General features: G+C 70.4%; 50 protein-coding genes and 1 pseudogene (1 of these 51 running past the window's edge). 31 read left to right on the forward strand and 20 right to left on the reverse strand.

Going from position 1 to position 57180, the window contains the following annotated elements:
• The 8 genes from ACFKCF_RS21305 to ACFKCF_RS21340 form a co-directional block, all read left to right on the forward strand.
• On the forward strand, positions 1–401 hold the final stretch of the coding sequence (locus ACFKCF_RS21305; protein ID WP_394495965.1) for a gamma-aminobutyraldehyde dehydrogenase. Its footprint begins 1030 nt before the window's first position; 401 of the gene's 1431 nt are visible here — the last part of the coding sequence; its start codon lies beyond the left edge, outside the window; the stop codon is at positions 399–401.
• Between the two features lie 13 nt (positions 402–414).
• On the forward strand, positions 415–1485 hold the full coding sequence (locus tag ACFKCF_RS21310; protein ID WP_394495967.1) for an ABC transporter ATP-binding protein: 1071 nt from the start codon (positions 415–417) through the stop codon (positions 1483–1485).
• A gap of 18 nt (positions 1486–1503) precedes the next feature.
• Positions 1504–2691, forward strand: coding sequence for a PotD/PotF family extracellular solute-binding protein (locus ACFKCF_RS21315; RefSeq protein ID WP_394495969.1), 1188 nt, complete (start codon positions 1504–1506; stop codon positions 2689–2691).
• 3 nt (positions 2692–2694) lie between these two features.
• Positions 2695–3546, forward strand: coding sequence for an ABC transporter permease (locus ACFKCF_RS21320; protein WP_394495971.1), 852 nt, complete (start codon positions 2695–2697; stop codon positions 3544–3546).
• The gene (locus ACFKCF_RS21325; protein WP_394495973.1) at positions 3543–4328 is read left to right on the forward strand and encodes an ABC transporter permease; all 786 of its coding nucleotides are present in this window, start codon (positions 3543–3545) and stop codon (positions 4326–4328) included. Before ACFKCF_RS21320 ends, ACFKCF_RS21325 begins: the two co-directional genes overlap by 4 nt.
• A gap of 35 nt (positions 4329–4363) precedes the next feature.
• Positions 4364–5758, forward strand: coding sequence for an NAD(P)/FAD-dependent oxidoreductase (locus tag ACFKCF_RS21330; protein WP_394495974.1), 1395 nt, complete (start codon positions 4364–4366; stop codon positions 5756–5758).
• A complete protein-coding gene (locus tag ACFKCF_RS21335; RefSeq protein WP_394495976.1) occupies positions 5755–6651 on the forward strand; it encodes an alpha/beta hydrolase in 897 nt (298 codons plus the stop codon). Before ACFKCF_RS21330 ends, ACFKCF_RS21335 begins: the two co-directional genes overlap by 4 nt.
• 125 nt (positions 6652–6776) lie before the next feature.
• Complete coding sequence (locus ACFKCF_RS21340; protein WP_394495978.1) at positions 6777–7700, forward strand: serine hydrolase; 924 nt, start codon at positions 6777–6779, stop codon at positions 7698–7700.
• Positions 7701–8160: 460 nt separating this feature from the next.
• On the opposite strand, the gene ACFKCF_RS21345 is transcribed toward ACFKCF_RS21340, so the two are convergent.
• The gene (locus tag ACFKCF_RS21345) at positions 8161–8313 is read right to left on the reverse strand and encodes a hypothetical protein (RefSeq protein WP_394495980.1); all 153 of its coding nucleotides are present in this window, start codon (positions 8311–8313) and stop codon (positions 8161–8163) included.
• Between the two features lie 131 nt (positions 8314–8444).
• The gene (locus ACFKCF_RS21350; protein WP_394495981.1) at positions 8445–9182 is read right to left on the reverse strand and encodes an ATP-binding protein; all 738 of its coding nucleotides are present in this window, start codon (positions 9180–9182) and stop codon (positions 8445–8447) included.
• Between the two features lie 324 nt (positions 9183–9506).
• On the opposite strand from ACFKCF_RS21350, the gene ACFKCF_RS21355 reads away from it, so the two are divergent.
• The 6 genes from ACFKCF_RS21355 (at position 9507) to ACFKCF_RS21380 (ending at position 13851) form a co-directional block, all read left to right on the forward strand.
• The gene (locus ACFKCF_RS21355; RefSeq protein WP_394495983.1) at positions 9507–10337 is read left to right on the forward strand and encodes a Scr1 family TA system antitoxin-like transcriptional regulator; all 831 of its coding nucleotides are present in this window, start codon (positions 9507–9509) and stop codon (positions 10335–10337) included.
• A complete protein-coding gene (locus ACFKCF_RS21360) occupies positions 10322–10537 on the forward strand; it encodes a DUF397 domain-containing protein (protein ID WP_394495985.1) in 216 nt (71 codons plus the stop codon). The genes ACFKCF_RS21355 and ACFKCF_RS21360 overlap by 16 nt, the downstream gene beginning before the upstream one ends.
• Before the next feature lie 154 nt (positions 10538–10691).
• The gene (gene tgmA / locus ACFKCF_RS21365) at positions 10692–10925 is read left to right on the forward strand and encodes a putative ATP-grasp-modified RiPP (protein WP_394495986.1); all 234 of its coding nucleotides are present in this window, start codon (positions 10692–10694) and stop codon (positions 10923–10925) included.
• 1 nt (position 10926) lies between these two features.
• A complete protein-coding gene (gene tgmB / locus ACFKCF_RS21370; protein WP_394495988.1) occupies positions 10927–11901 on the forward strand; it encodes an ATP-grasp ribosomal peptide maturase in 975 nt (324 codons plus the stop codon).
• Positions 11898–13028 (forward strand): ATP-grasp peptide maturase system methyltransferase, encoded by a 1131-nt coding sequence (tgmC, locus tag ACFKCF_RS21375; RefSeq protein WP_394495989.1) that lies wholly within the window; start codon positions 11898–11900, stop codon positions 13026–13028. The genes tgmB and tgmC overlap by 4 nt, the downstream gene beginning before the upstream one ends.
• 412 nt (positions 13029–13440) lie before the next feature.
• The gene (locus ACFKCF_RS21380; protein ID WP_394495991.1) at positions 13441–13851 is read left to right on the forward strand and encodes a bleomycin resistance protein; all 411 of its coding nucleotides are present in this window, start codon (positions 13441–13443) and stop codon (positions 13849–13851) included.
• Between the two features lie 31 nt (positions 13852–13882).
• Here the strand turns inward: ACFKCF_RS21380 and ACFKCF_RS21385 are convergent.
• From ACFKCF_RS21385 to ACFKCF_RS21425, 9 genes and pseudogenes are all read right to left on the reverse strand, one after another.
• Positions 13883–13963: pseudogene (locus ACFKCF_RS21385) on the reverse strand (IS630 family transposase); the annotation flags it as partial.
• 274 nt (positions 13964–14237) lie between these two features.
• Entirely contained in the window at positions 14238–15746 is a 1509-nt protein-coding gene (locus ACFKCF_RS21390; RefSeq protein ID WP_394495993.1) for a DHA2 family efflux MFS transporter permease subunit, read from the reverse strand.
• Between the two features lie 35 nt (positions 15747–15781).
• Entirely contained in the window at positions 15782–18811 is a 3030-nt protein-coding gene (locus ACFKCF_RS21395) for a BTAD domain-containing putative transcriptional regulator (protein ID WP_394495995.1), read from the reverse strand.
• Positions 18812–18818: 7 nt separating this feature from the next.
• Positions 18819–19565: an isocitrate lyase/phosphoenolpyruvate mutase family protein gene (locus ACFKCF_RS21400; protein ID WP_394495997.1), complete on the reverse strand. Its 747-nt coding sequence runs from the start codon at positions 19563–19565 to the stop codon at positions 18819–18821.
• Positions 19562–20317, reverse strand: coding sequence for a cytochrome P450 (locus tag ACFKCF_RS21405; RefSeq protein ID WP_394495999.1), 756 nt, complete (start codon positions 20315–20317; stop codon positions 19562–19564). The genes ACFKCF_RS21400 and ACFKCF_RS21405 overlap by 4 nt, the downstream gene beginning before the upstream one ends.
• Positions 20318–20368: 51 nt before the next feature.
• The gene (locus ACFKCF_RS21410; protein ID WP_394496001.1) at positions 20369–21040 is read right to left on the reverse strand and encodes a DUF998 domain-containing protein; all 672 of its coding nucleotides are present in this window, start codon (positions 21038–21040) and stop codon (positions 20369–20371) included.
• Entirely contained in the window at positions 21037–22254 is a 1218-nt protein-coding gene (locus ACFKCF_RS21415) for a glycosyltransferase (protein ID WP_394496003.1), read from the reverse strand. The genes ACFKCF_RS21410 and ACFKCF_RS21415 overlap by 4 nt, the downstream gene beginning before the upstream one ends.
• A gap of 16 nt (positions 22255–22270) precedes the next feature.
• Positions 22271–23104 carry a DMT family transporter gene (locus ACFKCF_RS21420; RefSeq protein ID WP_394496005.1) on the reverse strand — a complete coding sequence of 278 codons (834 nt, stop codon included), beginning with the start codon at positions 23102–23104 and terminating at the stop codon, positions 22271–22273.
• Positions 23105–23140: 36 nt separating this feature from the next.
• Positions 23141–23758, reverse strand: coding sequence for a DedA family protein (locus ACFKCF_RS21425; protein WP_394496007.1), 618 nt, complete (start codon positions 23756–23758; stop codon positions 23141–23143).
• Between the two features lie 389 nt (positions 23759–24147).
• Between ACFKCF_RS21425 and ACFKCF_RS21430 the strand changes: the two genes are divergently transcribed.
• A complete protein-coding gene (locus ACFKCF_RS21430) occupies positions 24148–25347 on the forward strand; it encodes a sensor histidine kinase (protein WP_394496009.1) in 1200 nt (399 codons plus the stop codon).
• Positions 25340–26281, forward strand: a complete 942-nt coding sequence (locus ACFKCF_RS21435) for a hypothetical protein (RefSeq protein ID WP_394496010.1) — start codon at positions 25340–25342, stop codon at positions 26279–26281. The genes ACFKCF_RS21430 and ACFKCF_RS21435 overlap by 8 nt, the downstream gene beginning before the upstream one ends.
• On the opposite strand, the gene ACFKCF_RS21440 is transcribed toward ACFKCF_RS21435, so the two are convergent.
• The 3 genes from ACFKCF_RS21440 to ACFKCF_RS21450 all read right to left on the reverse strand — a co-directional run bounded on the left by ACFKCF_RS21440 (position 26189) and on the right by ACFKCF_RS21450 (position 28933).
• On the reverse strand, positions 26189–26830 hold the full coding sequence (locus ACFKCF_RS21440; RefSeq protein WP_394496012.1) for a VC0807 family protein: 642 nt from the start codon (positions 26828–26830) through the stop codon (positions 26189–26191). The genes ACFKCF_RS21435 and ACFKCF_RS21440 overlap by 93 nt on opposite strands.
• A gap of 213 nt (positions 26831–27043) precedes the next feature.
• Positions 27044–27691, reverse strand: coding sequence for a leucine efflux protein LeuE (gene leuE, locus ACFKCF_RS21445; protein WP_394496014.1), 648 nt, complete (start codon positions 27689–27691; stop codon positions 27044–27046).
• Positions 27692–27724: 33 nt separating this feature from the next.
• Entirely contained in the window at positions 27725–28933 is a 1209-nt protein-coding gene (locus tag ACFKCF_RS21450) for a serine hydrolase domain-containing protein (protein ID WP_394496016.1), read from the reverse strand.
• A 288-nt stretch (positions 28934–29221) separates the two neighbouring features.
• On the opposite strand from ACFKCF_RS21450, the gene ACFKCF_RS21455 reads away from it, so the two are divergent.
• Positions 29222–30613: a cellulase family glycosylhydrolase gene (locus ACFKCF_RS21455; RefSeq protein WP_394496017.1), complete on the forward strand. Its 1392-nt coding sequence runs from the start codon at positions 29222–29224 to the stop codon at positions 30611–30613.
• Between the two features lie 237 nt (positions 30614–30850).
• Positions 30851–33934 carry a BTAD domain-containing putative transcriptional regulator gene (locus ACFKCF_RS21460; RefSeq protein WP_394496019.1) on the forward strand — a complete coding sequence of 1028 codons (3084 nt, stop codon included), beginning with the start codon at positions 30851–30853 and terminating at the stop codon, positions 33932–33934.
• Here ACFKCF_RS21460 and ACFKCF_RS21465 read toward each other — a convergent pair.
• Genes ACFKCF_RS21465 through ACFKCF_RS21475 form a run of 3 tightly spaced genes read right to left on the reverse strand, consistent with a single transcriptional unit; the run spans position 33907 to position 37159 of the window.
• A complete protein-coding gene (locus tag ACFKCF_RS21465) occupies positions 33907–35493 on the reverse strand; it encodes a CocE/NonD family hydrolase (RefSeq protein ID WP_394496021.1) in 1587 nt (528 codons plus the stop codon). The two genes, ACFKCF_RS21460 and ACFKCF_RS21465, sit on opposite strands and share 28 nt — an antisense overlap.
• A complete protein-coding gene (locus ACFKCF_RS21470; RefSeq protein ID WP_355210058.1) occupies positions 35490–36251 on the reverse strand; it encodes an ABC transporter permease in 762 nt (253 codons plus the stop codon). The genes ACFKCF_RS21465 and ACFKCF_RS21470 overlap by 4 nt, the downstream gene beginning before the upstream one ends.
• Positions 36248–37159 carry an ATP-binding cassette domain-containing protein gene (locus ACFKCF_RS21475; RefSeq protein ID WP_394496023.1) on the reverse strand — a complete coding sequence of 304 codons (912 nt, stop codon included), beginning with the start codon at positions 37157–37159 and terminating at the stop codon, positions 36248–36250. The genes ACFKCF_RS21470 and ACFKCF_RS21475 overlap by 4 nt, the downstream gene beginning before the upstream one ends.
• A gap of 160 nt (positions 37160–37319) precedes the next feature.
• Between ACFKCF_RS21475 and ACFKCF_RS21480 the strand changes: the two genes are divergently transcribed.
• From ACFKCF_RS21480 to ACFKCF_RS21495, 4 genes are all read left to right on the forward strand, one after another.
• Positions 37320–39149, forward strand: a complete 1830-nt coding sequence (locus tag ACFKCF_RS21480; RefSeq protein ID WP_394496024.1) for a M14 family zinc carboxypeptidase — start codon at positions 37320–37322, stop codon at positions 39147–39149.
• Positions 39150–39373: 224 nt separating this feature from the next.
• Complete coding sequence (locus tag ACFKCF_RS21485) at positions 39374–40951, forward strand: chitinase (protein ID WP_394496026.1); 1578 nt, start codon at positions 39374–39376, stop codon at positions 40949–40951.
• Positions 40948–42360 carry a carbohydrate-binding protein gene (locus tag ACFKCF_RS21490; protein ID WP_394496027.1) on the forward strand — a complete coding sequence of 471 codons (1413 nt, stop codon included), beginning with the start codon at positions 40948–40950 and terminating at the stop codon, positions 42358–42360. The genes ACFKCF_RS21485 and ACFKCF_RS21490 overlap by 4 nt, the downstream gene beginning before the upstream one ends.
• 54 nt (positions 42361–42414) lie before the next feature.
• Positions 42415–44226 (forward strand): chitinase, encoded by a 1812-nt coding sequence (locus ACFKCF_RS21495; protein ID WP_394496029.1) that lies wholly within the window; start codon positions 42415–42417, stop codon positions 44224–44226.
• Here the strand turns inward: ACFKCF_RS21495 and ACFKCF_RS21500 are convergent.
• A complete protein-coding gene (locus ACFKCF_RS21500) occupies positions 44219–45790 on the reverse strand; it encodes a molybdopterin-dependent oxidoreductase (protein WP_394496031.1) in 1572 nt (523 codons plus the stop codon). The genes ACFKCF_RS21495 and ACFKCF_RS21500 overlap by 8 nt on opposite strands.
• Positions 45791–45908: 118 nt before the next feature.
• Between ACFKCF_RS21500 and ACFKCF_RS21505 the strand changes: the two genes are divergently transcribed.
• On the forward strand, positions 45909–47303 hold the full coding sequence (locus tag ACFKCF_RS21505; protein ID WP_394496033.1) for a hypothetical protein: 1395 nt from the start codon (positions 45909–45911) through the stop codon (positions 47301–47303).
• Here the strand turns inward: ACFKCF_RS21505 and erm are convergent.
• Positions 47292–48167 carry a 23S ribosomal RNA methyltransferase Erm gene (gene erm, locus ACFKCF_RS21510; RefSeq protein ID WP_394496035.1) on the reverse strand — a complete coding sequence of 292 codons (876 nt, stop codon included), beginning with the start codon at positions 48165–48167 and terminating at the stop codon, positions 47292–47294. The two genes, ACFKCF_RS21505 and erm, sit on opposite strands and share 12 nt — an antisense overlap.
• 262 nt (positions 48168–48429) lie before the next feature.
• Here erm and ACFKCF_RS21515 point away from each other — a divergent pair, with 262 nt between their 5' ends.
• Genes ACFKCF_RS21515 through ACFKCF_RS21550 form a run of 8 tightly spaced genes read left to right on the forward strand, consistent with a single transcriptional unit; the run spans position 48430 to position 55869 of the window.
• Positions 48430–49107, forward strand: coding sequence for a response regulator transcription factor (locus tag ACFKCF_RS21515; RefSeq protein ID WP_394496036.1), 678 nt, complete (start codon positions 48430–48432; stop codon positions 49105–49107).
• The gene (locus tag ACFKCF_RS21520; RefSeq protein WP_394496038.1) at positions 49104–50528 is read left to right on the forward strand and encodes a sensor histidine kinase; all 1425 of its coding nucleotides are present in this window, start codon (positions 49104–49106) and stop codon (positions 50526–50528) included. Before ACFKCF_RS21515 ends, ACFKCF_RS21520 begins: the two co-directional genes overlap by 4 nt.
• A 24-nt stretch (positions 50529–50552) precedes the next feature.
• Entirely contained in the window at positions 50553–51077 is a 525-nt protein-coding gene (locus ACFKCF_RS21525) for a hypothetical protein (protein WP_394496040.1), read from the forward strand.
• Entirely contained in the window at positions 51074–52165 is a 1092-nt protein-coding gene (locus ACFKCF_RS21530; protein ID WP_394496042.1) for a peptidoglycan-binding protein, read from the forward strand. Before ACFKCF_RS21525 ends, ACFKCF_RS21530 begins: the two co-directional genes overlap by 4 nt.
• Positions 52165–52827 carry an ABC transporter ATP-binding protein gene (locus tag ACFKCF_RS21535; RefSeq protein WP_394496061.1) on the forward strand — a complete coding sequence of 221 codons (663 nt, stop codon included), beginning with the start codon at positions 52165–52167 and terminating at the stop codon, positions 52825–52827. The genes ACFKCF_RS21530 and ACFKCF_RS21535 overlap by 1 nt, the downstream gene beginning before the upstream one ends.
• Positions 52824–54020: an ABC transporter permease gene (locus ACFKCF_RS21540; protein WP_394496044.1), complete on the forward strand. Its 1197-nt coding sequence runs from the start codon at positions 52824–52826 to the stop codon at positions 54018–54020. Before ACFKCF_RS21535 ends, ACFKCF_RS21540 begins: the two co-directional genes overlap by 4 nt.
• A 54-nt stretch (positions 54021–54074) precedes the next feature.
• Positions 54075–54926 carry a hypothetical protein gene (locus tag ACFKCF_RS21545; RefSeq protein WP_394496046.1) on the forward strand — a complete coding sequence of 284 codons (852 nt, stop codon included), beginning with the start codon at positions 54075–54077 and terminating at the stop codon, positions 54924–54926.
• Positions 54927–54957: 31 nt separating this feature from the next.
• Positions 54958–55869: a DUF6597 domain-containing transcriptional factor gene (locus ACFKCF_RS21550; protein WP_394496047.1), complete on the forward strand. Its 912-nt coding sequence runs from the start codon at positions 54958–54960 to the stop codon at positions 55867–55869.
• On the opposite strand, the gene ACFKCF_RS21555 is transcribed toward ACFKCF_RS21550, so the two are convergent.
• On the reverse strand, positions 55855–56895 hold the full coding sequence (locus ACFKCF_RS21555) for an AI-2E family transporter (protein ID WP_394496049.1): 1041 nt from the start codon (positions 56893–56895) through the stop codon (positions 55855–55857). The two genes, ACFKCF_RS21550 and ACFKCF_RS21555, sit on opposite strands and share 15 nt — an antisense overlap.
• Positions 56896–57180: the final 285 nt, after the last annotated feature.

A 57180-nucleotide genomic window follows, 5' to 3' on the forward strand; every position in this document is an offset into this window, starting at 1 on the left:
CCAAGGTCCTCACCGGCGGCCACCGGGTCGGCGAGAAGGGCTACTTCTTCGCGCCGACGATCGTCGACGGCCTCAAGCAGGACGACGAGATGGTGCAGAACGAGGTCTTCGGCCCCGTGATCACCGTCCAGACGTTCAGCGACGAGGCCGACGCGCTGGCCAAGGCCAACGACGTGAAGTACGGCCTGAGCGGCTCGGTCTGGACCTCCGACCACGGCCGGGCCATGCGGATGTCCAACCGGCTCGACTTCGGCGTGGTCTGGGTCAACACGCACATCCCGTTCGTCTCGGAGATGCCGCACGGCGGCTTCAAGCACTCCGGGTACGGCAAGGACCTGTCGGTGTTCGGCCTGCACGACTACACCCGGGTCAAGCACGTCATGCACTACATCGGCGAATAGGACAACGGCTGGGATGACTGAGCTGAATGCGATAGAGCTTGAGGACGTCGTCAAGGAGTACCTCTCGCATGGCGAGGTCGTCCAGGCGGTCAAAGGTGTCACTCTGGGCATCGCCGAGGGGGAGTTCTTCTCCCTCCTCGGCCCGTCCGGGTGCGGCAAGACCACGACCATGAGGATGATCGCGGGGTTCGAACCGCCCTCGAAGGGGCTGGTGCGGCTGCACGGCAAGGATGTCACGGACGTCCCGCCCAACAAACGCGACGTCAACATGGTCTTCCAGTCCTACGCCCTCTTCCCGCACATGAGCGTCTGGGACAACGTGGCCTTCGGGCTGAAGCAGCGCAAGACGCCGCAGGAGGAGATCAAGCGGCGGGTCGGCGAGATGTTGGAGATCGTCGACCTCACCGGCAGGGAGAAGCGCCGCCCGCGCGAGATGTCCGGCGGCCAGCAGCAGCGCGTGGCGCTGGCCCGCGCGCTGGTCAACCGGCCGCGGGCGCTCCTGCTCGACGAGCCGCTCGGCGCGCTCGACCTCAAGCTGCGCCAGGCCATGCAGATCGAGCTCAAGCGCATCCAGCGCGAGGTCGGCATCACGTTCGTGTACGTGACCCACGACCAGAACGAGGCGCTGACCATGAGCGACCGGATCGCCGTCATGAACGACGGCCTGGTCGAGCAACTCGCCGGGCCGCGGGAGATCTACGAGCGACCCGCGACCGCGTTCGTGGCCGGCTTCATCGGCACCTCCAACCTGCTCACGGGCGCCGCGAGCGGCGGCGAGCTGAAGATCGGCGGCGGCCGGGTGCTCGTGCCCGGGCACGACGGCGACGTGACCGTGACCGTGCGGCCCGAGAAGATCACCATCGACACGGTGGAGCCCGGTCAGGGCCTGAGCGCCGTGCGCGGCACCGTCTCCGAGGTGGTCTACCTGGGGACCTACAACAGCTACGCGGTGAGTCTCGCTGACGGGGCCGAGATCACCGTGTTCCAGCAGAACGCTCTTGATGCGACGGCCACTGCGGAGCGTGGGGACTCCGTGTGGCTGTCGTGGCAGGCGCAGCACTCATATGTGATTGGAAGTCGATAGCACGTCATGAACCACCCCATGCTCCGTTCCCGTCGCGATTTCTTCCGGGTCGCCGGGTTCTCCGCCACGGGCCTCGCGCTGGCCGCGTGCGGCGTTCAAGGACAGAAGGCCGCGCCTCCGAAGGCTGACGCGGTCAAGGATTTCTGGGCCAAGCAGACCAAGCACGGCAAGGTCGTCTTCGCCAACTGGCCCGAGTACATGCCCGAGGACAAGGCCCCGCTGGAGAAGTTCAAGCAGGCCACCGGCATCTCGTACGAGTACAAAGAGGTCATCCAGGAGAACGCCGAGTTCTTCGGCAAGGCCGACCCCGTCCTGCGGGCGGGGCAGTCGCTGGGCTACGACATCGTCGTCATGACCAACGGCGTCCAGCTCCAGCACATGATCGAGCTGGGCTACGTGACGCCGCTCGACCACTCCCAGCTGCCGAACTTCGAGGCCAACGCCGGCCAGAAGTACAAGGAGCGGGCCTATGACCCCGGCAACAAGTACACGGTGCCGTACACGTCCGGTGTGACCGGGATCGCGTACAACACCAAGTACGTCAACGAGGACATCACCAGCATCGAGTCGCTGTTCGACCCCAAGTACAAGGGCCGGGTCGGCATGATGGCCGACGCACAGGAGATCGCGAACTTCGGCATGTTCGCGCTGGGCATCGCGCCCGAGAAGTCGACCGAGGCGGACTGGAAGAAGGCCGGGGAGAAGCTCAAGGCCCAGCGCGACGCCGGAATTGTCCGGAAATATTACGATCAAAGCTACATCGACGCTGTGTCCAAGGGTGACGTCTGGCTCACCATGGCCTGGTCGGGCGACGTCTTCCAGCGCCAGCTCGCCGGCGAGCCGGTCAAGTTCGTGGTGCCCCAGGAGGGCGGCACGATCTGGACCGACAACATGCTCATCCCCAAGAACGCGGCCAACCCGGTGGACGCGCTCATGCTCATGGACTACCTCTACCAGCCGGCCGTGGCCGCCGAGCTGGACGAGTTCATCCAGTACGTCACGCCCGTCCCGGCCGTGCAGGACCTGCTGCGGGAGAAGGCCAAGACGGCCAAGGGCAAGGACAAGAAGTCCCTCGAGGACATGGTCGACAGCCCGCTCATGTTCCCCACCGAGGCCGACTACGCCAAGCTGCACAACTACACCCAGCTGACCACCCAGCAGGAGCAGGTCTTCAACCCGATCTTCCAGTCCATCACGCAGGCGTAGCGCATGAGGCGGCTCACCCCCTACCTGCTGGCGCTGCCGAGCTGGATGTGGCTGGCGATCTTCCTGGTCGTGCCCATGGCCGCGATGGCCTCGGTCTCCCTGCAGACCGGCAACGCCATCGACGGCTTCGCCATGACGTTCAGCTTCTCCAACTACAGCGACGCGCTCGGCCGGTACAGCACCCAGCTGGTGCGCTCGCTGCTCTACGGCGGCCTGGCCACCCTGGCCATGCTGGTGATCGGGTACCCGGTGGCGTACTGGATCGCGTTCAAGGGCGGCGCGCGCAAGTCCGTGTACCTGTTCCTGCTGTTGCTGCCGTTCTTCGTGTCGTTCGTGCTACGTACGATCTCGTGGAACTTCCTGCTGTCGGACAACGGCATCCTGTTCGGCACGCTGAAGGGCTGGGGGCTGCTGCCCGAGGACTTCCACGTGCTGGCCACGACGGTCGCCGTGGTGGGCGGGCTGACGTACAACTTCCTGCCGTTCATGATCCTGCCGATCTACGTGTCGCTGGAGCGGGTGGACCCGCGGGTGATAGAGGCGGCCCAGGATCTGTACGCCACGCGGACGTCGGCCTTCCGGCGGGTGGTGCTGCCGCTGTCGCTGCCGGGGGTGTTCGCGGGGGTGCTGATGACGTTCGTGCCCGCCACGGCCGACCCGATCAACGCGCAGATCCTCGGCGGCACGGCCAACACGATGATCGGCAACATCATCCAGACCGAGTATCTGACGAACCTCAACTACCCGACCGCCTCGGCCCTGTCGTTCACGCTGATGGCGGTGCTGCTGGTGGGCATCTTCGTCTACGCCAGGGCGCTCGGGACGGAGAACGTGCTCGAGGCGGCGGCCCGATGAGGGGCACGCGGCTGGGGGACCGGCTCCTCCACATCTACACCTGGATTGTCATCCTCTGGCTGTCCTCGCCGATCGCCGTGATGATCCTCTTCGGCTTCAACGACAAGAAGAGCAAGTCGAACACCTCCTGGCAGGGCTTCACGCTTCGCTGGTACGCCGAGCTGTTCGACATCTCCGACCTGACCGTGGCGCTGCGCAACTCGCTGGTGATCGCCGCGGTCAGCACGATCATCACGGTCGTGATCGGCACCATGCTGGGGCTGGCGCTCGGCCGGCACCGCTTCCGCGGCAAGGGCGTCACGAACTTCCTGGTCTTCGCCGCCATCTCCACCCCCGAGCTGGTCATGGGCGCGTCGCTGCTGTCGCTGTTCGTCTCGGGGAACGTGCCGCGCGACGCGAACACGATCATCATCTCCCACGTGCTGTTCTCGCTGTCCTTCGTGGTGGTGACGGTACGCGCGCGGATCGTCACGCTGGACCCGTCGCTGGAGGAGGCGGCCAGGGATCTGGGGGCGACGGCCTGGGGGACGTTCAGGCAGGTCACGCTGCCGTCGATCCTGCCGGGCGTGATGGCGGGCGCGATGTTGTCGTTCGCTCTGTCCATCGACGACTACGTGGTCACCAGCTTCGTCAACGGCTCGACCGTCACCTTCCCCCTGTGGATCGTCGGTGCGGTCAAGACCGGTATCCCACCCCAGGTCAACGTCATGGGTACGCTGATCTTCGGCATCGGGGTGCTGATCGCGATCGGAAACGCGGTGGCGGCACGGCGCCGTACCTAAATAACCTCCACGAACTTCGTAGGGAAGTGGGATTTGTGGATCCGCTGAAGGCGCTTGCTGATGCGGAGCGCAAGCCGTACTGGCTGGACAGCCCGGCCAGACCCGAGCCGCGACCGCGGCTCGACCAGACAACGAGCGCCGACCTGGTCGTCGTCGGCGGAGGCTTCTCAGGGCTGTGGACGGCCCTGATGGCCAAGGAACGCGACCCGTCCCTGGACGTGGTCCTGCTCGAAGGACGCAGGATCGGCTGGGCCGCCACCGGCCGCAACGGCGGGTTCTGCATGGCGACCCTCACCCACGGCCTGGCCAACGGCCTGGAAAGGTGGCCGGACGAGATCGGCCGCCTGGAGCGCATGGGTGTGGCCAACCTCGACGAGATAGAGCAGACCCTGGAGCGCTACGGCGTCGACTGCTCCTTCGAACGCACCGGCGAGCTGCACGTGGCCACCGAGCCGTGGCAGCTCGACGGGCTGCGCGAGCACCTGGAGCTGATCTCCGAGCTGGGGCTCGACTACGTGCCGCTCGACCAGGAGCAGGTGCGGGCCGAAGTGAACTCGCCGACCTACCTGGGCGGGCTCTGGGAGCGCAGCGGATGCGCCATGCTCGACCCGGCGCGGCTGGCATGGGGGCTGCGGGAGGCGTGCCTGCGGCTGGGGGTGCGCGTCCACGAGCGCACCCCGGTCCGCTCGCTGCGCGACGACGGCACGACGATCACGCTGCGCACGCCGTACGGCGCGGTCGCGGCCCGCCAGGTGGCGCTGGGGACCGGCGTGTTCCCGCCGCTGCTGCGGCGGCTCAAGCACTTCGTGGTCCCCGTGTACGACTACGCGCTGATGACCGAGCCCCTGACCGACGTCCAGCTCGCCGAGGTCGGCTGGCGCAACCGGCAGGGCGTGGGCGACTCGGGCAACCAGTTCCACTACTACCGGCTGACCGACGACAACCGGATCCTGTGGGGCGGCTACGACGCCGTCTACTACAACGGGGGTCTGGTCAAACCCGAGTACGAGCAGCGCGACGAGACGTTCGTCAAGCTCGCCGAGCACTTCTACGACACCTTCCCCCAGCTCGACGGGGTGCGGTTCACGCACCGCTGGGGCGGGGTGATCGACACCTGCAGCCGGTTCAGCGCCTTCTACGGGCAGGCGCACGGCGGGCGGCTGGCCTACGCCACCGGCTACACCGGGATGGGCGTGGGCGCCACCCGCTTCGGCGCGAACGTCATGCTCGACCTGCTGTCGGGCGAGTCCACCGAGCGGACCGAGCTGCGGATGGTCAAGGAGAAGCCGATGCCGTTCCCGCCGGAGCCGGTGCGGTCCGGGGTCATCCAGTTCACCCGGTGGTCGATCGCGCAGGCCGACCAGCACGAGGGCAAGCGCAACCTGTGGCTGCGCGTGCTCGACCGGATGGGACTGGGGTTCGACTCGTGATCCTGACCACGCGAGTCGAGTTCGTGGTCGACGGCCTCACGCTCGTCGGGGATCTGCGGGTCCCTGACGGCGGGGGGCCGCGGCCCGCTCTGGTGTTCACGGGCCCGTTCACCGGGGTGCGCTCCCAGGTCCCGGGCCTGTACGCGGACCGGCTGGCCGAGCGGGGCTACGTGACGCTGGCCTTCGACCACCGGAACTGGGGGGAGTCCGAAGGGCTTCCGCGCCGGGAGGAGGATCCGCAGGGCAAGCTGCGCGACCTGCGGGCGGCCGTGTCCTTCCTGCGGTCGCGGGCCGAGGTGGACCGGGATCGGATCGGGGCGGTGGGGGTGTGTCTGGGCGGCGGCTACGCGCTCAAGTTCGCCGCCTTCGATCCCCGAGTCCGGACATTTGTCGGTATCGCGGGCGCGTACAACAACCCGTACACCATGCGCTCCGGCATGGACTACCAGGCGGCGCTGGCGGGCTTCACGGACGTCCTCGAACGCCAGGACCAGGGCGGCGACGTGGAGTACATCCCGGCCGTCTCCTCCTCGCCCTCGGGGGAGGGGGAGGCCGCCATGCCGGGCGACGAGCCGTACGCGTACTACGGCACCTCGCGTGGCGCCTCGCCGCACTGGTCCAACTCGGTGACCAGGGCGAGCGTGCGGGAGTTGGTCACGATGGACAACATGATGGGAGCGGACTTCCTGTCACCCAAGCCGGCGCTGATCGTGCACGGGGTCGTCGACCGGTTCTGCTCGCCGGAGGGGGCCGAGGAGGCGTTCCGCCGGCTCGACGAGCCGAAGCAGCTCGTCTGGGTGGACGCCAAGCAGCACATCGACCTCTATGACCGCGAGCCGTACGTCACGCAGGCAGTGGACGCCACCGCCGCCTTCCTCGCCGACCACCTTTGAGAGCCCGTGCGGATCGGCAAGATCGTGTGAAGACTTGACCAGAAAGGCACCAGAGCACGATGGCCTGATCCGCACGGCATGGCATCCTCGCTTGCGACCCCCGACGATCTCTCGGAGGTGGGCGCGTGCGTACGAGGTGGATGCTTGCCTGGCCGATGCTGCTGCTGACGGCGGGTTGCGGCGCCGACCAGGCGGCCGTCATCCCCGCGGCGGCGAAGCCCCCGCCCAAGGTGGCCCGCTGCATGCTGAAGATCGCGGCCCCGCGCGCCGGGGCCGCGGCCCGCATCCAGCTCGTACGCGACATCTCCGCCTACATCGCCACGCGCCCGGGCCGCATCGTCTACGGCGCCCTGGACCTGGTCACCGGCCTGCATCTCGGGCAGGGAGAGCACGAGCACGACCTCATCACCGCCAGCGGCTCCAAGGTGGACATCCTGACCGCACTCCTGCACCAGCGCACCGGCGACCTGAACGAGGACGAACGCGACCTCGCCACCCTCATGATCACGGAGAGCGACAACCACGCGGCGGACGCCCTGTGGTCCCGAGTCGGCGCCTCCTCCGCGATGAGCGCCTTCTACCAGAGCGTGGGCCTGACGGAGACCACGCCGGGACCCTCCATCTACTGGGGCGGCACCCTCACCAGCCCCACCGACCGCATCCGCCTCCTCAAACTCCTGGTCAAGGGCACCAAGAGCCGAAAGGGCGACCTGACGGCGGACGACCGCAGGCTGGTGCTCGGCCTGATGTCCCGCGTCCAGAAGGACCAGTCGTGGGGTGTCAGCGCCGCCGCCCGCCCGGGAGACCGGGTGGCCCTGAAGAACGGCTGGACGCCCCGCCCGTTCATCTCCGGCACGTGGGCCATGACGAGCTACGGCCGCATCGCGGGCCCGGGCCGCGACCTGCTGCTGTCGGTCCAGACGGATCACCAGCCGGGGCCGGACGCGGGCATCGAGACCATCGAGGGCGTGGCCCGCTTCATCGGCGCCCGCCTCGACTCCCTCTCCCCGATCACCGCCCGCCCCTGCCCCGCCAACCCCACCGCCTGATCATCCGAGCCTTACCGCCGTCACCCTCCCCGAGCAAAAGGTCTTCTCGGGGAGGCGCTTCGCGCCGAAGGGCTCAGGCGCTTCTTATTCGGGCGCCTGACGGCGCAACCCCCGCTCGCTCCGCTCGCCAGATGCCCCACCCGTTGACCGGCGAAGCGGTGGGCCGACTGAGGCCCACCCCGGACCGGCGTGCCGCAGGGCTGTCGTTGACCGATGAGGCACACGCGAACTCGCGCCCGATCACCGGGTTGGCCTGCTGGATCGGGCCCCATCGGACCCGCTTCGCGGCACCGCGGTCCGTACTCCCGCCCCGATACCGCGTTGTTCGTGGCCTTCGGCCGGCGTCAACTTGGGCTGTGCGGCATGGGATGTGGGCCGCGTGGAACGCCGACGGGCACGGCATCCGAAGACGGAGTTGACACCTCGGTCGGGACGGAGCGGCCCGAGCCGTCGTGCCCGTCTATCGGGCTTGGCCTGACAGCAGTGCCGTCCAGACCGCGCGAGCTTCAATGATGGAGAACTGGTGGGTCTCGTGCACCACGTCCCCGGCTTCGGTCTGCAGGGTCCGGCGGATAAGAGTCTGACCGCCGCCCTCGCGCAGTTCGTAGAACATGGCCCTGCATGTGCAGGTCCACGCCACGGTACGGACGCGATGCAAGGCACCGCATGGTTCCAGCCACGTGAGCCGGACGTGGTCACGTTGGGCCATGGGTACGTGCGGACTCAGGCAGCCTTCGCCGGGCGTCACGACACACCTGCGGCCACGATGTTCGACGCTTCGCGGAGTTCGGCATACCGAGCAGCGATCCTGCGTGCGGCGCGCTCTGGCTCGAACGCGGAATGATGTGCATACAGCCAGCGGTCCGTCTGGGAGCGGCGTCCTGTCCACCATCGGTACCAGAAGCCGTCCGTCCACACCACGAGCCCGGTCCACACCGACACCAGCGCGAGGCCGCGCCCTTCGTGGACGTCGCCGGGGATCCCCATGCGCGCCAAGGCGGCACGGAGTTCGTCAGCGGCTTCTGGCGCCGACAGGGGCCGTACGACGGGGGGTGGGGCCGACCGGTTGATGCGGCTCGGGGCAGCAAGCGCACCGATTGCACATGCCGGAGGCGAGTCCGCAGGATCAGGTGACGTATCGTCGATGGAGTGCTCGTCCGGCACCTTGAGGTCGCACCAAACAACGCGATGCCCGTGCTCGATCACATGCATGCCCCAGCGCTCCGAGCGTTCGGATGCGATCTGTAGTCCCCGGCCGGATTCCTCGCCACCGCATGGCTCACTTGGGATGAAGCGTTCCGCTGGCACATCGGTGCCGGGGTCGATCACATCCAGGCGAATGAAGTCATCCCCGAAGCCCAGATGAACTCTCACCCAGTCGCGTGTGCCGCTGATCGGCACATGCAACACGCTGTTGTTCACCAGTTCGGCAACGACCTGCTCCGCGTCGAAGCACAGCGGATGCGCCTCTCCGAGCCACATCCTGACGGCTTGTCTCGCTCTCCGGGGAGCTTTGCCGTTGCGACGCAGGACCGTGCTCTGCCACACGCCAACGATTGGTCTTTTGGCGGACAGGGCTCCCGTTGGCACGAAATCCACCGCTTCACCCACCTGTCGTCGTGATCACACGTGATCTTGATCTATTTGTGGTATCCAAGCCCTGCGTAGCCGCGAGCTTTTGGCCAGCGTGACAGGACAGGCTCGCTTGTAGGACATCTCTCAAGTACTTGTGTCACACGGAATCAAGGGCCAATCTGTGTGATGAATGTGTGTGATGCCTGTGGCACCAAACTGGAAAGGGCGTCAATGCCGGGTCCCAAACAGCTGAATCCGGACGAGAGTGCGGCAGCACGGTTCGGCTACGAGTTGCGCAAGGCACGGGATGCCGCGGGCTTCACGCAGGGGCAACTTGGCCAGCGAATGGGCTACCATGCCAACGCCATCGGCATGGTCGAGCGCGGAGAACGCGCACCCAAGGCCGAGTTCGCGCGTCTGGCGGAGGAACACCTTGGCCTGGAACCCGAAAAGTTGACCCAGTTCCTGCCTGTTGGCTCACGAGAGACGATCTTCAAAACTCTCGGTCCGTGGCTTGAGATCGAGGCCGGTGCACGGGAGTTGTGGACATGGGAGCCAACCATGGTCCCTGGGTTGCTTCAGACCCCTGAGTACACGAGGGCCATTGTCGCAGGAAAACCTGGCATCACCAGCGAGAAGATAGAGGCGGCTGTCAGGGATCGGATGGCGCGGAAGGAGATCTTCCGCAAGGCCAACCCTCCTCTGCTCTACGCGGTGCTAGACGAGTCAATCCTGTATCGTCCGATTGGGAGCGAAAGTGTCATTCGCTCCCAGTTGGCCTATCTGATCGAGGTGGCTCGCAGTCCAATCACGATTCAGATCCTCCCCTTCAACGCCCGCGTGACGGCTGGGCTTCTCGGCGGGTGTCTGATCGCACATACGACTGGTGGGCCGACCGCTGCCTTCGTGGATAGCCCAGTGAGCGGGAAGGTATGGGACGGAGAGTCTGAGGTCGAGATTCTTATCCGTCGCTATCAGACATGCCGCTCCGAAGCCCTTCCCCAGAGTCTTTCTCTTCGGAAGATCAAAGAAAGGTTGGATCAAGAATGGAACTGGAGCTGAACGAGGAACTTGCCGCCGCTATGTGGCGCAAGTCCTCGTTTTCGGGCGATAATGGCAATTGTCTTGAAGTGGCACCACTGTCCGGTGGTCGTGTCGGCATCCGAGACACCGAGCGCTCGGATCTGCAGCCCTTCGTGGTGAGTGAAGCCGTGTGGCTCGCATTTACCTGTGGGGCCAAAGCGGGAGAATTCGACTTCTAACTTCGGCGTCAAGGGAGCCCTGCGCGTTGCTGGGCTCCCTTTCTGGTGTTGCTGGACAGTATTCCGTTTGTGGTACCACACACAGGTCATACACGGTGACTATCCGCTGGGGCTCGGGTAGACCTGGGAGCAGGTCCCCGAGAGGAGTATTCACATGGCTGTTGGTCAACAAACGCGTCCGTGGGGTTTGGGGCGAATGACCCCGCTTTCGCCGGTCGTGCCGGAATACCACAAGGTTGAATTCGACCCGGCGTCGCAGCTCACGACCTTCTTTGATGCGGCCGGCGCCCCCGTAGACATGCAGCGGGGCACGATAACCCAGTCGCCGAAGAATAGCGGCAACGACGGACAGGGCGGCCCGAAGGTCAACGACGATTCCAACGACTGAGATGCCGCAGGCACCGCATACCGTGTTGGTCGTCACGTCGTTGATCGACGAGACGGCCAACATGGTCATTCGCGCTTTGGGCGAGCACCAGGTACAAGTGGCTCGAATCGATCCCGCCGACATCGGCGCAGGACTCACGTTCGGTGCCCGCATCGGCGACGGCCGCAACTCCTGGAGTGGCCGGGTCGTGACGCCAAGCCGCAGTGTTTCCCTGGAGGAGATCGGCTCGGTTTACTATCGCCGGCCGAGCCCCTTCCGCAGCTTCGCCGCCACGGAGCAGGCACGGCAGTTCGTGATCACTGAGGCCCGCCATGGGCTCAGCGGGTTGCTGGGGAGCCTGCCAAACTGCCGCTACGTCAATCATCCCGCGGCAACCGCAAGAGCGGATTTCAAGGTGGCGCAGTTGGAGGCGGCGGCGAGAGTAGGGATGAAGATTCCGCAAACGCTCGTAACGAATGATCTGGACGCTGCCAGGGCATTCGCTCGCAAGCATGACCGGATAGTCTACAAGTCGTTCCGGGCGGTCCCGGCCACTCCGGACGGCCACGTTGGTGCGATATGGACGCGGCGCGTAGATCCGGATGATTTGGATGAATCGGTGTGCATGACCGCGCACCTGTTCCAGGAGGAAATACCGAAGTCCGCTGACGCGCGAGTGACTGTGGTCGGTGACCGTGTGTTCGCGAGCAGAATTACGCACCCTGAAGGCGTGATCGACTGGAGAGACGGCGATTGGAGCAAGCTGACCTATAACCATATTGAGGTGCCAGACGCGATCAGGCAGCCGCTGTTCGCCTATCTCAACCACTTCAGTCTGGTGTTCGGCTGTTTCGACTTCGCGCTCGAAGACCGCGGCTCCGGCGAGGTCTGGACATTCGTGGAGTGCAACCCCAATGGGCAATGGGGCTGGCTGCCCGATTACGACGCGATAGCGCGAGCCTTCGCTGACGTGCTGCTGGAGGGATGGTGGCGATGACCGACATGGCCGCGATGCTCCGCCTTGAACTGGCGGGCAAGATAGGGTCCGGCGGCTGGCGCGAGGCGCTCGATATGGTGCCTCGCGAGCGATTTCTAGGGGATGCGATATTCCAGCTCGATGAGGCGCGAGGCGGCCTGTGGGCGCTTGCGCGGCGTGCCGACTTGCCCCAGCACGAATGGCTCGCACTGGTCTACGCTGACGTGACATTGGTGACCCAGGTCGATGGCGTCATGGCCGGCGATGCAACCGGAGCCGTAGCTGGTTCGCCTACGTCCTCGTCTACGCGGCCGAGTCTCGTCGTGCGGATGCTGGAAGCCGCCGAGATCCAAGAAGGTGACAAGGTCCTGGAAATCGGTACGGGCACCGGCTATTCGACGGCGCTGATGTGTCAGCGGTTCGGGAACAAGGCGGTCTGCTCCATCGAGTACGACCCTGTGGTCGCCAACCGCGCCCGCGACGCGATCACTTCTGCGGGATACAGTCCCACCCTGGTGGAGGGAGATGGCCTGCTGGGGTACGCGGGGAAGGCGCCGTACGATCGCCTCATCTCGACCTGCGCCGTGCGCACCATCCCCCAGGCATGGCAGGAACAGATCCGCGTCGGTGGGACCATCACCACTCCTATGAGCGGCTGGATGTGCGAGACCGCGTTCGCCCACCTCACAGTGACGGAGGACGGCAGCGCGACCGGTCGCCTTCTGGCAGATGATCTCTACTTCATGACCGCTCGGGCTCACCTGCCCCCTCCGCGGCCTTCGTTGGTGAAGGGCATCGGAGACGCGCGCAACGCTGAAGTCGATCCGGCGATACTTGAGCACGGGACGGCTCTGTGGGTTGCCCAGCTCGCCGCTCCACACGCGCAGATCGCCTGGGGCGAGAACGTCACGTTTCTGGTCGACACCAGCACGGGCTCGCGGGCCGAGATTCGGCCGGATACCGCAGGCGGATGGACGGTTCTCCAGCACGGGCCGGCTCGCCTGTGGGATGCGGTGGAGGAAGCCATCGAGACGTGGCAGGGCGCGGGGAGCCCGCACCAATCGGGGTTCGGCCTCACGGTGACTCGGGAGAGCCAGCGGGTATGGCTCGGCGATCCCGATGGGCCAAGCTGGTACCTACCGGTCTGACCCAGAATGCCGCCCGGCGTCGGCCAGGGGCTTTGAGGGCTCGGGGGCGGGGTGGGTGCGGCAGCGCGGGTGACCGTGCGGGGTCGGGAGGTGATGATCGCCTGGGGTTGGGCGGGTCAGACTAGGTGTGCGGTGGCGGGCCGGGGTGGCGGTGAAGGCGTTCATCCAGGCCAGGCTCCAGTGCCAGTGGGCGGGCAGGTGCAGGGTGAACGCCGTGCAGGAACAGGTCAACGACGCCTTCGCTGCTCCGCACTAGTCTGCGCCGGGTCGGCGAGAAGCGGGACAGTGGAGTGCGGCGCCACGTGAACGGCGCTCAGCACGGCGTCTCGGCCCTCGGCTGGCGACCGATACGCCTCTCCTCGCGGGCCGGCCGCCGTTTGCTGGGGTGTTCGGGAACTGCCAGAGTGACCAGATGTCACGACTTGTTCCTGAATTGATCTGCTCCGACATCCAAGCCAGCTTGGCCTTCTATCGCTTGCTGGGCTTCAAGATTCGCTACGAGCGCCCCCAGGAGCGATTCGCCTACCTGGAGCGTGACGGGGCGGACCTGATGTTGGAGCAGCCGCTGAGCCGGGACCGTCTCTACCCGCGCGCGGAGCTGGACCACCCCTACGGGCGCGGGATCAACCTCACTGTTGAAGTGGACGACGTAGATCGGATTCACGACACGCTGCTCGCTGCCGGCTATGAGATGTGGCTGCCGTTGGAAGAGCGCTGGTACGAGCGCGGCGTCGACGCCATGGGCGTGCGCCAGTTCGCGGTGCAGGACCCGGACGGCTACCTGCTGCGGATCTCTCAGCGAGTGGGAACCCGCCCTCGATAGCCGCTCACTTCGGCACGGGCGCGCCCTCGCCTTGGTAGGTGGCCGGCAGTCGGCTCTGCGGCGCCCAAACGGATTCGGCGGTGGGGCGGATATCGAGCGGGCCGAATTCGTCCGTGATCGTTTCTGTCGGAGGATCAGCAGGTCAACGACGAGGGAGTGGTAACCGGGATCGCGTCCGAGGGGTGCGGGGACCGGCAGGGCCCCGCCTGGGGGTGTGGGGGCTTGCCCCCACAGGGCGCTGCCCGAGCGCTCCATCGCGCGTAGCGCGACTCACTGCGAGGACCGAGCGGTTGGGGGTCGAAGGGGGCCTGCCCCCTGGGAGGCGCTGCCCGAGCCCGCGTCGCGCGTAGCGCCCTCCATTGTGAGGACCATGCTGGTTGCCGGGGTCAGGCGTGGGTCAGGACTTCTTCTGGGATGACCTTGGGTACGCCGCGTAGTCCGATCAGGGCCAGCAAAGCCACTATGGCCAGGAGGGCCGCGGTGACCAGGGCGGTCAGGTGCAGGCCCTCTATGAAGGCCGTCTGGGCTGCTCGCATGAGTTGGCTCGCCTGGTCCGGAGGCAAGGTTGCGGCTGTGCTCACCGCGCCGGCGATCGACTCTCTTGCGGAGTCGACAGCGGAGAGGCCGGTGGGGAGGTGCAGGTTGGTCTGGTAGGCGGTGTTCAGGACTGTGCCGAGGATGGCGATGCCCAGCGCGCCGCCCAGCTCGAAGGCCGTTTCCGAGACCGCCGCGGCCGCGCCCGCGCGTTCCCTGGGGGCCGTGGCGAGGACGTTGTCGTTGTTGACGGTGAAGGTGAAGCCGATGCCGACCCCGCCGATGATCATGACGGGGAGCAGGACGAGGTAGTTCAGCGAGGGGCCGAGCGTGCTGTAGTAGAGGAACGCGCCGGCGTTCATGGCCAGGCCGAGCGCGACCACGCCGTTCCTGCCGAGGCGGTGGATCAGCTTGGCGGCCAGGATGCCGCCCACCGCGCCGCTCAGGCCGCCCGGCAGCTGTGCGAGGCCCGCCTGGAGCGGCGACCAGCCCAGGACGAGCTGCAGGTACCAGCCGAACATCAGCATCATGGCCGACATGGTGAAGATCGCCAGCAGGTTCGTGACGATGGACGCGCTGAACGCCCGCCGCCTGAAGAGCCGGACGTCGATCAGCGGCTCGGGCAGCCGCATCTGGCGCCACACGAACAGGCCCAGCAGCAGGACCCCGGCCACGCCCGCCACCAGCACGTCTGCGTGCTCCAGACCCTTGTGCGCCGCCTCCTTGATCGCGTAGACGGCTGTCACCACGCCGGCGAACGAGAGGACGACGCTGGCCAGGTCGATCCGGCCCGCGTGTGGATTGCGCGACTCGGGCAGCACCAGGATCCCGCCGGCCAGCACCAGCAGCATGATGGGTACGTTGATCAGGAAGACCGAGCCCCACCAGAAGTGGTCGAGCAGGAGCCCGCCCACGACCGGGCCGATGGCGAATCCGGCGGCGCTCATCCCGCTCCAGATGCCGATGGCCGCGGTGCGCTCGGCCGGGTCGGTGAACACGTTCCGGACGATCGACAGGGTGGACGGCATGATCGTCGCGCCGGCCACGCCGAGCAGGGCCCTGGCCGCGATCAGCAGCTCGGCGTTGGGCGCGTACGCCGTAACCACCGAGGCGGCGCCGAACGCGGCCGCGCCGATCAGCAGCAGGCGCTTGCGGCCGATGCGGTCGCCGAGGTTGCCCATGGTGACGAGGAGGCCGGCCAGGGCGAAGCCGTACATGTCGCCGATCCAGAGCAACTGGGTGGAGTTCGCGCCGAGGTCGGTCACCAGCTTGGGCAGGGCCAGGTGCAGGACCGTGAGGTCGAGCGAGAGCAGCAGGGTGGCCAGGCAGGCGATGGCCAGGCAGGACCATTTGTTCTTCATGCCGCCCACTGTCGGGAATGCGACTGACGGCCTGCCTACCGCTCGCTGACCGCCCCGCTGGCAGGCCCGCCGACAGACCCGGGTAACGGCTCGTCGGCCGCCCTGCTGGTGGGCTCGGGTAACGGCTCGTCGGCCGTCTCGCTGGTGGGTCCGGGTGGCGGTTCGTCGGCCGCCTCGCCGGCGGTCCCGGGTGACGGCTCGCTGACCACCTCATCGGTGGGCTCGTGTGGCGGTATGTCGGCGGGGCCGGCTGTGCGGGTGTTGACCTCGTCGAGGGCGGCGGCGATGCGGGTGCGGGTGTCCTCCGTGGAGTACCAGTCGGCCGGGACCTCGTCGCGCGCCTGGACGAGCAGCGCGCGGGCCTCGTCCAGGTCGCCCCGGAACAGCGCGACCTGGCCCAGCCCGAGATGCGCCCACGCCATCGTCTCCGTCGAGCCGTTCCTGCGCGACATCTCGGCGGCCCGCAGGTAGTCGGCCCGCGCGCCCGTCGCGTCGGCCAGGTTGAGCCGGGCGTCGCCCCGCCGGCACAGGGTCTCGGCGATCTCCGTCTCGGCGCCCAGCTCGGTGGCCACCGCCAGCGCCTCGTCGGCCAGCGCGGCCGCGGTCGTGAAGTCACCCTCCGCCTGATGGAGAGCGCCGAGGCCGGACAGCGTCATCACCATGCCCCACCGCTCCCCGATGGCCCTGAACGCGGCCAGGCTCCGCTCGAAGTTGTCCGCCGCCTCGGCGACCCGGCCGACCGACTGGAGCAGGAACCCGACACCGCCGTAGGACAGCGCCTCCTGCCAGGGCTGGAGCTCGTCGGCGCGGTGGGTGAGCACGGTGTGGACCTCGTCGTACTCGCCGGGCGGCCCCGTGAAGGCCGAGAGCAGCATCATCAGGAACTCCAGCCGCATCGACAGGTTGTACGGCGGAAGCAGCTGCCGCGCCTCCGCGAGCCGCCCGCGCAGCTCCTCGTCGATGCCGCCCGTCCACGCCCTGATGAGCACGCACATGACGTACTCCTCCTCCATGCCCGGCGGATGCCGGAAGCCGAGCGCGGCCAGGAGGTCGCCGGCCAGGTGGGCGCTGGTGATGCGGTTGCCGCGCATCCACCAGTAGCAGGCGCAGTGGGCCAGCAGCCGCAGCCCCAGCTCCGGCCGCCGGGACGCGGCCGCCCAGCGGATCGCGGCGTCGAGCTCGTCGCTCTCCTCGTCGAGCCGGACCAGCCACTCCAGCTGCTCGCCGGTGCGCAGCCTCGGATCGGCCGTCATGACCAGGCCGAGGCAGTGGCGGGCGTGCGCCTCGAAGATCGACTCGGCCTCGCCCGACTCCGCCAGCCGCTCCGCGCAGAACGCCCTGATCGTCTCCAGCATCCGGAAACGGCCGCCCGTGAACTCCACCAGCGACTTCTCCGCCAGCGAGAAGAGCACGTCCTCGGGCAGCCCGCACACCTGCTCGGCCGCCTCCGGCCGGGCGCCGCCGACGAACACGCTCAGCCGCCTGGCCAGCCGCTGCTCGCTCTCGTCCAGCAGGTCCCAGCTCCACGCGACGACCGCGTGCAGCGTCTGGTGCCTGGGCAGCGCCGTACGGCTGCCCCTGGTCAGCAGCCCGAACCGGTCGTCGAGCCGGGCCGCCACGTCGGACACCGGCAGGGTGCGCAGCCGCGCCGCGGCCAGCTCGATGGCCAGCGGCAGCCCGTCGAGCGCCCGGCAGATGCGGACGACCGCCGCGGCGTTGCCCGCGTCGACGGCGAAGCCCGGCCGTACGGCGGCGGCGCGGTCGGCGAACAGCCGGACCGCCGGATAGTCCAGCGGGTTGCCGGCCTCGGGCGGCGGCAGCCGCAGCGGCGCCACGGGCAGGATCGACTCGCCGGTGATGCCGAGCGCCTCGCGCCCGGTCACCAGCACGCGCAGCTCGGGGCAGGAGGCCAGCAGCAGGTCGGCCAGCTCGGCGGTGGCCGCGACGACGTGTTCGCAGTTGTCCAGGACCAGGAGCAGCCTGCGGCCGGCCAGCGCGGTGACGAGCCTGGTGGCCGGGTCCACGGTGAGCCGTTCGGGGCTGGGCGGGGCGTCGCGGATGTCCAGGGCGGACAGGACGGCGCCCGGCACGCCGGCGTCCTCGGAGACCGGCGCGAGCCCCACGAAGCACACGTCGCCAGGCTCCTGCTCGGCCGCCTCGGTCGCCAGCCGCGTCTTGCCCGCGCCGCCGGGGCCGATCAGCGTGACGAGCCGGTTGGTCCGCAGCCTGGCGGCCACCTCCTCGATCTCCTCGGCCCTGCCGACGAAGCTGGTGAGCTGGGCCCGCAGGCCCTGCCGCCGCCGGGCAGACGGGGCGGAGCCGGGGGCGGAGACGCCGAGCGCCGGGTCGGCCCTGAGCACGGCCAGGTGGGCGGCGGCGAGCTCGGCTCCCGGCTCGACGCCCAGCTCCTCGTCCAGGATCTTCCTGGCCTCGTCGTAGACGGTCAGCGCCTCGGCCTGGCGGCCGCTGCCGTAGAGGGCGCGCATGAGCTGGGCGCGCAGCCGCTCGCGCAGCGGGTGGGCGGCGGTGAGCTGGCTCAGCTCGGCGACCAGCTCGCGGTGCCGGCCCAGGTCGAGCTCGGCCTGCACGCGGTCCTCGGTGGCGGCCAGCCGCAGCTCGGCCAGCGCCGCCGCGGCGGCCTCGGCGTGCGGGGCGTCGGCGAGCGGCGCGCCCCGCCACAGCTCGAGCGCCCCGCGCAGGAGCGTGGCCGCCCGGCCGGGGTCGCCGCCGGCGAGGGCCTGCCTGCCCTGCTGCGTCAGCAGCTCGAACCTGCGCGCGTCCACGTCCTGAGGGTCGGCCACCAGCCGGTATCCCGCCGGATGGAACTCCACCAGGTCCCTGCCCAGCGCCCGGCGCAGCCTGGAGACCTGCGACTGCAGCGCGTTGGCCACGCCCTCGGGCGGCCTCGGGCCGTACATGCCGGCCACGAGCTGCTCGCCGCCGACGATGCGGCCGGCGTGCAGGGCGAGCAGCGTCAGCAGCGCGCGCACCCGCGGGCCGCCGAGCGCCACCGGCTCGCCGTCCTCGCCCAGCACGCTGGTGGGCCCGAGGATCTGGAAGCGCATGCGTCGATTATCGCGGCTGCGGCAGCAGCGCGCTGATCTCCGCGTAGGTCGGCAGCGGTGGGGCCTGCCCGCCCCGGGCGGCGGACACCGCCGCGAGCGCCCCGTGGAGCGCGGCCCGGTACAGCAGCGACCCGGTGCTCACCCTGGCCACGCCGGCCTCGGCGAGCTGGGCGAGCGTGGGGCCGTCCGGCTGGTAGAGGACGTTGAGGGGGAGCGGCGTGCTCGCGGCCACCTCGGCGATCTCGCGCAGATCGCTCATGCCGGGCACGAAGATCCCGTCGGCGTGGCCGTAGGCGGCCACCCGTTCGCGGGTGTCGCCGGTCTTCAGCCAGTACGTGTCCGTACGTGCGTTGACGAACACGCCGTGGCCCCTGGCCGCCTCGATGATCCGCTGGTGCAGCTCGATCGGGCGCAGCGTGCCGTCGGGGCGGCCGTCCTCCAGGTTGACCCCCGCCACTCCGAGCGCGGCGAGGCTCGCGACCAGGTCGGACACCTCGGCGGGATCGTCGCTGAAGCCGCCCTCGATGTCGACGGTGACCAGGACGCCCAGGTCCTTGATGGATTCGGCCAGCTCGATGGTCTCCGCCCTGGTGGCGCCGGCCGCGTCCGGTCTGCCGTACGCGGCGGCCACGCCGAGGCTGGTCGTGCCGATCGCCGGGAAGCCCTCCCGGGCCAGGAGGGCGGCCGAGCCGTAGTCCCAGGCGTTCGGCAGCAGCAGGGGGTCGCCGGGGCGGTGCAGGTCGTGGAAGTTCATGAGCGGCTCGCGTCGAGAAGGGCTTCGAGCACGCCCGCGGCCAGCGCGAGCGCGTGGGCGGGTCCGGGGCAGGGGCGTACGCCGTGGCCGAAGGTCAGATGGGGGGTTCGGCCGCGTGAGAGGTCGAACCGGTCGGGATCGGCGAACACCTCAGGGTCGCGGTTGGCCGACGCCAGGTCGATGCTCACCTCGTCGCCGGTCCGCGTGTCGAGCCTGCGGGTCACCTTGAGCGGCGGGTCCTGCCTGAGCGTCTCGTGCAGCAGCGCCTCGGGGTCGGCACCGGGCCCGGCGTGCCCCAGGGCGTTCTCGATGAGCGCCTCCGTGGCGGCGTGCCCCTGCAGCAGCAGGGTGATCTCGGGGATCGTGGCCTGTTCCAGCAGTGCGGCGACGGCGGCGTCGGCCTCCGGGCTCTCCTCGCCGGACAGGTAGCCGGTCGCGGCGGCGGCCACTGCGCTCGTGTCCTTCACGCCCAGCGCGGCGCCGAGCACGGCCGTGGGGACGCCCCGCCAGTCGCCGCCCCGCTCCAGCGTCATGGCCTTGGCAGCCGGTCGCAGCTCGGCGGGGTCGACGGCGGCCAGCCGCTCCTCCAGCAGGCGGCGCCGCCCGGCGTGGGTCTCTCCGGTGCTGAATCTCGACACCTGGGCGCGGAGCCAGGCCAGCGTGCCCTTCTCGGCGTCCTGTCGTACGGGAGGCGGCACATATCTCGGGTCGGCGAGCACCGCCTCAGCGGCCGCGTGGCGTGTGATGAGCATGGTTCCACGCTAGAACGGCGTCATTTCGCCGCTGGTCGAAGGGTGGGGGCATCAGGCTGCTAGGCGGTCGGACCGCTCGGGGCGTTCGGACTCGGCCGGAACGGCGTGGGTGCGCACGGCGGGCCGCTTCGCGACCGACACCAGCGCCATGGCGACGAGCAGCGCCATCTCGGCCAGCACCACACCCCGCTCCAGCGGGCCGTAGTAGCCCGCGCCGCCGATCAGCGACGAGGTGATGGAGGCCGGGTGGGCCGCCAGGTAGAAGGCCAGCATGGCCGCGGAGGTCACGCTCAGGGCCCGGACCGCGTTCCACCGGGGCGCCGCCGCCCGGCCCCTGGCCAAGGACCAGCCGGCGACCGGCAGCGAGGTGAACACGACGGCCGCCGCCCACCGGTGGATCTCGCCGGTCAGCGAGCCGACCTGCGAGTTGCCGGGGTCCGTGGGGAAGATCGCGCTCATCATCAGCCCGGCCGCCCCCGCCAGCAGCAGCACCCTGGTGGCCGCGGTGCGCGCCGGGTCGCTCGCCGCCAGCCCGTACGCGAGACACAGGCACGCCCCCGCCAGTGCCAGCATCCCCACGAGGACGGGCACGAGCCCGCCGGAGACCAGCGCGTAGTCGCTGAGCAGCGGCTGTGTCGGCAGGGCGACCTGCGCGTACGCCAGCGCGCACGCGGACAGCACCGTGCCGGAGACAGCGCCCCAGGCGCTTTGGACTGGGGTCATCGGGCCACCTCATCGTAGATCTGCTCGAACCGGGCCAGCGACGACCGGTCGTCGTGGGTGAGCGCCAGCTCCCTGCTGGCCTTGCCGAGCCGGGCCCGCAGGTCCTCGTCGGTGAGAATGCTCGTCAGGTGCCTGGCCAGGGAGATCACGTCGCCCGGCTGGAACAGGTATCCGTTGTCGTCCACCAGGTGCGGCAGCGCCATCGCGTCGGCGGCCACGACGGGCAGCCCCATGGCCATGGCCTCCAGCGTGGCGATGCTCTGCAGCTCGGCGATGCCCGGCATGGCGAACACGTCGGCGGCGGCGAACGTCTGGGGCATGAGCTCGTCGGGCACGAAGCCGAGGAAGGAGACGCGCTCGCCGACGCCGATGCGGGCGGCCAGCCGCTCCAGCTCCGCCCGCTGGTTGCCGCGGCCGACGAACACCGCCTGGGCGTCGGTCTGGTTCAGCACGAGCGGCAGCGCGCGGACGATCTCGTCCAGGCGCTTCTCCTCGTCCAGGCGGCCGACGAACAGGATGGTGGGCCTGTCGGGCAGGTCGAACAGCCTGCGCGCCCACGCCTTGGGCTCGGCGCGCGGGTGGAACCTGGTCAGGTCGATCCCGCAGGAGACCGCCTCCACCTCGCGGCCGAAGCCCTGGTCGGCCAGCAGCTTGGCGGCCAGCGGGGTCGGGGTGGTGATGCGGTCGGCACGGTTGAAGATCCGGCTGAAGTCGCGCCACGCGATCCGGCCGGCCTTGATCCGGAGCTGCTCGGGGATGTGGCAGAACTGGAAGAGGTTGTCGGGCATGAAGTGGTTGGTGGCCACGATGGGCACGTCCGCGCGCCGGGCGGCCGCGATGGCGGCCCTGCCGACCACGAAGTGGCCCTGGGCGTGCAGCACGTCGGGGCGGATGTCGGCGATCAGGCGGTCGAGCCTGGCCGGCACCGTGACCCGCATCGTGGGGTGGACCAGCAGCGGCGCGGAGCGCAGGCGGTGCACGATCACGTCGTCCACGACGTCGGCGGTGGGCGGGCCCACGTCCGACTGGCAGACCACGTGCACCTCGTTGCCGCGCGCGGCCAGGCCGGTGGCCAGGCGGTGGGTGAAGTAGGCGGCGCCGTTGACGTCCGGCGGGTAGGTGTCGGTCGAGATCAGGATCCGGCGAGGCCGCTCGGGGGCCGGGGTGGGGGCGGTCTCGGCGATCTGGGGGAGAGAACGCAGGGGCATGGCCATGGAAGTGACTCCGGTTTCACAAAGGGGTGGGGGAATGAGTCGGGGGATTGTTGCGGGACTCCAGCGGGCTGGTGCGGGCCAGCGCGACGGTCCCGGCCGCGGTCAGCAGCGCCGCCGCGACCGGCAGGATGCCGGTCGGCACCGGCTCGCCGAGCAGCAGCGCGCCGAACGCCACCGCGGTCAGGGGGTCGGCGATCTGGAGCGAGGCGAACGAGACGCCGAAGTGCCCGACCGCGTAGGCCCGCTGGAGCATCACCAGCGCCAGCAGCAGGGGCACCGGCAGCGCCAGCACATACCACCAGTTCCAGGTGCCGTCCAGCAGCACGCGCATGAGCGTGGCCGTCGCGCCGTAGAGCACGCCCGAGCTGGTGGCGAGCAGGGCGGCCCGGCCCGCCGGCGAGGCCGCCTTCGAGGCGGCCCACAGCAGGACCGCCGCGACTCCGGCCACGCCGAGCAGCATGAGCACCCCGTTCGGGCTGAGGTAGGTGGGACCTGCGGAATCGGGGACCAGCAGCACGAGCCCGACCAGCCCGGCCGCCACCACGCCCGCGGCCGCCAGCTCCTTGGGGGAGGGCTTGCGGCCGTGCAGCGCGGCGGCGAGGGGCAGGGCGAACAGCAGGCTGGCCACGCCCATCGGCTGCACGATGGTCAGCGGCCCGAGCCCGAGGGCGACGATGTGCAGACCACCACCCGTCAGAATGGACGCGCCGCCGAGCAGCCAGCGCGGCTTCCGCAGCAGGGCCAGCAGCCCAGGCGTGGCCGACCCGGCCGCTTCGAACTGCTGCAGAGCGGCTCCGAGCGCGAAGAACAGCGAACCGACCAAGGCGATCGCCGCGGCCAGCACAGTCATGCGCACTCCTTTCAGACGGATGGTTGCCAGGCAGGGTCAAACGGACGTGTCCGCGGGAAGACGTTCTGGGGAAGCCTGGATGGCGCGTCGCTTCCTGAGCCATCTCACGAGCTCGACGAGCCCGGTGATGGACAGCGCGATGCCCAGGCCGAGGAGCAGGCCCTTGATCGGGTCGTTCTCGAAGGCCATGCCGCCGAAGAAGCCGATCAGCCCGGAGTACACCGCCCACGAGCTCGCCGCGATCGCGTCGAAGAACGTGAACGAGCGCAGCGGATGCCGTACGGCGCCCATGGTCAGCGTGGTCGCGGTGCGCCCGCCGGGGATGTACCTGGCCACCACGAGGACGAGGCCACCCCGCTCGGCCAGCGCGTCGCGCGCCCAGACGAACGCCTTCTTCTCCCGCAGCCTGCCTGCCGACTTGTTGCCGATCAGGTAGGAGATGTGGTCACCGGCGAACGCGCCCAGGGCCGCCACCACGATGACCAGGGCCAGGTTCGTCTCGCCGGAGGCGGCGAACACCGCGGCGGTGATCACTGAGGTCTCGGCCGGCACGATCGGGAAGAACCCGTCGAGCAGCGCGAGCCCGAACAGCGCCGCGTATAACCAAGGTGATGACATCACCTGCTGAACCAGGTCGAGAACGGCATGCGACATGAGGTTTACTCCGATCGTCAGGGCACCCACACAGCGTGTCTGTGCGGCACGGCCGGGGACATCGGGGATGCCCCGGGTCGAACGCGGACCCATCCCTTACGTGGATCAGGGCCGGTACCCCATGAAGGTAGAAACTCCGCAGGTCACGGCACATCGGACGATCGGCACGCACGACCCCCTACTTTCGTCGGGGGCCCGGTTCCGACCTCCGGGTGACACCATCGATCAAACCGGTTTCCGCAGGCGGAAACAGGAGTGGAGGTAGGCGCTTTCGGGGTGGGGCTAGCACCACCGCGGCAGTGGACGCCGCCCTACCCTGACTTTCGTCAGGGTCGCCGGCTTACTTCCGGTGGCATCGGCGGGTGCGGGTGGCGGCTACCGTCGGTGCGGTGAGACGTCTTCGCCGGGAGAGCCGCCGCCAGGTGGTCTACGACCTGCTGCTCTGGGCCGTGCTCAGCATCTTCGTGACGGCCATGGGCCCCGACCCGTTGGTGGATCCGGCCGCTTTCGCCGTGGTGAGCCTGCCCAGGATCGGGCTGGCCGCGGTCGCGGTGCTGGTGGGCCGCCGCTGGCCGCTGGCCGCGCTGGTGCTGCTGTTGCCGCTGGGACCGTGGCGGTTCAGCGAGGGGTTCGCGACCGTGGACCTGAGCTGGCTGCTGCCCAGGCGCAACGTGAAGATCCTGCCGCTGCTGGCCACCTCGCCGTTCATCATGTGGTACGCCTACCTCACCGGCCGGCGCCTGGCCGCGCTCTGGCCCGCGCCGGCGGCGTTCTGCCTGATCTCGGCCGTCGGCGTGGGCGTGGTGCTGGCCAAGGGCGGCGACCTCGCCCTGTGGGTGTCCATGGTGACCGCGCTGCTCGGCACGTACGTGGTGCCGTACCTGCTGGGGCTGCTCAGGCGCAGGCTGCTGCAGGGACGCACACAGGCGAGGCTGGCCGCCGAGGCGCAGGCGCGGCTGCGCGAGCGGGCCAGGATCGCGCGGGAGATGCACGACTCCCTCGGCCACGACCTGGCCCTGATCGCGGTGCGGGCGGCCGGGCTGGAGATGGCCCCAGGGCTGAGCGAGACGCAGGTCAGGGCGGCGGGGGAGCTGCGGCTGGCGGCGGCCGACGCCACGGACCGGCTGCGCCAGATCATCGGGCTGCTGCGCGAGGACTCCGACGCGGCGCCGCTGTCACCCGTGAACGAGGACGTGACCGAGCTGGTGCGGCGGGCCAGGGACTCCGGCATGCCGATCACCCTGGACCTGGCGCCGGGGCCGGTGCCCGACCTGGCGCACGCGGTGGTCCAGGAAGGGCTCACGAACGCCGCCAAGCACGCCCCGGGGGCCCCGGTCGGGATACGGGTCTCGCCGGAGCGCGTCACCGTGCGCAGCGGCCGCCCGCGCGCCCGGCCTCTCGCGCTGACCGGCGGGTTGGGGCTGGCGGGCCTGCGCGAGCGCGTACGGCTGGCCGGGGGCACCTTGACCGCCGGCCCGGTCGGCGACGGCTTCGAGCTGGACGTGAGCATCCCCCGCGCGGGGGAGCAGGATCCCCGCGGCTCGGGAGGGAACCGGCGGCCCGCCGGGCGACGCTCGGAGCATGACTGAACGCAGACCGGGGATAGGCCGCGTCACCGCCGCGATCATCGCGATCGCCGCGATGCTGCCGTACCTCACGCTGAAGACGCTCTGGCTGACGGGACACCCGGTCGGGGTCACCGATCCGGCCTTCATGGACGACCCGGCGATGATCGGGCTCAACACGATGACGTTCGGCATGGAAGCCGTCGGGCTGGTGCTGGCGCTGGCGTTCACCATGCGGTGGGGGCGGCGCCTGCCGGCCTGGCTCGTGCTGCTCCCGCTCTGGGTGGGCACCGGCCTGCTGGCGGTGGTGACCGTCACGGCGCCGATCATGGTGCTGGCCGGGGGACTGGCGGTCTTCGAGACCGGCGGGGCCATCGAGCCGTGGATCTACATGATGGTCTACGGCGGCTTCGTCGCGCAGGGCGCCGGTCTCATGACGGCCTTCGTGCTCTACTCGCGCGACCGGTGGCCGGGCGTCTTCACCACTCGGATCGATCATGCCTTCGCCAGTCCGACCCGGTCGTTCCAGACGGTCGTGGCGTGGGGCGCGCTGCTGGTGGCCGGGCCGATCGGCGTGGTCAAGCTCGCCGGGGGCCTGCAGGACCGCGTCGAGGGTCTGCTGGCCGTCGCCGGGGCCGTCGCGCTCGTGCTGGTGGTCCGGCGGCGCGGGCGCGGCCCGTTCTGGGCGCCGCTGGTGGCGGCCTGGCTCGGCTCCGGCTCCCTGTTCGCCGGCGGGCTCTACGTGATGATCATCAGCTCCGTACGGGCGCCGCTCGGCGCGCCGGGGGCGGAGCTGGCCGAGCTGTTCGGCATGCTGACGGGGCTGGTCATGGGGATGTGCGGCGCGTTCCTGCTGACCGAACGGTCAGGTGTGGGCGACGTTCAGCCGGCGGAGCACCCGCTTGAAGGCGAAGACGGAGAACGCGATCGCCAGCCCGCTGATCACGGCCACGGCTGATGTCCTCAGCACCATGAACCCGCCGAGCGACCCGGCCACGTACTCATGGACGGCCAGGGCGATGCTGAGCGTCGAGTTCATGAGCAGCACGAACGCCCACAGCAGCGTGATCCTGGCGAAGAACCTGCGGACCCGCTCGTGCTTGAGCACCGCCGACGGCAGGTGGATGTAGTCGAGCGTGAGCTTCTGCACGAGCGGCCTGTTGAGCCGGACGGAGGCGAGGAACGCCATGCTGATGCAGATCGTGCCCATCTCCGGCTGGATGAAGAACCACATCCACGTGCCGGTCCAGAACGCCACGAGCGCGCGGACCGTGATCGCGAACGCGGCCAGGAACATGGTCGCGGGCACCTTGACCCGCCTGATCAGCCGCCAGCCCACCCCGATGTAGACCCAGGCGACGGTGGCGATGAGCGCCCCCTTGAACCCGAGGACCATCATGGCCAGATAGAACACCGCCAGCGGCGCCACGACGCCTTCGAGCAGCCGGGGGGCCGCCTGCCGGGCGAGTGCGGTCAGGCGTGGAAGGTGGACTGGGGGATGGTTCAAGGCTGCTCCGCAGATAGGCCGACGATCAGCGTCTACCCGGGCTTCGGGGGACATGACTTGCCAGATGGACCGCTCGCCGTAACCAGCACGGCATCACCCGCGTCCCGGGAAGCACGCCGGTGGCTTACCGTACCCGAGGAGAGGTAGTGCGACTGCCTCTTTTGACGCGTTCCATCTGTTTCCACGAAAACAGCGGGGTCTTACGGCAGGCTTTCAACCGAGTGACGAGGTGGCGAGCTTCGCGCCGAATCCGAGGAACAGGGCGCCGACTCCGGAGGTCAGACCGGCGCTGAGCTTGCGGTGCCGGCGGAACTGGTTGGCCAGGAACGTTCCGCCGAAGATCAGCGCCGTCAGGTAGAGGAAGCTGAACACCTGGATCACCGCGCCCAGGATGAGGAACGACAGCGCGGGAGTCGTGTAGCCCGGGTCGACGAACGCGATGAAGAACGAGACGAAGAAGAGGATGGCCTTCGGGTTCAGCAGGCTGATCAGCAGGGCCTTGCGGAATGGGTGCGCCTGGCGCTCCGTCCTGGCCTGCGGCTTGTCCTCCTCGGCCGGCTTCCTCGACCGCCAGGCGCCCCTGATCATCTGGAAGCCCATCCACGCCAGGTAGCCGGCGCCGGCGTACTTGACGATCGTGAAGAGCAGCGGGTTGGAGCGGAGCAGGGACGCGGCGCCGGCGGCGGCCAGGAACATCAGCACGGTGTCGCCGATGAAGACGCCGGCCGCGGCCCGGTAGCCCTGGCGGACGCCGTTCTGGGCGGCGAAGCTGAGGACGTACAGGGAGTTGGGGCCGGGCAGAAGAATGATCAGGAAGGCGCCGATGACGTAGGCCCAGAAATCAGTGATGCCGAAGAACATGCGTCTTACTCCAGGGGGAGGACCAACCGCACATCACGATATCTCGCCGGGTGCGTACCATATCCCGCCGTATACCTGCCTGTAGCCGAGCGCCCGGTACGTCGCGTCCACCAGCGCCTGGCCGCGTTCGTTGATCCCGAGGCCGATGCCCTGCTTGTTCATCGAGTAGCCGAACGCCAGGCGGGCCGGCGGGTCGCAGAACCCGACCGAGCCGCCCATGCCCACGTGCCCGAACGCGGTCGTCGACAGGAGCGCGCCCTCCTGGTCGGCGGGCGGCAGGTGCCGGTTGTCCGCCGCCTTCACGAAGCCGAGCGAGAACCGCGACGGCACCGCCAGCACCGCGTCGGTGCCCGCCGAGGCGATGATCGACATGTGGACCAGGTGCTCCCCGGTGACCAGCTCGCCGCCGCCCAGCGACAGCGGCCGGTACATCCCCGCCAGGCCACGGGCGTTCGTGATCGCCCCGACGGCCCCGAACTCGGCCGCGTGCGCCGCCCGGCTGTCCGACTCGCCGGGCGCCATGTAGCCGCCCTCGTTCGCCAGCAGCAGCGCGGGGATCGAGGCCGGGTCCGTGAACGCCTTGACGTAGAAGGACGGCGGCGTCCCGGGCGGGTCGGCGGGGATCGTCGGCGCGACCCTGTGCTCGTACTCCTCCGGGAGCCCCAGCCAGAACTCCAGGCCCAGCGGCTCCGCGACCTCCTCGCGGAAGAACGTCCCGAGCGAGCGCCCGCTCACCCGCCGCACGACCTCCCCGACCAGGTAGCCGAACGTCAGCGCGTGGTACCCGTGCCTGGTGCCCGGCTCCCAGAACGGCTCCTCGCCCGCGAGCCTGTCGGCCATCAGCTTCCAGTCGTAGAACGCGCCGGACGGCAGCTTCTCGCGCAGCGCGGGCAGGCCGGCCTGGTGGGCGAGCAGGTGCCGGACGAGCGTCGCGCCCTTGCCGCCGGCGCCGTACTCGGGCCAGTAGCGGGTGACCGGGGCGTCGAGGTCGAGCTCGCCGCGCGAGGCGAGGATGTGGGCGCAGAGCGCCGTCGCGCCCTTGGTGCACGACCAGACGTGCCCGATGGTGTCGCTCTGCCACGGGACGCCCGGTGCGGCCTGGCCGCCCCACAGGTCGACGACCACCTCGCCGCCGACGATCACGCACACCGACGCACCCACCTCGCCGCGGCCGACGAGGTTGCCCTCGAACTCCTCCGCGACCTGCGAGAAGCGGGGATCGCAAGTGCCCTGCACGCTCATTGCCCGAATCCATCACGAAAGGCGGACCCTGTAAACCTTTACCCGTAATACCTATTTGTTTACTATGGAATACAGGTGGGCTCGCTGATGCGCTGGGGCTGGCGGCGCTGCTGTCCGTGGGTTCGCCGTTCGAGATGGGCGCGGTTCGCGTGGCTAGGGGTGGCCGCGTGGACCGCGCCCTTTGACTGTTGTCGTCAATTTGGGTCTTGTCCTCCGGTGGAGGTCCGATCTACGCTCCCCATACTCGTTAGTAAGGTTTCCTAATGAACGAGTGAGGAGCTCACCCCCATGCATCGATCCGTGCGGCTCGCCGCCATCGCCGCGATCGTCGCCGCCTCCTTGCAAGCCGCCCCGGCCCAGGCCGCGACCACGTACGAGGCCGAGAACGCCACCGTCTCCCAGGGTGTGGTCGAGTCGAACCACGCCGGCTACAGCGGCACCGGGTTCGTCAACTACGACAACACCACCGGCTCGTACGTCGAGTTCGCCGTCGACGCCGCCACCGCCGGCCCCGCCACCCTCACCCTGAGGTACGCCAACGGCACCACCACGAATCGTCCGATGGCCATCGCCGTGAACGGCACCGCCACCACCAGGGACTTCCCCGGCACCGGCGCCTGGACCACCTGGCAGGAGTCCACGCTCACCACCACCCTCAACGCCGGGACCAACACCGTCCGCGCCACCGCCACCACCGCCAACGGCGGCCCCAACCTCGACCGCCTGGTCCTCGGCACGCCCTCCAGCACCGGCACGCCCGTCCAGGCCAACGGGCAACTGCAGGTGTGCGGGGTCAGGCTCTGCAACCAGAACGGCAAGCAGATCCAGCTGCGCGGCATGAGCAGCCACGGCCTGCAGTGGTACTCCCAGTGCCTCAACACCGCCTCCCTGGACGCCCTTGCCAACGACTGGAAGGCCGACGTCCTGCGCATCTCCATGTACATCCAGGAAGACGGTTACGAGACCAACCCCCGGCTGTTCACCGACCGGGTGCACAACCTGATCGAGCAGGCCACCGCCCGCGGCATGTACGCGATCGTCGACTGGCACATGCTCGATCCGGGTGACCCGAACTACAACCTGTCGCGGGCCAAGACGTTCTTCACCGAGATCGCCCAGCGGCACAACGGCAAGAACAACCTGCTCTACGAGATCGCCAACGAGCCCAACGGCGTCTCCTGGTCCACCATCAGGAACTACGCCAACCAGCTCATCCCCGTGATCAGGCAGTACGACCCGGAGACCCCGATCCTGGTGGGCACCCGCGCCTGGTCGTCGCTGGGGGTCTCCGACGGGGCGACCGAGTCCGAGATCGTCAGCAACCCGGTCAGCGCCACCAACATCATGTACACGTTCCACTTCTACGCGGCCTCGCACGGCAGCGAATACCTCAACACCCTCTCCAGGGCCGCCGATCGCATCCCGATCTTCGTCACCGAGTTCGGCACCCAGACTGCTTCCGGTGATGGGTCGAACAACTTCACGCGGTCGCAGCAGTACCTCGATCTGCTGGCGCAGAAGAAGATCAGCTGGGTGAACTGGAACTACTCGGACGACTTCCGCTCGGGCGCCGTCTTCACCGAGGGCACCTGCCCGAACGGCCCCTTCGCGGGCACCTCCCGGCTCAAGCCCGCCGGGGTCTGGGTCCGCGACCGCATCCGCACCCCCGACGACTTCTGACCCCCTTATCGATCCAGCCAGGGCCCTCCCGGACCCTGGCTACCCCTTTCCACCCCATCGACCCATCCCTCCTCCGGACGCTGGGAGGGTGCGCGGCCGAGGTGCGGCGCCTCATGGGCATCCGCCATCACCGCAGCCCGCGCGGTCGCCGCAGCCCCTGCGCTGCCGAAGAAGCGGCGCGGGGGCGGTGGTGGGTGCGGGCCGCGAGGGGAGAAGGGGCAGGGCAGGATGTGACATGTGCGGATTTGCATTCTCGGGCCGCTGGAGGTCGAGGGCGACGGGGGACCGATCGCGGTCGGCGGGTTCCGGCTGAGGGCGCTCCTGGCCGTGCTGGCGCTCGAAGCCGGCCGTACCGTCACGGCCGAGCGGCTGATCGACGCCCTCTGGCCGGACGACCCGCCCGCCAACGCGGCCAACGCCCTCCAGACGCTGGTCAGGCGGCTGCGGGTGGCGCTTCGCCCGTACGAGGTGGTGGAGAGCAGGCCGGGCGGCTACGCGCTGGCCGTGGAGCCCGACGACGTGGACGCCCTGCGGTTCAGGCGGACGGCCGCGAAAGGGGCCGGAAAAGGGGAGGGCCTGGAGCTCTGGCGGGGGCCGGCGCTGGCCGATCTGACCTCCGTGCCGCTCCTGGCGAACGCGGCCGCCGCCCTGGAGCAGGACCGGCTCTCCGCCGTCGAGGCCCGCGCCGAGGCCGGGCTGGCGGCGGGCGCGCCGGTCGATCTGACGTCCGAGGTCGCCGCGCACCCGCTGCGTGAGCGGCTGGGCGCGCTGGCCATGCGGGCGCTGGCCGCGGAGGGCCGGCAGGCGGAGGCGCTGGAGCTGTTCGAGCGCACCCGCCGCACGCTCGCCGACGAGCTCGGCGTCGATCCCGGGCCCGAGCTGCGCGCCGCCCATCTGGCCGTCCTGTCGGGAGACGTCCCGGTACGCCCCGCGGCCCCGGCGGCCCAGGTCCGGCAGCGGGGCAACGTACGGACCCCGCGGACCAGCTTCATCGGCCGCGAGGCCGAGCTGGGCCAGCTGGGCACCCTCCTCGGCCGGGCCAGGATCGTCACGCTCGTCGGCCCCGGCGGCGCGGGCAAGACCAGGCTGGCCACGGAGGTGGCGCTCCGGTCGGCCGAGGCGGTCTGGATGGTGGAGCTGGCCCCGGTCAGCGACCCGGCCGACGTCCCGGGAGCCGTGCTCGACGCGCTCGGCCTGCGCGACGACCGCCCGCCGTACCGCCTGCCCGCCGATGGGACGGGGCCGGTGGAGCAGGTGGCCGAGGCCCTCGCGGGCCGCCCCGCGCTGCTCGTCCTGGACAACTGCGAGCACCTCGTCGACGCCGCCGCCGAGCTGGCCGAGCGGCTGCTCACCGAGTGCCAGGACCTGAGGGTGCTGGCCACCAGCAGGGAGCCGCTCAACCTGCCGGGCGAGCACCTCGCTCCCGTCCCGCCGCTGGAGCCGCCGCCCGTCGGGGCGAGCGCCGAGCAGGCGGGGGCGTACCCGTCGGTCCGGCTGCTGCTCGACCGGGCCGGGGCCGCGCGGCCGGGGTTCGCCGTCGACGGCGGGAACGTGGCCTCCGTGGTGGCGCTCTGCCGCAGGCTGGACGGCATGCCGCTGGCCATCGAGCTGGCCGCGGCCCGGCTGCGCACCATGACGCCGAGGCAGCTGGCCGACCGCATCGACGACCGGTTCAAGCTGCTCACCGGCGGCAGCAGGACCGCGCTGCCGCGCCAGCAGACGCTCAGGGCGGTCGTGGAGTGGAGCTGGGAGCTCCTGGGCGAGCAGGAGCGGGTGCTGGCCAGGCGGCTGGGCGTGTTCGCGGGCGGCGCGACGCTGGAGGCCGTCGAGGCGGTCTGCGGGGGAGCGGCGGACGTGCTGGGCGCGCTGGCCGACAAGTCGCTGGTCCAGGTCTCGGCCGAGGGCCGCTACTCGCTGCTGGAGACCATCCGCGCCTACGCGCTCGAACGGCTGGCGGAGGCGGGCGAGGTCGGCGAGTACCGGCGGCGGCACGCGGCGTACCTGCTGGATCTGGCCGAACGCGCGGTGCCCGAGCTGCGGACGGCCGCGCAGATCGCCTGGATCGAGCGGCTGTCACCCGAGCGCGACGACTTCGCCGCGGCCCTGCGGTACGTCATCGACGAGCGGGACGCCGGGTCGGCGCTGCGGCTGTGCGCGGCCCTGAACTGGTACTGGTGGATGACCGGCTACCGCAAGGAGAGCGCGACCTGGGCCACGCAGGTGCTGGAGCTGGTGGGCGACGATCCGCCCGCAGGGCTGGCCGAGGCGTACACGGCGTGCATGTTCGCGTACGGCGTGGACAAGTTCGGCACGATCGTCAACGACCGGCCCGCCATGCTGGCGCTGTCGGAGCTGATGAACCGGCTCATCGAGCGGGCCGAGCAGGAGGGGTCGCTGCATCCCATGATCCGGCTGAGCAGGGCCGTCATGGCCGCCGCCGCGGGGGACGACGACCGCGCCGCCGAGCTGATCGAGGAGTACATCGGCAGCGACGACCTCTGGTTGTCCAGCTCCGCCCTCATGGTCGGCGGCCGGATGCGCAGCGAGGAGCGGCTGGAGCGGTCGGTGGCCGGGTTCAGGCAGCTGGGGGACCGGTGGGGGCTGACCGAGGCACTGCTGGGCCTGGCCGAGGTGCGGGCCGCCCGGGGCGCGCCGACGGACGACCTGATCGCCGAGACCTGGTCGCTGACCAGCCGCTGGGTCGGCTCGGACGAGGCGATCTCGACGCTGCTCAGGCTGGCGGAGCTGCGGCTGCGGACCGGCGACCTGGACGGCGCGCGCGAGGACCTGGCCAGGGCCAGGGCGAGCATCGACGGGGAGACGACGGCGTACACGCGGTTGCTGCTTGGCCTGGCCGAGGCCGCGCACGCCTGCCACCTGGGCGATCTGGACCGGGGCCTGGAGATGTACCGCGGCCTGTTCCCCGTGCTCGCCGAGGCCCCGCCGATGGTGCAGCTGGCCGCCGCGCTCAGGACCGCGTACGGCCGGGCGCTGGCCCGCGGCGGCGACCTGGACGCCGGTCTCGAACAGCACCGCCTGGCCCTCGAAGTGCTCGGCACCTCCAGCCCGGACCGGCCGCTGCTGTCGCAGGTGCTGGCCGGGTTCGCGCTGGCCGCGCAGGTCGAGGGCGACCAGGAGCGGGCGGCCGTGCTGTTCGGGGCGTCGGCGGCGGTCGAGCCGCACGACGTCTCGCCCGACACCACCGAGGGCGCGCGGACGGCCAGGGCCGCGCTCGGTGACGAGCACTACGACGAGTGCTTCGCCAAGGGCGCGGCCATGTCCCGGCAGGAGGTCTACGGGATGGTCGGCAGTACGACGTAGGAGGGACCGTGCAGCGTTGTGGTGCCCTTGTCCAGGTTCCGCCCGAATCGGGGGAAGTTGGAGCCTGCCACGTCGATCCTGATCCGGTGCCCGGGCAGGAAGGCGTTCGAGATCGCGCCCAGCTGCACCCGCACCTCGCGCACCTCGCCGGGCACCAGGCCCGTCAGCCTGGCGATGCCGTCGGTCAGCAGTTCGGCGCGCCCGTCGGGGTGGACGTCGATCAGCTTGGCCGTCACGTCGGCGCTCGCCGCGGTCGAGGAGACCCGCGCGACCAGCTCGACCGGGCCGCTCACCTCCACCCGCTCGGTGAGCGGCGCGGTCCGGTGGCGCAGGACATCGCCGCGCCCGTCGAGCGGCCGCTGGTCGAGCGGGCCGAACGCGTCGAACGTCATGATCGCGCCGCCGAGCGTCGGCACGGGGTCGCCGGGGTCGCTGACGAACTCCGCCGTCCCGCCCTCCCCGGGCGTCGCGCTGAGCCCGCCGTCGAAGCCCAGGTGGTACGGCACGGACCTGGACCGCCGGACGGGCCAGTCGTCCTCCTCGCGCCACGCGTCGTCGCCCATCACGAAGATCTTCACCTTCGCCCCGTCGCGCAGGGGCGCCCCGCGCAGCCAGTGGTCGAACCAGTCGAGGTGTACCCCGGTCCAGTCGATCGCCTCCTGGCTCGCCTGGTCCCCGTAGTCACGCCCGCAGATGTCCCGCTCGTGCGTGAAGTGCGTCCACGGGCCCACGATCAGCCGGGACTCGCCGCCCAGCCGCTCGTAGTGCTCGATGGAGCCGTCGCGGAAGTAGTCGTACCAGCCGGTGCTGACCAGGGCGGGCACCTCGATGTCGCCGTGCCGGACGATCCCGTCCCGCCAGAGCGGGTCGAGCGGGTCGGGGGTGTCCATCCACGCCGAGTAGAAGGGCACCAGGTCCGCCAGCAGCGGCTGGTCGCTCAGCGGCAGCCGCTCCGACAGCTCCCTCAGGCGCTCGTCGAGCCCGTGCGGCAGGCCGATGGCCGCCAGGTACCTGCCCTTGTCCTCCTCCGTGGCCGTGCCGAGCGCGATCCGGCGGTCGAGCTCGTCCACGGCCAGCACCATCGCGCTGACGGTGAGGATGATGTTGAGGTTGGGGACGCCGCCCGGCTGGTAGACGCACTCGTACAGGCCTGCCGGGGAGACGTGCGGCGCGATGGCCTTCAGGCCCTCGGGGCGCTCCTGGGCCGCGAGGAGCTGGGTGATCGCCAGGTACGAGTCTCCATACATCCCGACATTTCCGTCGGACCACGACGCGGTCGCCGCCCACCGGACCGCGTCGTGGCCGTCGGCCGCCTCGCCGCTGACGAACCGGAACTCGCCCTGCGAGGCGCCGGTGCCGCGGACGTCCTGGATGGCGACCGCGTACCCGGCCGCCACCAGGCGGGGCACGTCGAGGTGGTACCCGGGGCCCGCCGCGCCCCGGCCGTACGGGGTGCGCGACAGCAGCACGGGGAAGCGCCCGCTCTCGGCCGGCCGCCACAGCGTCGCCACCAGCTCGGCGCCGTCACGGGTGGTCATGGTCTCAGTGGTCTCGATCATCGGACTCTCCTGTTGTAAGCACGAAGGGCAAGAGGGGCGAAGAGGACGAGCAGGGCGGCGGTCCAGCCGAGCGTGATCCACACGTCGGAGGCGTGCGGGCCGCCGGTCAGCAGCCCGCGCAGGGCTCCGGCCAGGTGGGAGACGGGGTTGACGCCCATCCACCAGCTCAGCCAGCCGGGCATGTCGGTGGCGGGGACGAAGGCGCTGCTGCCGAAGGTGAGCGGCAGCAGGACGGCCGTCGCCATCCCCTGCATCGACGTGACGGACTTGGCCACCAGCCCGATCCACGCCGATCCCCAGCTCAGCGCCATGGCCAGCAGCAGCACCAGCCCGAGCCCGGCCAGCGCGCTCAGCGGGCCGGTCGTGACGCGGAAGCCGACGGCGTACCCGACGACCATCGACATCACGATGGTGATCAGCAGCGTGAGCAGGTCCGCCAGGATGCGGCCCGCCAGCGGCGCGGACCTGGCGATCGGCATGGTCCTGAACCGGTCGAACACGCCGTTGCCGATGTCGGTGGCCAGGTTCATGCCGGTGGTGATCGTCGACATCAGCGCCACCTGGACGAGCACGCCGGGCAGCATGTACGCCACCGCGCCCGCCCGGTCGCCGCCGGCCGCCCCGCCGAACAGGTACACGAAGATGACGATCATGAAAACGGGCTGGAAGAGCAGGCCGAAGAGCTGGCCGGGATGGTTCTTCAGGGGGATCAGGCTGCGCCAGGCCAGCGTGAGGCCCTGGGAGAGCGCGGTGGTCATCGGTGGTCTCCGGTCAGGGTGAGGAAGACGTCGTCGAGGGAGGGCAGGCGCAGGGCGTGCTCGGCGAGCACGATGCCCGCGTCGTCCAGGTCCCGCAGCAGGGCGGGCGGCACCGAGAGGTCGTGCACCGGGACGCTGACCACGCCGTCGGCGGCCTTCGCGCCGAGGATGGTCTCGGCCTTCTCCAGGTCGGCGGCGCGCAGCGGCCGCACGTCGAGGCGGTGCCCGCCCGCCAGCGCCTTGAGCTCCGCGGGCGTGCCGGACGCCGCGACCCGGCCCCGGTCGATGACCAGCAGGTCGTCGGCGAGCTGGTCGGCCTCCTCCAGATACTGCGTGGTCAGCAGCACGGTCACGCCGTCGGCGGCCAGCTCCCTGACCACCTCCCACAGCTCGCCGCGGGCATGGGGGTCCAGGCCGGTGGTCGGCTCGTCGAGGAACAGGATCCGCGGCCGGCTCACCAGGCTGACGGCCAGGTCGAGGCGGCGGCGCATGCCGCCCGAGTAGCCGCTCGCCGCGCGGTCGGCCGCCTCCTCCAGGCCGAAGCGGGCCAGCAGTTCCCTGGCCCTGGCCCTGGCCGACGGCCGCGACAGGCCGAGCAGGCGGCCCACCAGCAGCAGGTTCTGGGTGCCGGTCAGCTTCTCGTCCACCGAGGCGTACTGGCCGGTCAGGCCGATCAGCTCGCGGACCTTCGCGGCCTGGCGGGTGACGTCGTGGCCGCCGACCAGGGCGCGGCCCGCGTCGGGGACGGCCAGGGTGGCCAGGACGCGCACCGCCGTGGTCTTGCCCGCGCCGTTCGGGCCGAGGACGCCGAGCACCGAGCCGGCCCGCGCCGCCAGGTCGACGCCGTCGAGCGCGCTCTTGTCGCCGTATCTCTTGACGAGCCCTTCGGCTTCGATCGCGTACTTCATGTCCCCAACGGTGTCCGGGCCCGCTGGCATCCACCTGGCATCGACCTGTCAGGGGGATGGTGCATGTCCGTAACTTTGGGCCTTTCCTCCGTGAGGCAACGTCTTCAATCTCGGGTCAGGCGCCGGACACATCCGATCCCGAGCGCCCGAGGAGGACGAGGTGCGACACCGATTAGTCATCCTGCTGGCAGCCCTCAGCCTGATCAGCCTGACCGGCATGACAGGGGCGGGCGCCGCCGCGGAACCCCCGGCCAACAAGCAGTACCGCGTGCAGGGCCCGGCGGACGCGCGGCAGCGCAGCGCCGTCGCGGCCACCGGAGCGGCCATCGAGGAGGTGGCCAAGGACTCGGTCCTGGTCACGGCGACGGAAGCCGAGATCTCCGCCATCAGGCGGCTCGGCTACCGGGTGGCGGAGGCGCCGCGCCCGACATCCCCGTCCGGCGTCGAGGCACTTGACTTCCCGCCGGCGGACTCCGGCTACCACAACTTCGCGGAGATGAGCGCGGACATCAACGCCCTGGTGGCGGCCCATCCGAACATCGTCAGCCAGTCCACGTTCGGCACCTCGTACGAGGGCCGGGCGCTGCGTCTGATCAAGATCAGCGACAACGTGGGCACGGACGAGAACGAGCCCGAGGTGCTCTTCACCGCCCACCAGCACGCCCGCGAGCACCTGACGGTCGAGATGGCGCTGTACATCATGCACCTGCTGGCCGACAACTACGGCACGGACTCCAGGATCACCAACCTGGTCAACACCAGAGAGATCTGGATCATGCCGGACCTCAACCCGGACGGCGGCGAGTACGACATCGCCACCGGCTCCTACCGCTCCTGGCGCAAGAACCGGCAGCCGAACTCCGGCTCGTCGGCCGTCGGCACCGACCTGAACCGCAACTGGGCCTACCAATGGGGCTGCTGCGGCGGCTCGTCGGGCTCGACGTCCAGTGAGACGTACCGGGGCGCGAGCGCCGAATCGGCCCCCGAGGTCAGGGCGGCGGCCAACTGGGTGCGCAGCCGGGTCGTCGGCGGCGTGCAGCAGATCAAGACCAACCTCGACTGGCACACCTACAGCGAGCTGGTCCTGTGGCCCTACGGCTACACCTTCAACGACACCGCTCCCGGCCTGACCCAGGACGACCGGGACGCGCACGCCACGCTCGGCCAGAACATGGCCTCCACCAACGGCTACACACCCGAGCAGGCCAGCGACCTCTACATCACGGACGGAACCATCGACGACTGGATGTGGGGCGCCTACAAGATCTTCAGCTTCACGTTCGAGATGTACCCGACCGGCTCGAATCCCGGCTTCTACCCGCCGGACGAGCAGATCGTCCCGCAGACCACCCGCAACAGGGAGGCCGTGCTCCGCTTCCTCGAATACTCCGACTGCGTCTACCGGATCATCGGCAAGGAGGCCCAGTACTGCGGCACCGGCAACCCGCCGCTGACCGTCTACTCCGACACCTTCGAGACCGCCACGGGCTGGACGGCCAACCCGTCGAGCACCGACACCGCCACCACCGGCCAGTGGGAGCGCGGCGACCCCGAGGCCACCACCTCCAGCGGCGCCAAGCAGCTCGGCACCACGGTCAGCGGCACGAACGACCTGGTCACAGGCCGCCTGGCAGGCTCGGCCGCCGGTGACTTCGACATCGACGGCGGCATCACCTCGATCCAGTCGCCGCCCATCACGCTCCCGTCCACGGGCTCGCTGAACCTGTCGTTCTCGTGGTACCTGGCGCACGGCTCCAACGCCTCCAGCGCCGACTACTTCCGGGTCCGCGTGGTCGGCAGCACCACCACCACGGTCCTGAACCAGGCGGGCGCCGCGTCCAACCGCAACGGCGCCTGGACCACCGCGACGGCCAGCCTGAACGCGTTCGCGGGCCAGACCGTCCGCATCCTCATCGACGCCGCCGACGCCTCGGGCGCCTCCCTGGTGGAGGCCGGCGTGGACGACGTCAGGATCACCCAGCAGTCGTAGGCCGCTCCACCACTCCGCCGCACAAGATCTCCTGTCTTGTGCGGCGGAGTCTTGTTTGGGTCTTGTAAGCATCCGGTGTCAAGGCTACGATCGCGCCAAATACTTAGGAAAGTTTCCTATAAGTAACCGGATCCGAGTCAGCACCTCCTTGCCTGTGCCGTACGGCTTGCGCTCTCACCCCCCGGTGCAAGCCGTACGGCACGCCACCCCCGAAGGAAGAACTCGTGAGACCTCGCGCGATCCTCCTGGCGCTCTCCACCCTCGCACTCACCCTGTACGCCCTCCCGGCCCAGGCCGCCCCTCTCGCTGCCGGGGCCACCGCGACCTTCGTCAAGGTCTCCGACTGGGGCTCCGGATTCGAGGGCAAGGTCACCGTCACCAACGGCACCACCACGGCCATGAACGGCTGGAACGTCCAGTTCGACGTCCCGTCCGGCTACTCGATCCCCTCCGCGTGGGACGCGGTCATGTCCCGCAGCGGGCAGCACTACACGTTCACCAACCCGAGCTGGGCCTCCCCCCTCGCGCCCGGGGCCAGCGCGAGCTTCGGCTTCAACGGCAGCCCCGGCAACTTCCCCGGCATCACCGGCTGCACGCTGAACGGGGCCTCGTGCGGCGGCTCGACGGCCGGGGCCCCGGGCAAACCGGGCGCCGCCTCGGCCACCGCGACCGGCAGCGCCATCTCCCTCTCCTGGGGGGCGTCCTCGGGCACGGTGACCGGCTACCGCGTCTACGAGGGCGCCGTTGTCAAGGCCGCGGTCACGGGCACCTCGGCCACGATCGGCGGGCTCGGCTCGTGCGAGACCCACACCTACACCGTCAAGGCGTACAACTCCGTCGGGGAGTCGGACGCCGGCGACCCGGTCACCGCCACCACCACCGGCTGCACCGGGGGCGGCGGGACGCTGCCCAGGCACTTCCTGACCGGCTACTGGCACAACTTCGCCAACGCCGCGGCCGAGCTCAAGCTGTCGGCCGTGCCCAACGAGTACGACCTGATCGCCATCGCGTTCGGCGAGGCCACCGCCACCGCGGGCGAGGTCGCCTTCGCGATCGACCCCGGGCTGGCCTCGGCGGTCGGCGGCTACACCGACGCCCAGTTCAGGGCCGACGTGCAGGCCCTGCACCAGCGGGGCAAGAAGGTCATCCTGTCCGTGGGCGGCGAGGCCGGGCGCGTGCAGGTCGCCGGCGCCGCCGCCGCGACGAGGTTCGCCGACTCGGTGTACGCGCTGATGCAGTCCTACGGCTTCGACGGCGTGGACATCGACCTGGAGAACGGCCTCAACGCCACCTACATGGCCCAGGCGCTGCGGGCGCTGCGCGCGAAGGCCGGCTCCGGGCTGATCATCACGATGGCCCCGCAGACCATCGACATGCAGTCGACCGGGGCGGAGTACTTCAAGCTCGCCCTGAGCATCAAGGACATCCTCACGGTCGTCCACACGCAGTACTACAACTCCGGGTCCATGCTCGGCTGCGACCAGGCGCAGGCGTACGGGCAGGGCTCGGTGAACTTCATGACCGCCCTCGCCTGCATCCAGCTCGAGAACGGCCTGCGCCCCGACCAGGTGGCGCTGGGCCTGCCGGCCGGGCCGGGCGCGGCGGGCGGCGGCGTGGTGTCGCCGTCCCTCGTCAACCAGGCGCTCGACTGCCTGGCCAAGCGCACCAGCTGCGGGACCTTCGTGCCACCGCGCGCCTACCCGGACATCAGGGGCGCGATGACCTGGTCCATCAACTGGGACGCGAGCAACAACTGGTCCTTCTCCAAGACCGTCAAGCCCCACCTCCAGGGAATGCCATGAAATTTCGCAGCAAACTCATCGCATTACTCGCCGGGATCGCCCTCGCGCTGACCGGCGCCGGATTCACGACCGCCGCGCCCGCCGCGTACGGGGCCGTGCAGCAGATGGCCGCCGCCTGGGCCCCGTGGACCTCGTACGCCATCGGCGCGGTCGTCACCTACAACGGCGTCGACTACGTGTGCATCCAGGCCCACACCTCGCAGCCCGGCTGGGAGCCGCCCAACGTGCCGGCCCTCTGGAAGGCCGGCTCGGGCGGCGGCAACCCCGGCGCGCCCGGGCAGCCTGGCTCGGTCAGCACGTCCGTGACGAACTCCAGCATCTCGCTGAGCTGGGGCGCCTCGTCCGGCACCGTGACCGGCTACCGCGTATACGAGGGCTCGACGCAGCGGGCCCAGGTCACCGGCACCAGCGCGACCGTCTCGGGGCTCGGCACGTGCACCACGCACACCTACACGGTGAAGGCGTACAACTCGGCGGGCGAGTCCGCCGGCCGTGACGCGACCGCCACCACCAGCGGCTGCACTGGCGGGGGCGGGACCAAGATGGCCGGCGCCCCCTACCTCTACATGGGCTGGGGCGACCCGCCGAACCCCGGCACCGTGATGGACGCGACCGGCGTCAAGTCGTTCACAATGGCGTTCATCCTGTCCGGCGGCGGCTGCAGCCCGGCGTGGGACGGCAACCGGCCGCTGACCGGCGGCGCCGACCAGCAGGCCATCAACACGATCAAGTCGAAGGGCGGCAGCGTCCAGGTCTCCTTCGGCGGCTGGCAGGGCAACAAGCTCGGCCCCAACTGCTCGACGCCGCAGGCGTTCGCCAACGCGGTGCAGCAGGTCATCAACGCCGTCGGCCCCGCCGTCGTGGACTTCGACATCGAGAACACCGACGAGTTCGAGAACTACACCGTCCAGGACCGCATCCTGAACGGCCTCAAGATCGTCAAGCAGAACAACCCGAACGTCAAGGTCGTCGTCACCTTCGGCACCTCCAAGACCGGCCCCACCGCGCCCGGCGTGCGGCTCATCAACCAGGCCAAGGCGCTCGGCGTGCCGATCGACAACTACACGATCATGCCGTTCGACTTCGGCGGCACCAACATCTACCAGGACACGGTCAACGCCTCCGAGGGTCTGAAGAACGCGTTGAAGAGCGCGTTCGGGTGGAGCGACGTCCAGGCGTACGCGCACATGGGCATCTCGGGTATGAACGGCCTGTCCGACCAGCAGGAGCTGACCTCCCCGTCCACGTGGACCCAGATCCGTGACTGGGCCAAGTCGCACGGCCTGACCAGGCTCGCCTACTGGGCCGTCAACCGTGACCGCCCCTGCCCGGGCGGCGGCGTGGTCTCCAACTGCAGCGGCATCTCGCAGTCCAACTGGGAGTTCACTCGCATCACCGCCGGATTCTGACCCGCCGAGCGGCCCGCCCCCCACGCCGGGGCGGGCCGCGTGTGGAGGTAGCGCATGAATCTCCGAGGATCGGTCGCGCTCGCCCTGGCGCTCGTCGCGCTGCACGCGACGCCGGCCGCCGCCGCCAACGTCCTGGCCAACCCCGGCTTCGAGGCCGGCCTGAGCGGCTGGACGTGCGGCACCACGTCCGGCGCGCAGGCCGTGTCGTCGCCCGTGCACGGCGGCGCCCGCGCGCTCCAGGCCACCCCGCAGGGCAGCGACTACGCCCGCTGCCAGCAGACCGTCTCCGTCAGGCCGAACACCGCCTACCAGCTCTCGGCCTGGGTCCAGGGCAACTACGTCTTCCTCGGCGCCACCGGCACCGGCGGCACCGACCCGCAGACGTGGGGCGCGCCGGGCGCGGCGTGGAGCCAGCTCAAGACCTCCTTCACCACCGGCGCCTCGACCACGTCCGTGACGGTGTACGTCAACGGCTGGTACGGCCAGGGCGCCTATCTGGCCGACGACGTGGTGCTCGACGGCCCCGGCGGCACCCCGGACACCCAGGCGCCGACGGTCCCCGGCAACGTGTCCGTCGGCGGCGCCACGAGCTCCAGCCTCACCGCGAGCTGGGCGGCGGCCACGGACAACGTCGGGGTGGCCCGCTACGAGGTCTCCCGCGACGGGGGTGCGCCGGTCGCCGTCACCGGGACGAGCCACCAGGCCACCGGGCTCGCCGCGGCCACCACGTACCGCTTCAAGGTCCGCGCCTGCGACGCCGCGGGCAACTGCTCGGCCTACACCTCCGAGGCGAGCGGCACCACGACGAGCGGTGGCGGGGGCGGCGGCGGGGGCGGCGGCGGGCTGCCGAAGCGGGTGATGGTGGGCTACCTGCACGCCTCATTCGCCAACGGATCCGGATATATCCGGATGAGTGAGGTGCCGAACGAGTGGGACATCATCAACCTCGCCTTCGGCGAGCCCACCTCGGTCACCTCGGGCGACATCAGGTTCCGCCAGTGCCCGGCGGCCGAGTGCCCCAACGTCGAGTCCGAGGCCGAGTTCGTCGCCGCCATCAGGGCCAGGCAGGCGCAGGGCAAGAAGGTGCTGATCTCGATCGGCGGCCAGAACGGCCAGGTCCAGCTCACGACCGCGGCGGCCCGCGACAAGTTCGTGGAGTCGGTGTCCGCGATCATCGACAGGTACGGCCTGGACGGCCTGGACATCGACTTCGAGGGCCACTCGCTCTATCTCAACCCCGGCGACACGAACCTCGCGAACCCGACCACCCCGGTCGTCGTCAACCTGATCTCGGCGCTGAAGTCGCTCAAGAGCCGGTACGGGACCGGATTCGTGCTGACCATGGCGCCGGAGACGTTCTTCGTCCAGCTCGGCCACCAGTTCTACGGCCCGGGACCGAACGGCACGGCCGACAGCAGGAGCGCCTCGTACCTGCCCGTCATCCACGCCATGAGGAACGACCTGACCCTGCTCCACGTGCAGGACTACAACTCGGGCCCGATCATGGGCATCGACGGCCAGTACCACACGATGGGCGGGCACGACTTCCACGTGGCCATGACGGACATGCTGCTGGCCGGCTTCCCGATCATGGGCAACGCGGGCAACGTGTTCCCGCCGCTGCGTCAGGACCAGGTGGCCATCGGGCTGCCCGCCTCGCCGAACGCGGGCAACGGGTTCACCACGGTGGCGGAGGTGCAGAAGGCGTTCGACTGCCTCGCCAGGGGCAGCAACTGCGGCACCTACCGGCCGCGCGGCGTCTACCCGAACCTGCGCGGCCTCATGACCTGGTCGATCAACTGGGACAGGTACAACGGCTTCGAGTTCTCCCGGAGCCACCGGGCGTACCTGAACGGTCTCACCTGACGAGCTGCGTGGGCTTGAGCGGGATGCCGAGGCCGGGCGGCCGGTAGGTGGGCAGCGCCTCGCCGTACTCGTGCATCCAGGCGTGGTCCACCAGCAGCCGCATCCGCCCGCCGCCGGGCGGGCCGCCCTCCTGCACCGGGGCGGCCCGCCCGGCCAGGCGCGCGACCGCCACCGCGACCAGCCCGGCGTCGGGCGGCGACAGGTCGCAGTGGTCGTCCGGCCCGATGATCAGGTCCACGTCGGGCGGCAGCGGGTAGATCGGCCGCGGCAGGGCCAGCACGCGCGGCGGCGGCGCCATCGGCCAGCCGTCGCGCACCGCCTCCAGCAGCACCGACCGCGCCGTCCGGCGCGCGAACAGCCCCTCCGCCAGCGCCCAGCTCAGCGCGCCCACGTCCGCGCGGTCCTCGCCGCAGGCGTGCAGGCACAGGTACGGCACCAGCGGGATCCCGGCCCCGCTCGCCTGCGCCCACCCGCTGCCGCATCCGGTCAGCACCAGCAGCGCCAGCATCGCCCGGTAGGCGGTGTCGGCGTGCGGCGTCTCGAGCCGTCCCGGCACGAGCAGGCAGCGCCCGCCGGTCTTCTCCGCCGTCACGCCCAGCTCCCGCGCGGTCTTCAACGTCCGCGACGCCGCCACGCCCGTGCACGCCTCCTGCCAGGCAGGCGTGTACGGCTCGTCCGGGTCCGCGTACCCGGACGGCCACACGCCGGGCAACCCGGGCCGGCTCACCCCGTAAACGGCCAGCAGCAGGTCGAACACCGTCGTCACCAGCTCGTCGCCGTCCCGCAGCACCGGCACGCCCCGGCGCAACACGCCCGGCCCGTCGTCGAAACGCGGCAGCAGCACCTCCACCGCCTCGCCGCCGTACACGCTCAGCCGGTCGCATGCGCGCCCCAGCAGCCCGCCAGGCACGTAGGCGTTCTCGCGCGCCCGCAGCCGCACCAGCGACGGCAGGTCCGTGCGCTCCATGGCGTGCTCGGTGAACGGCGTCCTGTCCAGGAAGAACTCCTTGAGCAGCACATGACCCATGGCCATCGCGAGTGCCCCGTCCGTGCCGGGGCGCACGACCAGCGTCTCGTCGGACAACCGCGTCGGATGCGTGCCGATCGCCACCACCTTCTGGCCCTTGTAGCGTCCGGCGATCACCCAGGGGGTGTCCGGCGTGCGTACCAGCCGGTTGTTCTCCCCCCACAGCAGCACGTACGCCGCCTGCGCCCAGTCGTCGGCCGCCGGGCCCGCGAACCGCGGCCCCAGCACCTGCTCCGGCGCGCACGGGTGCTCGGTCAGCACCGCGCCGCCGAGGTCGCCGACCAGCCCCGCCAGCGGCGAGCTGGACAGCGCCGCCACCCGGTCGGCCCCGTGGCACTCGGCGGTGTGCACCATCGCCGCCGCCGTCAGCTCGGCCGCCGTGGCGTCGTCGAGCGGCACCCGCCGCTCTCCCCGGAACGGCCGATATTGCTGAGAATTCGCTGTGAGTTTCGCCCAGGCGGCAACCGGGTCACGGACCCCGTCCCGCACCTCGAAATAGAGCCTGACCAGTGCCTGGTTGACCTGCGATCCCCCCATGGAAAAAGTTCAACACAGACAGTGATGCTCTATCGCCATACGTATCGGCATGTCGGGGATAAGAATTGGAAGCCCTGGTGGAAACCACTGCCGGTGTTACGGCAGGCTAGAGGCCGCCATGGATTACGCAGTTCTCACGGGGATAGTCCTCGTCGCCGGTGTCGTGCTCGCTCTAGTCGCCCAATGGCGGGATTGGCGTCCACCGCTCGTGGTCGCCATCGTCGTCGGCGTGGCCGTGCGCCTGCTGATCATGTACACGTCGGCCATCGATTCGTGGCAACCCGTCGACTTCATGGAGAGCTTCAAGCCCGCGGGCGAGGCCGTGCTGCGCGGCCAGGACCCGGTGCTGGCCAGCGAGGGCGGCTGGCACTTCCTGCCGACCATCCCGTACGTGTACGGGATCCTGCTGTGGCTCGGCATCCCGTGGGAGTACGCCGGTCGCCTGGTCACCGTGGTCGCCGACATCGCGCTCATCCCACTGGTGGCCAAGCTGGCCGGCGGCCCCAAGGCGTCGCTGCGGGCGCTCCAGTACGCGCTCAACCCCCTCGCCCTGATGATCGCCGCCATCCATGGCCAGGTCGAGCCGGTGGCGCTCGTGTTCGGTGTGGCGGCGTTCGTGGTCGCCCGCGGCCCCGGCGCGATGGAGCGTCCCGGCATCGCGACGGACGTGGTCGCCCGGGTACGCGCCGGCGTGGCCGCGTACGGCGTGCGCTCCTCGATCCCGCGCGTGATCGGCCGGAACGGCATGCTGCACCGCGCCCTGCTGCCCGGCCCCGAGGACAGGGCCGACCTCAAGCGGGGCGCGCTGGCCGGGCTGCTGATGGGCCTGGCGCTGTGCGCCAAGAGCTGGCCGATCTGGCTGATCCCCGGCATGCTGCTGCTCCTGCCCAACCTGCGCTCCCGGGTCGCCGCGCTGTTCACCACCGGGATCGTGCCGCTGTTCTTCCTGGTCACGCTGCCGGTCTTCGCGGGCACGTCCCTCAACCAGATCCCCGCCGTGATCAACACCATCCGCGACATCCGGCCCATCGTCGGCGAGTGGGGCTGGACCCCCTGGTACACGGGCGGCGACTGGGCGCTGCGGCCCGACCTGGCCTCGTTCGGCACGAACCTGATCTACCTGTGCGTCGTCGCGGCCGTCCTCTACTGGCGGCGCGCCGACCCGGTCGACATGACCACGGCCGTCCTGCTCGTGTTCATGGTCGTGACGCCCCGGCTCGGGGCCCAGTACCTGATGTGGTTCATGCCGTTCCTGGTCGCCAGGCCCACCAGGTTCGCCTGGCCGGCCATCGTGGGCGTGTCGATCTGGTCCGGATACGGCTATCTCTACATGACGCAGTTCGACGTCAACAGCTGGTGGTACCTGCACCAGGACTGGTCGCGGGCGTCGATCGTGCTGCTGCCCATCCTGGCGCTGGCCATGCCCTGGGGCCGCCGCGTCGCGGCCACGGCCCCAGGACCGGCTCCCGTCGTCGGCCCGTCGCAGCAGGCCAAGGTCAGCTCACCCGCATAGGACCTCCCACAGGATGATCCACTGGTCGGGGTGGACGTGGGCCACGACGGTGTCGCGGGCCACGCCCGCCGCCTGCAGCGCGGCGTCCACCCCCTCGTAACGGGTCTTCAGCGAGGCGCGCACCGACCCGCCGACGCCGCCGAACCCCAGCCCGACCAGCTCCTGATAGGAGCGGCGCGCGCTTATGGCTCCGCTTCGCTCCGCGGTTCGGGGCTCTCCGAGCCCCTCACCGGGCAGGAGGGGCTCGGGCCTGCGCCGGATGCGCAGGATCGCCGAGTCGACGGACGGGACGGGGCGGAAGCTCTCCCTGCCGATCGTGTCGCCGAGCCGCCAGTGGAACCACGGCCACGACTCCACCGTGACCAGGCTCCAGCGGCCGTAGTCGCCCGACCGCTTGCGGGCGTACTCCCGCTGGGTGAGCAGCGTCGCCGAGGTCAGGGCCGGCGCCCGCAGGCACCAGTCCACGATCTTCGACGTGATCGAGTACGGGATGTTGCCCACGACCGCGAAAGGCTCGCGCGGCGCCCGCGCGGCCGTGAAGTCGCCCCTGACCACGTCGATCCTGGGATCGCTGCGCGTACGGGCGGCCAGCCGCCCGGCGAGCAGCGGGTCGATCTCGTAGGCGACGACCTGCGCGCCCGCCTCGGCGAGGGCCAGGGTGAGCACGCCCTCCCCGGCGCCGGGCTCCAGCACGAGCCCTTCGGGAGCGGCGGCCTTCACCATCAGATCGACGGCATGCCTGTCGGCCAGGAAATTCTGCGAGAGCGTACGCCTCGCCCGGTCTCTGGGCGTGCGACCGCCGCCGCCGTTCCTGGCTTTACGCTGAGTATGCGAATAGTTTCCGTGCGCGAAATTCTGCGCCACAGCACTTGCCCTTCCGGGTCCTCGAGATTGACAGGTCTCGAAGGGCCCTGGGCACGCCTGCGGACGCTACAGCCTCAGATGCTCGCGTCCGCTAGCGGGCCAGAGCCCGGCCGCGGCGGATGCGAATGAAAACGGGGCAGGCGAACATGCATGTCATGCCGGTCACAGTAGGCAGCCTCCCGTCATCCGGCAACGGAATTAACTCGGCGGCGTCGCGAGCGCTTTGAGCCCGCTTTGAAGTGGCTCGGGTAGACCTTTACTCATGGACCGACCGGCCAGGGTGCTCGTCGTGGACGACGAGCCGAACATCCGCGCCCTGCTCTCCCAGACGTTGCGGCTGGTGTCGTTCGAGGTCAGGACCGCGGAGACGGGTGCGGAGGCGGTGACGGCCGCCAGGGAGTTCGACCCCGACATCGTGGTGCTCGACGTGATGCTGGCGGACTTCGACGGGTTCGAGGTGGCCAGGCGGCTGGGTGAGCGCGTCCCCGTGCTGTTCCTGACCGCCCGCGACCGCGTCGAGGACCGCGTCCGGGGCCTCACACTGGGCGCCGACGACTACGTGGCCAAGCCGTTCAGCCTGGAGGAGGTGGTGCTGCGCATCCGCGCCATCCTGCGCCGCAGCCGCTCGGCTCCCCGCGACGACGTGCTCCGCTACGCCGACCTGGAGCTGGACCCCGCGGCCCACCAGGTCTCCCGGGCCGGCGTGCCGGTGGACCTGTCGCCCACGGAGTTCAACCTCCTCGAATATCTCCTCACCAACGCCGGCAGGGTGGTGAGCAAGGCACAGATCCTCGACAGCGTCTGGCACTACGACTTCGACGGCGACTCCAGCATCGTCGAGTCGTACGTCTACTACCTGCGCAAGAAGATCGACAAATGGGAGCCGCAGCTCATCCACACCGTGCGCGGCGTCGGCTACACGCTGAGGACGCCGCGGTGAGGCCCGCCGCCTGGACCCTGCGCACCCGCCTGGTCATCGCCGTGCTCGGGGTCGCCACGCTCGGGCTGGTGCTCTCCACCGTGGCGGGCGTCGCGCTGCTGCGCGGCAACCTGCTGAGCCGGGTGGACAAGCAGCTCGAACAGCTCGACAGGGTGGCCGCGGTCAAGGACGGCCAGTTGCTCGCGCCGATACGGACGCTCGCCGCGTCCCCGATGAACGACATCGTCTCCGACGTGCTCACCAAGCGGGTCGCCGCCATCCAGCAGATCATGGTGTACGGCTCCGACGGCACGCTGCAGTACAGGTTCGGCGGCACCACCGACCAGCCCGGCCCCGTGATCGACCGGGGCAGGATCGGCGAGACCTACACCGCGCCGGGCACCTCGGGGCCTTCGTGGCGCGTCCGCGCCACGAAGGCGGCCAACGGCAACACCCTGGTGTTCGCCCAGTCGCTCGCCGAGGTCGAGCAGACCCAGACCTCCGCCCTGGCCATCTTCGTCGCGGTCGGCGCGTTCGTGCTGCTCCTGCTCGGCCTGGCCGCCGACGCGCTCGTACGCCTCGGCCTGCGCCCGCTGACCAGGATGGAGGCCACGGCCGGCCACATCGCCCGCGGGGACTTCGACCGCCGGGTGCCCGCCCACGACCCGCACACCGAGCCGGGCCGCCTGGCCCGCGCCATGAACGTCATGCTCGACCGCCTCCAGTCCGAGATCGCCGCCAGGACCGACTCCGAGGCTCGCATGCGCCGCTTCCTCGCCGACGCCTCCCACGAGCTGCGCACCCCGCTCACCTCCGTGCGCGGCTTCGCCGAGCTGCACCGCAGGGGCGGCGACGCCGGAGAGGCGATGCACAGGATCGAGGACGAGGCCGCCAGGATGGGCGTGCTGGTCAACGACCTGCTCACGCTGGCCCAGCTCGATGAGGAGCGCCCGATCGAGCGGCGGCCCGTGGACCTGCTGGAGGTGGCCGCCGACACGATCCGCGATGCCCGCGTGCGCGTGCCGGACCGGCAGGTCAGGCTCACCGGGCTGGACGGCCCGCTCGCACCCGTGACGATCATGGGCGACGACGCCCGCCTGCGCCAGGTGGCGGCCAACCTCGTCGGCAACGCCCTCGGGCACACGCCTCCCGACGCGTCCGTCACCGTGAAGGTGGGCAGATCGGACGGCCTGGCCGTGCTGGAGGTGTCCGACACCGGGCCCGGCGTGCCGCCCGAGCACGTGCCGCGCCTGTTCGACCGCCTCTACCGTGTCGGCCAGGGCAGATCCAGGGCCGACGGCGGCGCCGGGCTCGGCCTGGCCATCGTCTCCGCCATCGTCCGCGCCCACGGCGGCAGCGTCGAGGTCGACACCGCGCCCGGCGCGGGCGCGACGTTCCGCGTCCTCCTACCTGGCTCCGAGGCGGCTCCCAGCCTGCTTTGAACGGCGCCCGGCACATTCGCAGGCATGACCAGGACACTCATCGCGACCGCGCTGCTGGCCGCGTTCGCCGCCGGCTGCGGCGGCCAGCAGGGCGGCACCGGCGTCGCCTCCGTGGCCGTGGGCTCCTCCGCGAAGCCGTCCGCGAGCGCGAGCCCGACCGGCACGGCGGACCCGCAGGAGCAGGGCAGGAAGTTCGCGCAGTGCATGCGCGACCACGGGATCCCCATGGAGGACCCCGACCCCGACGGGGGCGGCGGCCTGCGGGCCATCGGCGAGAACGCCGACAAGACGAAGGTCATGGACGCCATCGAGGCCTGCCAGGCCTACGCCCCGTTCAAGGACCGCAAGAACCTCGACCCGGAGCAGGTCGACAAGCTCCGCGAGCTGGCCAGATGCATGCGCGAGAACGGCGTGGACTGGCCCGACCCCAACCCCGACGGCACCTTCGGCAGCGACACCGCGCTGAAGCTGGACCGGAACGACCCCACGTTCAAGAAGGCCTTCGAGGTCTGCGGCAAGAAGTTCCCGAAGATGGGGGAGCGGAAGTGACGCAGGTCAAGGAGCCCTCGCCGGCCACACGCGCCTTACCGCCCCGCCGTCGCCGCCCTCTGCGGGCACTGGCCTGGACGGGCGGCGCCGCGCTGCTCGCCGCCGCCGTCGCGGCCGCCGCCGCGGGCTTCGGCGGCGATGGCACCGGTACGGCCGCCGCCACCCGTACGCCACCGGCCACCGCCAAGGTCACCCGCACGACCCTCACCGAGACCAGGACCGTGGACGGCACCCTCGGCTACGGCGACACCCTGACCGTCACCGGCAAGTCCCAGGGCACGATCACCTGGCTCCCCGGCGAGGGCACCACGATCACCCGGGGCCACGGCGTCTACAGCGTCGACGCCGACCGTCGCCCGCTCCTGTACGGGACCATGCCCCTCTACCGCACCCTGGAGAACGGCGTCGAGGGCAAGGACGTGGAACTGCTCGAACGCAATCTCAAGAAGCTCGGCTACACCGGCTTCGACGTGGACCGCGAGTTCACCTGGGCCACCGGGGAGGCGGTGGAGGAGTGGCAGGACGACCTCGGGCTCGACGTCACCGGCGAGGTTCAGCCGGGCGACGTCGTGGTCGCCGACGGCCCCCTCCGGGTCGCCGACCTGAAGAAGGCGCTCGGCGACAGCGCCAACGGCCCCGTGCTGACCGCCACCGGCACCACCCGCCAGGTGCTCGTCAACCTCGACGTGGCCGACGAGCACCTGGTCAGGAAGGGCATGAAGGCCACCGTAGAACTGCCGGACGGCACCGAAGTCAACGGCGGGATCACCAGGGTGGGCAAGGTCGCCACCGAGACCGGCACCGGCAACGACACCACCACCACCGTGGAGGTCGAGGTGTCGGTGAGCGGGCTGAAGAAGTCGTACGACGCCGCCCCCGTGGACGTCACGATCGTCTCCGACCAGCGGAAGGACGTCCTGGCCGTGCCCGTCGGCGCGCTGTTCGCCCTGGCCGAGGGCGGCTACGGCGTACAGGTCGTCGAGGGCCCGGCCACCCGCTACGCCGCGGTAGAGACCGGTATGTTCGCCGACGGCCGGGTCGAGGTCACCGGCGTCCAGGAGGGCACGACCGTGGCGGTGCCCAAGTGATCGTCGAACTGCACGACGTGAGCAAGGACTACGGCGACGTGGCCGCGCTCCGCGGAGTCTCCCTGGGCATCGAGCCCGGCCAGCTCGTCGGCATCGCCGGCCCCTCCGGCTCCGGCAAGTCGACCATGCTCAACATGATCGGCACCCTGGACCGCCCGTCCGGCGGCCTGGTCCGCATCGCCGGGCACGACGTGGGCTCACTCAGCGACAAGCAGCTCTCCGCGCTGCGCGCGAACGTCATCGGCTTCGTCTTCCAGCAGTTCCACCTGGCCGCCGGGGTCAGCGCGCTGGACAACGTGGCCGACGGCCTCCTGTACGCGGGCCCGTCCCTGCGGGAGCGGCGGCTGCGCGCGTACGACGCGCTCGAACGCGTCGGCCTCGGGCACCGGCTCGGCCACCGCCCGCACGAGCTGTCCGGCGGAGAGCGCCAGCGCGTGGCCATCGCGCGCGCCGTGGTCGGCGAGCCGCGGCTGTTGCTGGCCGACGAGCCCACCGGCAATCTCGACTCCCGCTCGGGAGCGGGCGTGATGGAGCTGCTGCGCGAGCTGAACGCGGGCGGAACCACCGTGGTCGTCATCACCCACGACCGCGACATCGCCTCCTCGCTGCCCCGGCAGGTCGAGATGCTGGACGGCCGGGTCGTGGACGGGGTCCGGACATGACCGCTCTGGTGACGGCCCGGATGCGGCCGCGCGACGTGGTCAGGGTCGGCGGGGCGGGCCTGCGGGCCAGGCCGCTGCGGGTGTTCCTGTCGGCGCTCGGCATCGCCATCGGCATCGCGGCCATGCTCGGCGTCGTCGGCATCTCCGCCTCCAGCCAGGAGGACCTCAACCGGCAGCTCGAAGCGCTCGGCACGAACCTGCTCACCGTCTCGCCCGGCCAGACCCTGTTCGGCGAGGCGTCCCACCTGCCCGCCGAGGCGGAGGGCATGATCGGCCAGATCGGCCCCGTCACCGCGGTCACCGCCACCGGCACGACGCCGGCCAGGGTCTACCGCAACGACCACATCCCCGAGGCCCAGACCAGCAGCGTCTCCGTCACCGCCGCCCGGCTCGACCTCGTCGAGGACGTCGGCGCCACCGTCGTCAGCGGGGCCTGGCTGAACGAGGCCACCCACCGCTACCCGGCCACCGTGCTCGGCGCCAAGGCGGCCGACCGGCTCGGCGTCGTCCAGGCCGGCCCCGACCAGCGGGTGTGGCTGGGCGGGCAGTGGTTCACCGTCGTGGGCGTGCTCGCGCCCGCGCCCCTGGCCCCCGAGCTCGACACGGCCGCGCTGGTCGGCTGGCCGGTCGCGCAGGAGCGGCTGGGCTTCGACGGGTACGCGACCACGATCCACACCAGGGCCCAGGAGCAGTACGTCGCCGCCGTCCGCGACGTGCTGGCCGCCACCGCGAATCCGGAGGCGCCCAACGAGGTCGAGGTGTCGAGGCCGTCCGACGTGCTGGCCGCCAAGCAGGCCACCGACGCCACGCTGAACGCGCTCCTGCTGGGCCTCGGCGGCGTCGCCCTGCTGGTCGGCGGCGTGGGCGTGGCCAACACGATGGTCATCTCGGTGCTGGAGCGGCGGGCCGAGATCGGCCTGCGCCGCTCCCTCGGGGCCACGCGCGGGCAGATCCGGGTGCAGTTCCTCGCCGAGTCGCTGCTGCTGTCGGCCATCGGCGGCGTGGGCGGGGTGCTGCTCGGCATCGGCGTCACGGCGGCGTACGCGAGCCTGCAGAGCTGGCCCGCGATCGTGCCGGTCTGGGCCATGCTCGGCGGGGTCCTCGCCACGCTGGTCATCGGCGGCACCGCGGGCTTCTACCCGGCCGTACGGGCCGCCCGGATGTCACCGACGGAGGCCCTGGCCGCTCCGTGAGCTTGTCCGATTTCGACAAGAAGAACGGCCCACAGGAGGAGTAGCTTCGCCGCCATGGACGTGATCGACCGCGCGGAAAGATATCTGCAGCTCCACGGCCGCCTGATCGAGAGGTTTCGGTTCGCGGCGCTGTTCCGGGACGGGCCCCGTGAACGGGTGCTCGACGTGCTGCGCTGCTACCAGAACGCCGACGGCGGCTTCGGCAACGCGCTGGAGCCCGACCTGCGCGGCGCGGGCAGCCAGCCGGAGCCGGTCGAGGTGGCGTTCTGGATCCTGGACGAGCTGGACGCGTTCGACTCGCCCATGGTGGCCGCCGCGTGCGACTACCTGGCCGGGGTCAGCGCGCCGGACGGCGGCGTGCCGTTCGTGCTGCCGTCCGTCCGCGACACGCCCCGCGCCCCGTGGTGGGAGACCCCCGACGACCCGCCGGGCAACCTCGTCCCCACCGCGTCCATCGCGGGGCTGCTGCACAAGCACGGCAGCACCCATCCCTGGCTCGCCGCCGCCACCGACTTCTGCTGGTCGCGGATCGCCGCCCTCACCGAGACCAGTCCGTACGAGGCGCGCGCCGTCGTGACGTTCCTGGACCTGGTGCCGGACCGCGCTCGTGCGGAGGCGGAGTTCGCCCGGTTGCGTGAGGCCCTGCTCGCGACCGTCTCGTTCGATCCCGACGCGCCCGGGGATGCGCACTTCCCCCTGGATTTCGCGTCATCGCCGCTGCGGCTGCCGATGTTCACCGAGGACGTCCTGGACGCCCACCTCGACGCCCTGATCCGCGCGCAGTCCGACGACGGGGGCTGGAGCGGGAACTGGCTGATGTGGACGCCGCTGGTGGAGCACGAGTGGGGCGGCTACCTCACCGTGGAGCGGCTCAAGACGCTGCGGGCGTACGGGAGGCTGCCGTAGTTCTGTCGGTGGGGCGGCGTACGTTGGAGGCATGTACGTGGAACGGCCTCCGACCGCCGACCTCGCGGGCCGTCTCGCCTGCGTGTGGCACCAGGTCAGCGAGGCCGACGCCACGCAGCTCGTGGTGCCCGACGCCTGCGTCGACCTGATCTGGGGGCCGGAGGGGCTGTTCGTGGCCGGTCCGGACACCGGGCCCATGCCGACCCCCATGGCCTCCGGTGACACCTTCGTCGGCATCCGCTTCCGGCCGGGGGCGGTGGGCGACTTCTTCGGCGTCCCGCTTCAGGAGCTGCGCGACCAGCGCGTACGGCTGTCCGATCTCCCGTCCCTGGGCGATCGGCTCTCCGAACCCCCGTCGTTGCGCGATCACCGCGTCCGGGTGCCCGATCTCCCATCCCTGCCCGATCGCCGCGTCCGGCTGTCCGATCTCCCGTCCCTGCGCGATCATCGCGTTCGGCAGCCTGACCTCCCGTCCCTGCCCGATCGCCGTGTCGGTGTGTCCGATCTCCCGTCCCTGCGCGATCATCGCGTCCGGCTGCCTGATCTCCCGTCCTTGGGCGTCGTGGATGCCGCGCCTTCCGGACGGCTCGACGCCATGCTCGCGGCGGTCAGGGATCGCCTGTCCCACCGGGTGCCCGCCGATCCCGCGGGCACCGCCATCTCCGGCGCGCTCAGGAGGGGCCGCACGGTCGGCGAGGTGGCGTGGGACCTCGGGTTCAGCGAGCGCCAGCTGCACCGCCGCAGCCTGGCCACGTTCGGCTACGCGCCCAAGATCCTCCAGCGCATCGTCCGCTTCCAGCGCGCGCTGACCCTGGCCCGCGCGGGCGTCCCGCTGGCGGAGGTGGCGGTCACGGCCGGCTACGCGGACCAGGCGCACCTGTCACACGACGTCAAGCGGCTGAGCGGGGTGTCCATGCGCCGGCTGGTCTCATCTTCGGGGTAGCTTGCCCGACACCAGCGCCTGCGCCCATCCGGCGGCCGGGTCGCTGTCGACGAACAGCGCCCGCGCCAGCAGGCTGAGCGGAATGGCGAGAATGGCGCCCAGAGGGCCCAACACGAAGGTCCACACGATCAGCGAAAGAAACGTCATGGTCGTCGACAGCCCCACGGCGTCCCCCAGGAATTTCGGGAGGATGAACGACTGCGTGACGACATTGGTCACGGTGTACGCGGCGACGACGAGCAACATTTTCTGCACGCCACCGTCCAGCAGCGCGAGCATGGCGGGCGGCAGCAGGCCGATGATGAAACCGATGTTGGGGATGTAGTTGGTGATGAGCGCCAGCACACCCCAGAGCAGCGGGAGCGGCACGTCCAGCAGCGAAAGGGCGATCACGTCGAGCACCGCGTAAATGATCCCGAAGATGGTCGAGACAATCAGGTAGCGCCGCGTCTTGTGCGCGAACGTCGCCAGCGCGGGGACGAGGCGCGTCCCGTTGCCCGCGCCGGAGGTGAGTATTTTCGCGGTCACCGGCGCGTCCAGACACATCGCCAGCAACAACACGACGATGAGAAACATCGACGACAGAATGGCGATCACGCTGCCGAGCAGAGCCTGCGCGAATTCCACGATCTTGCCGGGGTCGAACGCCGCCAGCCCCTTGTTGAGGACGTCGTTGCTGACGCCGTGCGTGGTGGCCCAGTGCTGGGCGTCGGTGAGCAGTTGCTGGAACTGGGCGGTGTACGAGGGCAGCAGCGAGGCGAGCTGGGCGGCCGAGATGACCAGGATGCCCACCATGCCGAGGAGCACGAGCACGACGATGAGGAACGGCACCGCGACCTGGAGCCAGGTGGGCGCGTGCCAGGCGGCGAGCCTGCGGCGTACCGGGGAGACGGCGATGACGAGCACCAGTGCCAGGACGATGGGGCCGGCTATCGACGACACCTCGCGGATTCCGTAGAGGACGATGACGGCGGCCGCCATGCCCACCAGGATGATGAGCGCTCTTGGCGCCGGCTGCTCTCGCACGTCCGGTACGTACCCCTGGTAGGCGCGCGTACCGTCGATTTGACGGTTCCCGGAGGCGTACATAGAGTTCACCAGTCCCGCGAGGGCGGCGCTTGATCGTCGATCTCACTCGGGGGCAACCTCCCTTCCACTCCGGTGCAAGACGTGCGCGTCTGGTTCTGGGGGCTGGTAAGTTAGAGGGGTTGTCCCGGAAGCGGGGCAGGTCTTAATTCCAGCAAGTCGAGCAAGTCGGGTCAATTTGACAGGGACTTGAACGGCTGAAAGAATAAAGACACAACGAAATGA

The organism is Nonomuraea sp. JJY05, assembly GCF_043496855.1.
Lineage (GTDB): Bacteria > Actinomycetota > Actinomycetes > Streptosporangiales > Streptosporangiaceae > Nonomuraea.

Excerpts from the sequence above, each read along its gene's own strand:
- ACFKCF_RS21310 (WP_394495967.1), top strand. The coding sequence starts at position 415 with ATGACTGAGCTGAATGCGATAGAGCTTGAGGACGTCGTCAAGGAGTAC.
- ACFKCF_RS21315 (WP_394495969.1), top strand. The coding sequence starts at position 1,504 with ATGCTCCGTTCCCGTCGCGATTTCTTCCGGGTCGCCGGGTTCTCCGCC.
- ACFKCF_RS21320 (WP_394495971.1), top strand. The coding sequence starts at position 2,695 with ATGAGGCGGCTCACCCCCTACCTGCTGGCGCTGCCGAGCTGGATGTGG.
- ACFKCF_RS21325 (WP_394495973.1), top strand. The coding sequence starts at position 3,543 with ATGAGGGGCACGCGGCTGGGGGACCGGCTCCTCCACATCTACACCTGG.
- ACFKCF_RS21345 (WP_394495980.1), bottom strand. The coding sequence starts at position 8,313 with ATGTTCTACGAACTGCGCGAGGGCGGCGGTCAGACTCTTATCCGCCGG.
- ACFKCF_RS21350 (WP_394495981.1), bottom strand. The coding sequence starts at position 9,182 with ATGTGGCTCGGAGAGGCGCATCCGCTGTGCTTCGACGCGGAGCAGGTC.
- ACFKCF_RS21355 (WP_394495983.1), top strand. The coding sequence starts at position 9,507 with ATGCCGGGTCCCAAACAGCTGAATCCGGACGAGAGTGCGGCAGCACGG.
- ACFKCF_RS21360 (WP_394495985.1), top strand. The coding sequence starts at position 10,322 with ATGGAACTGGAGCTGAACGAGGAACTTGCCGCCGCTATGTGGCGCAAG.
- tgmA (WP_394495986.1), top strand. The coding sequence starts at position 10,692 with ATGGCTGTTGGTCAACAAACGCGTCCGTGGGGTTTGGGGCGAATGACC.
- tgmB (WP_394495988.1), top strand. The coding sequence starts at position 10,927 with ATGCCGCAGGCACCGCATACCGTGTTGGTCGTCACGTCGTTGATCGAC.
- tgmC (WP_394495989.1), top strand. The coding sequence starts at position 11,898 with ATGACCGACATGGCCGCGATGCTCCGCCTTGAACTGGCGGGCAAGATA.
- ACFKCF_RS21380 (WP_394495991.1), top strand. The coding sequence starts at position 13,441 with ATGTCACGACTTGTTCCTGAATTGATCTGCTCCGACATCCAAGCCAGC.
- ACFKCF_RS21390 (WP_394495993.1), bottom strand. The coding sequence starts at position 15,746 with ATGAAGAACAAATGGTCCTGCCTGGCCATCGCCTGCCTGGCCACCCTG.
- ACFKCF_RS21395 (WP_394495995.1), bottom strand. The coding sequence starts at position 18,811 with ATGCGCTTCCAGATCCTCGGGCCCACCAGCGTGCTGGGCGAGGACGGC.
- ACFKCF_RS21400 (WP_394495997.1), bottom strand. The coding sequence starts at position 19,565 with ATGAACTTCCACGACCTGCACCGCCCCGGCGACCCCCTGCTGCTGCCG.
- ACFKCF_RS21405 (WP_394495999.1), bottom strand. The coding sequence starts at position 20,317 with ATGCTCATCACACGCCACGCGGCCGCTGAGGCGGTGCTCGCCGACCCG.
- ACFKCF_RS21410 (WP_394496001.1), bottom strand. The coding sequence starts at position 21,040 with ATGACCCCAGTCCAAAGCGCCTGGGGCGCTGTCTCCGGCACGGTGCTG.
- ACFKCF_RS21415 (WP_394496003.1), bottom strand. The coding sequence starts at position 22,254 with ATGGCCATGCCCCTGCGTTCTCTCCCCCAGATCGCCGAGACCGCCCCC.
- ACFKCF_RS21420 (WP_394496005.1), bottom strand. The coding sequence starts at position 23,104 with ATGACTGTGCTGGCCGCGGCGATCGCCTTGGTCGGTTCGCTGTTCTTC.
- ACFKCF_RS21425 (WP_394496007.1), bottom strand. The coding sequence starts at position 23,758 with ATGTCGCATGCCGTTCTCGACCTGGTTCAGCAGGTGATGTCATCACCT.
- ACFKCF_RS21435 (WP_394496010.1), top strand. The coding sequence starts at position 25,340 with ATGACTGAACGCAGACCGGGGATAGGCCGCGTCACCGCCGCGATCATC.
- leuE (WP_394496014.1), bottom strand. The coding sequence starts at position 27,691 with ATGTTCTTCGGCATCACTGATTTCTGGGCCTACGTCATCGGCGCCTTC.
- ACFKCF_RS21450 (WP_394496016.1), bottom strand. The coding sequence starts at position 28,933 with ATGAGCGTGCAGGGCACTTGCGATCCCCGCTTCTCGCAGGTCGCGGAG.
- ACFKCF_RS21455 (WP_394496017.1), top strand. The coding sequence starts at position 29,222 with ATGCATCGATCCGTGCGGCTCGCCGCCATCGCCGCGATCGTCGCCGCC.
- ACFKCF_RS21465 (WP_394496021.1), bottom strand. The coding sequence starts at position 35,493 with ATGATCGAGACCACTGAGACCATGACCACCCGTGACGGCGCCGAGCTG.
- ACFKCF_RS21470 (WP_355210058.1), bottom strand. The coding sequence starts at position 36,251 with ATGACCACCGCGCTCTCCCAGGGCCTCACGCTGGCCTGGCGCAGCCTG.
- ACFKCF_RS21475 (WP_394496023.1), bottom strand. The coding sequence starts at position 37,159 with ATGAAGTACGCGATCGAAGCCGAAGGGCTCGTCAAGAGATACGGCGAC.
- ACFKCF_RS21490 (WP_394496027.1), top strand. The coding sequence starts at position 40,948 with ATGAAATTTCGCAGCAAACTCATCGCATTACTCGCCGGGATCGCCCTC.
- ACFKCF_RS21495 (WP_394496029.1), top strand. The coding sequence starts at position 42,415 with ATGAATCTCCGAGGATCGGTCGCGCTCGCCCTGGCGCTCGTCGCGCTG.
- ACFKCF_RS21500 (WP_394496031.1), bottom strand. The coding sequence starts at position 45,790 with ATGGGGGGATCGCAGGTCAACCAGGCACTGGTCAGGCTCTATTTCGAG.
- ACFKCF_RS21505 (WP_394496033.1), top strand. The coding sequence starts at position 45,909 with ATGGATTACGCAGTTCTCACGGGGATAGTCCTCGTCGCCGGTGTCGTG.
- ACFKCF_RS21515 (WP_394496036.1), top strand. The coding sequence starts at position 48,430 with ATGGACCGACCGGCCAGGGTGCTCGTCGTGGACGACGAGCCGAACATC.
- ACFKCF_RS21525 (WP_394496040.1), top strand. The coding sequence starts at position 50,553 with ATGACCAGGACACTCATCGCGACCGCGCTGCTGGCCGCGTTCGCCGCC.
- ACFKCF_RS21540 (WP_394496044.1), top strand. The coding sequence starts at position 52,824 with ATGACCGCTCTGGTGACGGCCCGGATGCGGCCGCGCGACGTGGTCAGG.
- ACFKCF_RS21545 (WP_394496046.1), top strand. The coding sequence starts at position 54,075 with ATGGACGTGATCGACCGCGCGGAAAGATATCTGCAGCTCCACGGCCGC.
- ACFKCF_RS21550 (WP_394496047.1), top strand. The coding sequence starts at position 54,958 with ATGTACGTGGAACGGCCTCCGACCGCCGACCTCGCGGGCCGTCTCGCC.